General features: G+C 40.5%; 44 protein-coding genes and 4 pseudogenes (2 of these 48 cut by a window edge). 29 read left to right on the top strand and 19 right to left on the bottom strand.

What is annotated here, in order from left to right; translation table 11 throughout:
• Positions 1 to 104 (bottom strand): annotated as a pseudogene (locus tag ACX27_RS12955) (glycosyltransferase family 4 protein) (it extends 1,103 nt beyond the left edge of the window).
• Between the two features lie 63 nt (positions 105 to 167).
• Positions 168 to 470, bottom strand: a complete 303-nt coding sequence (locus ACX27_RS12950; protein WP_335337818.1) for a hypothetical protein — start codon at positions 468 to 470, stop codon at positions 168 to 170.
• A gap of 293 nt (positions 471 to 763) precedes the next feature.
• Here ACX27_RS12950 and gloB point away from each other — a divergent pair, with 293 nt between their 5' ends.
• Both gloB and ACX27_RS12940 read left to right on the top strand, forming a co-directional pair.
• Positions 764 to 1,537 (top strand): hydroxyacylglutathione hydrolase, encoded by a 774-nt coding sequence (gene gloB, locus ACX27_RS12945; protein ID WP_062292956.1) that lies wholly within the window; start codon positions 764 to 766, stop codon positions 1,535 to 1,537.
• 59 nt (positions 1,538 to 1,596) lie between these two features.
• Complete coding sequence (locus ACX27_RS12940; RefSeq protein WP_062292953.1) at positions 1,597 to 2,694, top strand: DUF2817 domain-containing protein; 1,098 nt, start codon at positions 1,597 to 1,599, stop codon at positions 2,692 to 2,694.
• A gap of 83 nt (positions 2,695 to 2,777) precedes the next feature.
• On the opposite strand, the gene ACX27_RS12935 is transcribed toward ACX27_RS12940, so the two are convergent.
• Both ACX27_RS12935 and ACX27_RS33760 read right to left on the bottom strand, forming a co-directional pair.
• Complete coding sequence (locus tag ACX27_RS12935; protein ID WP_235526617.1) at positions 2,778 to 5,204, bottom strand: WD40 repeat domain-containing protein; 2,427 nt, start codon at positions 5,202 to 5,204, stop codon at positions 2,778 to 2,780.
• Positions 5,205 to 5,358: 154 nt separating this feature from the next.
• Positions 5,359 to 6,420 carry an NB-ARC domain-containing protein gene (locus ACX27_RS33760; protein ID WP_235526616.1) on the bottom strand — a complete coding sequence of 354 codons (1,062 nt, stop codon included), beginning with the start codon at positions 6,418 to 6,420 and terminating at the stop codon, positions 5,359 to 5,361.
• 230 nt (positions 6,421 to 6,650) lie between these two features.
• Between ACX27_RS33760 and nuoB the strand changes: the two genes are divergently transcribed.
• The 4 genes from nuoB (at position 6,651) to ACX27_RS12915 (ending at position 10,031) form a co-directional block, all read left to right on the top strand.
• Entirely contained in the window at positions 6,651 to 7,352 is a 702-nt protein-coding gene (gene nuoB / locus ACX27_RS12930) for an NADH-quinone oxidoreductase subunit NuoB (RefSeq protein ID WP_062292951.1), read from the top strand.
• 90 nt (positions 7,353 to 7,442) lie between these two features.
• A complete protein-coding gene (locus ACX27_RS12925; RefSeq protein ID WP_062292948.1) occupies positions 7,443 to 7,874 on the top strand; it encodes a VOC family protein in 432 nt (143 codons plus the stop codon).
• Between the two features lie 63 nt (positions 7,875 to 7,937).
• Positions 7,938 to 8,561: a Coq4 family protein gene (locus tag ACX27_RS12920; protein WP_062292946.1), complete on the top strand. Its 624-nt coding sequence runs from the start codon at positions 7,938 to 7,940 to the stop codon at positions 8,559 to 8,561.
• A gap of 93 nt (positions 8,562 to 8,654) precedes the next feature.
• Positions 8,655 to 10,031 carry a cytochrome P450 gene (locus ACX27_RS12915; protein WP_062292942.1) on the top strand — a complete coding sequence of 459 codons (1,377 nt, stop codon included), beginning with the start codon at positions 8,655 to 8,657 and terminating at the stop codon, positions 10,029 to 10,031.
• 40 nt (positions 10,032 to 10,071) lie between these two features.
• Here ACX27_RS12915 and ACX27_RS12910 read toward each other — a convergent pair whose 3' ends face one another.
• Entirely contained in the window at positions 10,072 to 11,700 is a 1,629-nt protein-coding gene (locus tag ACX27_RS12910) for an ATP-binding protein (protein WP_062292939.1), read from the bottom strand.
• A 1,229-nt stretch (positions 11,701 to 12,929) separates the two neighbouring features.
• Between ACX27_RS12910 and ACX27_RS12905 the strand changes: the two genes are divergently transcribed.
• From ACX27_RS12905 to trpD, 6 genes and pseudogenes are all read left to right on the top strand, one after another.
• Positions 12,930 to 15,485 carry a P-loop NTPase family protein gene (locus tag ACX27_RS12905; RefSeq protein WP_062292936.1) on the top strand — a complete coding sequence of 852 codons (2,556 nt, stop codon included), beginning with the start codon at positions 12,930 to 12,932 and terminating at the stop codon, positions 15,483 to 15,485.
• Positions 15,486 to 15,763: 278 nt separating this feature from the next.
• Positions 15,764 to 19,148, top strand: a pseudogene (locus ACX27_RS12900) (molecular chaperone).
• Between the two features lie 108 nt (positions 19,149 to 19,256).
• Complete coding sequence (locus tag ACX27_RS12895; RefSeq protein ID WP_062292933.1) at positions 19,257 to 20,366, top strand: hypothetical protein; 1,110 nt, start codon at positions 19,257 to 19,259, stop codon at positions 20,364 to 20,366.
• A 352-nt stretch (positions 20,367 to 20,718) separates the two neighbouring features.
• On the top strand, positions 20,719 to 21,438 hold the full coding sequence (locus ACX27_RS12890) for a DUF3239 domain-containing protein (protein WP_062292929.1): 720 nt from the start codon (positions 20,719 to 20,721) through the stop codon (positions 21,436 to 21,438).
• Positions 21,439 to 21,577: 139 nt separating this feature from the next.
• Positions 21,578 to 22,400 (top strand): annotated as a pseudogene (locus ACX27_RS12885) (DNA adenine methylase).
• A gap of 102 nt (positions 22,401 to 22,502) precedes the next feature.
• On the top strand, positions 22,503 to 23,576 hold the full coding sequence (gene trpD, locus ACX27_RS12880; protein ID WP_062292926.1) for an anthranilate phosphoribosyltransferase: 1,074 nt from the start codon (positions 22,503 to 22,505) through the stop codon (positions 23,574 to 23,576).
• Here the strand turns inward: trpD and ACX27_RS12875 are convergent.
• Complete coding sequence (locus tag ACX27_RS12875) at positions 23,506 to 24,546, bottom strand: retropepsin-like aspartic protease family protein (RefSeq protein ID WP_062292923.1); 1,041 nt, start codon at positions 24,544 to 24,546, stop codon at positions 23,506 to 23,508. The two genes, trpD and ACX27_RS12875, sit on opposite strands and share 71 nt — an antisense overlap.
• A gap of 247 nt (positions 24,547 to 24,793) precedes the next feature.
• Here ACX27_RS12875 and carA point away from each other — a divergent pair, with 247 nt between their 5' ends.
• From carA to ACX27_RS12850, 5 genes are all read left to right on the top strand, one after another.
• Entirely contained in the window at positions 24,794 to 25,942 is a 1,149-nt protein-coding gene (gene carA / locus ACX27_RS12870) for a glutamine-hydrolyzing carbamoyl-phosphate synthase small subunit (protein WP_062292919.1), read from the top strand.
• A 168-nt stretch (positions 25,943 to 26,110) separates the two neighbouring features.
• The gene (locus tag ACX27_RS12865; RefSeq protein ID WP_062292916.1) at positions 26,111 to 26,512 is read left to right on the top strand and encodes an STAS domain-containing protein; all 402 of its coding nucleotides are present in this window, start codon (positions 26,111 to 26,113) and stop codon (positions 26,510 to 26,512) included.
• A 401-nt stretch (positions 26,513 to 26,913) separates the two neighbouring features.
• Positions 26,914 to 27,405: a Mini-ribonuclease 3 gene (locus ACX27_RS12860; RefSeq protein ID WP_062292913.1), complete on the top strand. Its 492-nt coding sequence runs from the start codon at positions 26,914 to 26,916 to the stop codon at positions 27,403 to 27,405.
• A gap of 96 nt (positions 27,406 to 27,501) precedes the next feature.
• The gene (gene rlmB / locus ACX27_RS12855) at positions 27,502 to 28,479 is read left to right on the top strand and encodes a 23S rRNA (guanosine(2251)-2'-O)-methyltransferase RlmB (RefSeq protein WP_062292910.1); all 978 of its coding nucleotides are present in this window, start codon (positions 27,502 to 27,504) and stop codon (positions 28,477 to 28,479) included.
• A gap of 97 nt (positions 28,480 to 28,576) precedes the next feature.
• Positions 28,577 to 28,879 carry a DUF1816 domain-containing protein gene (locus ACX27_RS12850; protein ID WP_062292907.1) on the top strand — a complete coding sequence of 101 codons (303 nt, stop codon included), beginning with the start codon at positions 28,577 to 28,579 and terminating at the stop codon, positions 28,877 to 28,879.
• A 120-nt stretch (positions 28,880 to 28,999) separates the two neighbouring features.
• On the opposite strand, the gene ACX27_RS12845 is transcribed toward ACX27_RS12850, so the two are convergent.
• From ACX27_RS12845 to sat, 4 genes are all read right to left on the bottom strand, one after another.
• On the bottom strand, positions 29,000 to 29,842 hold the full coding sequence (locus ACX27_RS12845; RefSeq protein ID WP_062292903.1) for an alpha/beta fold hydrolase: 843 nt from the start codon (positions 29,840 to 29,842) through the stop codon (positions 29,000 to 29,002).
• A gap of 86 nt (positions 29,843 to 29,928) precedes the next feature.
• Positions 29,929 to 30,444, bottom strand: coding sequence for a DUF2059 domain-containing protein (locus tag ACX27_RS12840; RefSeq protein WP_062292900.1), 516 nt, complete (start codon positions 30,442 to 30,444; stop codon positions 29,929 to 29,931).
• A gap of 314 nt (positions 30,445 to 30,758) precedes the next feature.
• Positions 30,759 to 32,822 carry a caspase family protein gene (locus ACX27_RS12835; protein ID WP_235526615.1) on the bottom strand — a complete coding sequence of 688 codons (2,064 nt, stop codon included), beginning with the start codon at positions 32,820 to 32,822 and terminating at the stop codon, positions 30,759 to 30,761.
• A gap of 226 nt (positions 32,823 to 33,048) precedes the next feature.
• On the bottom strand, positions 33,049 to 34,233 hold the full coding sequence (sat, locus tag ACX27_RS12830; protein WP_062292894.1) for a sulfate adenylyltransferase: 1,185 nt from the start codon (positions 34,231 to 34,233) through the stop codon (positions 33,049 to 33,051).
• A gap of 538 nt (positions 34,234 to 34,771) precedes the next feature.
• Here sat and ACX27_RS12820 point away from each other — a divergent pair.
• From ACX27_RS12820 to ACX27_RS12810, 3 genes are all read left to right on the top strand, one after another.
• Positions 34,772 to 35,035, top strand: coding sequence for a type II toxin-antitoxin system ParD family antitoxin (locus ACX27_RS12820; RefSeq protein WP_062292887.1), 264 nt, complete (start codon positions 34,772 to 34,774; stop codon positions 35,033 to 35,035).
• A 5-nt stretch (positions 35,036 to 35,040) separates the two neighbouring features.
• Positions 35,041 to 35,376: a type II toxin-antitoxin system RelE/ParE family toxin gene (locus ACX27_RS12815; protein ID WP_062292884.1), complete on the top strand. Its 336-nt coding sequence runs from the start codon at positions 35,041 to 35,043 to the stop codon at positions 35,374 to 35,376.
• A gap of 82 nt (positions 35,377 to 35,458) precedes the next feature.
• Entirely contained in the window at positions 35,459 to 35,923 is a 465-nt protein-coding gene (locus tag ACX27_RS12810) for a hypothetical protein (RefSeq protein WP_062292882.1), read from the top strand.
• 57 nt (positions 35,924 to 35,980) lie between these two features.
• Here the strand turns inward: ACX27_RS12810 and mnmA are convergent, their stop codons facing one another.
• The 3 genes from mnmA to ACX27_RS12795 form a co-directional block, all read right to left on the bottom strand.
• On the bottom strand, positions 35,981 to 37,036 hold the full coding sequence (gene mnmA / locus ACX27_RS12805) for a tRNA 2-thiouridine(34) synthase MnmA (RefSeq protein WP_062292879.1): 1,056 nt from the start codon (positions 37,034 to 37,036) through the stop codon (positions 35,981 to 35,983).
• A gap of 267 nt (positions 37,037 to 37,303) precedes the next feature.
• Positions 37,304 to 37,774 (bottom strand): pentapeptide repeat-containing protein, encoded by a 471-nt coding sequence (locus ACX27_RS12800; protein ID WP_062292876.1) that lies wholly within the window; start codon positions 37,772 to 37,774, stop codon positions 37,304 to 37,306.
• Positions 37,775 to 37,814: 40 nt separating this feature from the next.
• On the bottom strand, positions 37,815 to 38,222 hold the full coding sequence (locus tag ACX27_RS12795) for a hypothetical protein (RefSeq protein ID WP_062292873.1): 408 nt from the start codon (positions 38,220 to 38,222) through the stop codon (positions 37,815 to 37,817).
• Between the two features lie 412 nt (positions 38,223 to 38,634).
• Here ACX27_RS12795 and ACX27_RS12790 point away from each other — a divergent pair, with 412 nt between their 5' ends.
• From ACX27_RS12790 to ACX27_RS12765, 7 genes and pseudogenes are all read left to right on the top strand, one after another.
• Positions 38,635 to 39,465 (top strand): hypothetical protein, encoded by an 831-nt coding sequence (locus ACX27_RS12790; RefSeq protein WP_083468901.1) that lies wholly within the window; start codon positions 38,635 to 38,637, stop codon positions 39,463 to 39,465.
• A 108-nt stretch (positions 39,466 to 39,573) separates the two neighbouring features.
• Positions 39,574 to 41,166, top strand: coding sequence for a bifunctional ADP-dependent NAD(P)H-hydrate dehydratase/NAD(P)H-hydrate epimerase (locus ACX27_RS12785; RefSeq protein WP_062292866.1), 1,593 nt, complete (start codon positions 39,574 to 39,576; stop codon positions 41,164 to 41,166).
• Positions 41,167 to 41,574: 408 nt separating this feature from the next.
• Positions 41,575 to 44,370, top strand: coding sequence for a preprotein translocase subunit SecA (gene secA, locus ACX27_RS12780; RefSeq protein ID WP_062292863.1), 2,796 nt, complete (start codon positions 41,575 to 41,577; stop codon positions 44,368 to 44,370).
• Between the two features lie 191 nt (positions 44,371 to 44,561).
• Positions 44,562 to 45,654 (top strand): annotated as a pseudogene (locus tag ACX27_RS12775) (nucleotidyltransferase domain-containing protein).
• 663 nt (positions 45,655 to 46,317) lie between these two features.
• Positions 46,318 to 47,103, top strand: coding sequence for a cupin domain-containing protein (locus tag ACX27_RS12770; protein WP_062292860.1), 786 nt, complete (start codon positions 46,318 to 46,320; stop codon positions 47,101 to 47,103).
• A gap of 102 nt (positions 47,104 to 47,205) precedes the next feature.
• Entirely contained in the window at positions 47,206 to 47,406 is a 201-nt protein-coding gene (locus ACX27_RS33755; RefSeq protein WP_235526614.1) for a beta-eliminating lyase-related protein, read from the top strand.
• Positions 47,333 to 48,262: a threonine aldolase family protein gene (locus tag ACX27_RS12765; RefSeq protein ID WP_235526613.1), complete on the top strand. Its 930-nt coding sequence runs from the start codon at positions 47,333 to 47,335 to the stop codon at positions 48,260 to 48,262. The genes ACX27_RS33755 and ACX27_RS12765 overlap by 74 nt, the downstream gene beginning before the upstream one ends.
• A gap of 109 nt (positions 48,263 to 48,371) precedes the next feature.
• On the opposite strand, the gene ACX27_RS12760 is transcribed toward ACX27_RS12765, so the two are convergent.
• The 4 genes from ACX27_RS12760 to ACX27_RS12745 all read right to left on the bottom strand — a co-directional run bounded on the left by ACX27_RS12760 (position 48,372) and on the right by ACX27_RS12745 (position 53,001).
• Positions 48,372 to 49,760, bottom strand: a complete 1,389-nt coding sequence (locus ACX27_RS12760; protein ID WP_062292855.1) for an AtzE family amidohydrolase — start codon at positions 49,758 to 49,760, stop codon at positions 48,372 to 48,374.
• Between the two features lie 3 nt (positions 49,761 to 49,763).
• Positions 49,764 to 50,387 (bottom strand): DUF4328 domain-containing protein, encoded by a 624-nt coding sequence (locus tag ACX27_RS12755; RefSeq protein WP_062292853.1) that lies wholly within the window; start codon positions 50,385 to 50,387, stop codon positions 49,764 to 49,766.
• A gap of 99 nt (positions 50,388 to 50,486) precedes the next feature.
• The gene (locus tag ACX27_RS12750; protein WP_235526612.1) at positions 50,487 to 50,696 is read right to left on the bottom strand and encodes a DUF4089 domain-containing protein; all 210 of its coding nucleotides are present in this window, start codon (positions 50,694 to 50,696) and stop codon (positions 50,487 to 50,489) included.
• Between the two features lie 436 nt (positions 50,697 to 51,132).
• Positions 51,133 to 53,001 (bottom strand): iron uptake porin, encoded by a 1,869-nt coding sequence (locus tag ACX27_RS12745; RefSeq protein ID WP_062292850.1) that lies wholly within the window; start codon positions 52,999 to 53,001, stop codon positions 51,133 to 51,135.
• Positions 53,002 to 53,613: 612 nt separating this feature from the next.
• On the opposite strand from ACX27_RS12745, the gene ACX27_RS12740 reads away from it, so the two are divergent.
• A complete protein-coding gene (locus tag ACX27_RS12740) occupies positions 53,614 to 54,468 on the top strand; it encodes an alpha/beta hydrolase (RefSeq protein WP_062292848.1) in 855 nt (284 codons plus the stop codon).
• A gap of 100 nt (positions 54,469 to 54,568) precedes the next feature.
• On the opposite strand, the gene ACX27_RS12735 is transcribed toward ACX27_RS12740, so the two are convergent.
• A complete protein-coding gene (locus tag ACX27_RS12735; RefSeq protein WP_062292845.1) occupies positions 54,569 to 55,129 on the bottom strand; it encodes a hypothetical protein in 561 nt (186 codons plus the stop codon).
• Positions 55,130 to 55,217: 88 nt separating this feature from the next.
• Positions 55,218 to 56,168: a hypothetical protein gene (locus tag ACX27_RS12730; protein ID WP_144427450.1), complete on the bottom strand. Its 951-nt coding sequence runs from the start codon at positions 56,166 to 56,168 to the stop codon at positions 55,218 to 55,220.
• 210 nt (positions 56,169 to 56,378) lie between these two features.
• Here ACX27_RS12730 and ACX27_RS12725 point away from each other — a divergent pair, with 210 nt between their 5' ends.
• Positions 56,379 to 57,671 carry the 5' portion of an amidase gene (locus tag ACX27_RS12725; RefSeq protein WP_062292839.1) on the top strand. Its footprint extends 99 nt past the window's final position, so only the first 1,293 of its 1,392 coding nucleotides appear in the window; the start codon lies at positions 56,379 to 56,381; its stop codon lies off the right edge, out of view.

Here is a 57,671-nt window from a genome sequence, read left to right as displayed (position 1 = left end):
GAACGAACGCCTCCACCTCCCCATCTTCCTGCTCCAGCACCTGAGAGGTCACTGACAAGAATTGATATTTTTAATTTATTTTTGCTTGGTTGCTTACTCACAATATATTATATTGGTAATCTTTTTCAGCGAAATATGCAATGTTCAATGCTCTGCTAAACCAGAGGCTACCAGTTCATAAATTTTAACTGCCCTGTTTGAATCTCGTCTAGTATACGGTTAATCTGGCGGCGTACTCTATCGCTGAACTGACCATTCGCAAATACATGAGAAAGCAGCAATGTATGGTCTTGACGGCTCATCTTTCCTGACGAAATGATCTTGTCTACTATTTTTTTAATAGCAATTTCTGATTGACTATCAACATTAATGTAGATAGACGGGCGATCGCTCATTATTTCTCCTGAAAAATCCAAAAAATCACGGGTGTATTTGTTCACTGAAGTATAGGTAAATGCACCCCAGCTCAAGATTAATTTCGGTAGTCAATAGCAAATATGTACACCCGTTGATAACGGTCTTTTTAGCGATTTTTAGAACTAAAAAGAATACAATCAATCTAACTTTGGACTTACTGATACTCCCAGAGGATTTTTACTGAGAAAAATCACAGTTTTTTAGGAGTTTTTACGATGTTTTCAGTATAAGCACGGTTGTAGATGAATATAGCTCATGCGATTTACCCGCTAGAATAAATAAAATCAAAAGGTTACAGTATCTCAAAAAGTACCAAGAATTAATTATTTCAGGAAGTTAAGAGGAAATGCGGGTATTCCGTCTTGAGGCACTCTCAGATAACTACATATTCTTACTGCACAATAGTCAAGAAAATATTGCCGCAGTTGTCGATCCAGCCGAGGCCGAACCAGTGCTGCACAAACTTGCAGAACTGAATGCTGAGTTAGTCGCTATTTTTAATACTCACCATCATCATGATCATGTAGGGGGCAATCAACAGTTAATGCAACGCTTCCCGAAACTCACAGTGTATGGCGGGGCTGAGGATAAAGGGAGAATTCCCGGACAGCAGGTATTTCTACAACAAGGCGATCGCGTTTCTTTTGGCGATCGCATTGCGGAAGTCATCTTTGTTCCCGGCCATACTCGCGCCCATATTGCTTATTACTTTCCACCCCAAACAGCAGACGAACCGGGAGATTTATTTTGTGGGGATACTTTATTTGCTGGTGGTTGTGGTCGCTTATTTGAAGGCTCACCTACACAAATGGTCTCATCCTTAGAAAAAATTCGTTCCCTGCCAGATAATACCCGTGTCTGGTGCGCCCACGAATACACCTTAAAAAATTTACAATTTGCCTTGACTGTAGATGGTGAGAATACTGACTTACAACAACGCTACGCAGAAGTCAAAACTTTTCGCGATCAAGGTAAAGCCACCGTCCCCTCTCTGCTGGGAGTAGAAAAGCGCACCAATCCTTTTTTGCGTTGGGAACAACCATCTCTACAAGCAGCTGCCAAAAGTAACGATGCAGTGCAAACATTCGCCCGCATTCGCGGAATGAAAGATAGGTTTTAGCTAGTAGTCATTAACTCTTCTCCCTTGTCTTCCTTATCCTCCTTGTCCCCCCACTTCCCATGTCTTACGCTTCTGCTTTTAGTCCAAACTACGCTGCTGCACGATATCGTTTCTGTGCGGCGGCGCAGGCTTTGGGTTGTCAATTAGAAACATATTCTATTGACCAAACAGGCCCAGATGAGGAAGACTTAACTATTGATGTGGGGATATTAGGAAATTCTCAACCTGAGCAAATTTTGGTTGTTTCTAGTGGCTTGCATGGGGTGGAGGGTTTTTTTGGTTCTGCTGTTCAATGTGCTTTGTTAGAAGAACGTTTAATTGGTTGGTGTCCCAGCCCAGGAACTGCTTTGGTGTTGTTACACGCTTTAAATCCTTATGGTTTTGCTTGGGGACGGCGTTGGAATGAGGATAATATCGACCTCAACCGTAATTTTCTGCTACCAAATGAGGAATATACAGGTAGTCCTGAAAAGTACGAGGAATTGAATAGCTTCTTTAACCCTACTTCACCACCATCGGCTTTTGAACCGTTTTTGATGAAAGCGATCGCGACTATTTTCCGTCACGGCATTACTTCTTTAATAAATACTTTACCTGTAGGTCAATACGACTATCCCCAAGGACTATTTTTTGGTGGACACAGACCATCTAAAACTTATGAAATCTTAGCAGCTAATCTTCCGCGATGGATTGACGATGCTAAAAACGTTTTGCATATTGATTTACACACAGGCTTGGGTAAAAAAGCAACTTATAAACTGTTTATTGATGATCCCCCAGATTCAGAATCAGCCCAGTGGTTAATCGAAAAGTTTGGTGCTGATGTCGTAGAACCCTATCAACCAGATGGAAAAATGTATAAAGTTCGTGGGGGTTTAGGAACTTGGTGTCAAGCGATGTTTCCCCAATGTGATTACAAATTTCTCACCGCTGAATTTGGTACTTACCCAGTTATTCAAGTAGTAGAAGCTTTAAGGGCAGAAAATCGCGCTCATTTTTATTCCTCTCCCGAACACGCCTCAAGAATATGGACGCGCCAACGATTAGAAGAAGTGTTTACACCCACAGATATTACTTGGCGGAATACTGTAGTTTGTAAAGGTCTTGATTTAATAGAAAAAGCGATTGAGGTTTGCTTTCCTACCGAAGTGATTTAAAACTCTGCGTAGCTTTGCGTTTACCTCGGCTATCCTCCAAACCTATAAAGGTTCACGCAGAGTCGCAGAGGCGCAAAGAGAATCTATGAGTTAGCACCCAAAGTTAACAACGCTGATTTCTGCGCTTCCGTCAAACCTGTAACTCCTTGAATATTCATGGCTTCGTAGATTTGTTCAGCCGTTAGGGTTTTAATACACTGTTTTGTGGTCATATCCCAAAGCTTAATGGCTGCATAACCATCTCCCGCCACTAAGATGTTACCGTCTGGACTAAAGGTAGCGCACATCACCCAGGAATGATGTCCTTCTAGAGTGGCGATGCAAGTACCTGCTACAACATCCCAAAGTTTGATTGTACCGTCACTACTGGTACTAGCTAGGGTACTACCATCAGGACTAAATGCGATCGCCCACAACATATCTTGATGTCCTTGGAGAATCTGCCGACATTCACCTGTTTCTATATCCCATAGCCTGATGATGCGTTCTACACTACTACCAGTGGCTAAAGTTTGGCCATCAGGACTAAAAGCTACCCACCACACCCAATTGCGGTGTCCGGTGAAGGTGCGATCGCATTTTCGCGTTTTGATATCCCAAAGTCTGACGGTGTCATCAAAACCACCAAATGCTAACTTTGTGCCATCAGGACTGAAGGCTACAGACATCCCCAAGTGTACAGGGAAACTCTCTATTAATTGTCCGGTGGCGACATCCCATAATTTACTTGTGTTGTCATAGCTGGCGCTGGCTAATAGCTGACCATCAGGACTAAAGGCTATGCCTGTCACCATACCGTTATGCCCTTGAATGATTTTAATACACTGACCAGTGGCGACATCCCATAACCGAATTGTACCGTCGGCGCTGGCACTGGCTACAATCCAACCATTAGGAGAAAAATCAACTTCAAAAATTAAATCTGTATGTCCGTATAATATGCGGCATTCACCATCTGGTGTCCATAACCTAACTGTGCGGTCTTCATTACCAGTGGCGATAATTGCGGAAACTGGATTCCATGCTACTGATTTAACCCAGTTATTCCGGCCTTTGAAGATGCGGAAACACTCTCCCGTGGTGATATCCCACAACCGCAGAGAAAAATCATCAGCACCAGTAGCGAGTAAAGTTCCTTGAGGATTAACAGCGATCGCATCAATCGAGTTAGCATGACCTTGCAAGGTTTTGAGACATTGTTGGGTATTAATGTCCCAAAGGCGAATCGTGCAATCAATACTACAACTAGCTAAGATATCAGTTTCATCGACAAAGGCGATCGCTAGTATCCCATTAATATGTCCTGCTAAAACGCCGATACATTCACCTTGTTCTACATCCCAAAGCCGAATGGTTTTGTCTAAACTCCCACTGGCTAATATTCCCGATGCACTAAAAGCAACCGATTTAATCCAGTCAGTATGTCCTTTTAATGTTTTAATGCAAGAACCTGTAGTTAAATCCCATAACTTGATAGTTTTATCTTCACTTCCACTCGCCAAAATCCTCCCTTGATAAGCTACAGACCAAACTCTGCTAGTGTGTCCTTCTAAGATTTGAATACATTGCCCTTGGTTGATATCCCAAAGTCTGATGGTAAAATCTGTGCTACTGCTAATTAATGTATTTTCGTCACCAAATCTCACACAAACAACACCGCTTGTATGACCTACGAAAGTTTGCAAACATTGTCCGGTTTTAACATTCCATAAATTAATGATTTCGTCTTGTCCGGCAGTGGCTAAAGTATTACCATCAGGGCTAAAAGTAGTAGACCAAACAAAACCTGTATGTCCGTGACATTCGATTAATTGTTGACCACTAGCAACATCCCAAATAATAAAAGCACCATTGAAATGACCAGTTGCTAGAGTTTTACCATCAGGGCTAAATGCTGTAGCAATAATAGTCGTAAAAGTTTTGGCAAAGACAGATTTAGATAAATCAGCATAAGCAAAATTAACTTTCTTCAGAGGAGTATCTTGAAGATATGCTTGCCAAATCGTGAGATAAGAAAAGTTATAGCCAGTTAAATCAGTTTGCAGGTAACACAAAAGATTCAGAATATTTCCGCCTGCATATCCTGGTTCGTGATGACTTAATTGTTGCAAAATCTGCGTCAGGTGAGTTGCAATTGATTGTTTGGTACGTAGCTGATGCAGGAGATGTTCAACTATAGGCTGAAGAATAAGTTTAGTTTGAGTAACTCTGATGTAATCTTTAGCAGTTGCTTTAATTAAAGCGTGACTATTAAATATGATATGTGGCTGTGTATCTGCAATAATTTCTGCACAAACTTGCTGAATTAATTGTTCTGTAACATATTCCATCACCACTGGTTGCAGTGTGAAGTGAACGGGTGCTTCGGAAATTGACTTTTTTTCAATTAAACTGCGCCGACTAAGAGAATCTAACGCTTCTAATAGTTTCATTGCTGAGACTGGTAAGACTAAATCGCTGCGTAATTGGGTTAAAGTTACAGGTTCGCGGTTAATCGCCAGCCAATACATTAAATATTTTTCTAGTGGGGAAAGTCGATGAAATTGTTGGTTTAATAAGTCGTAAATAGTTCCAAAAACAGTAGAGCCTTGGGCGAAAAATTCGATAATATTGCCATCGAATAAATCTTGAATGGTGGTAGCAATAATTTTGAGAGCGAGAGGATTACCTGCATAATGTTGAATCAGGTTTTGCCAGTCTGTATCGGAACCGCAAAAAAAAACTTTTAGTTCTGATTAATTGTAAAGCAGCGATCGCACATAATCCTGTAAGCTGCCAGGAGCGTACAGGCAAAGTTTCCCCTTCTAAGGCGATGACTTCTTGGGGTTTCTCTCGACTCGTCAGCACCACACAACTTTGATGGAATGTCTCACCTATCTGTTTGAGGAGATGTCCGTAATCTTCGTATCCCGGTTGGTAACGGCCAGTGCGATCGCCACTCGCTAAAATAGATTCAAAGTTATCTAAGATAACTAAACAACGGTGCGCTCTTAAATGCACCATAAATTGCGAAATTAAATCACCAACATTTTCCGATAACTTTACTGGTTGTCCACTAGCAAAAAATTGCAGTAAGTTTGCTAAAAATTCCCCTAACGGTGGACTGTTGCGGAGACTGCGCCAAACAACAAACTCAAACTGCTCTTGCATTTGCTGTGCTAATTTCACCGCCAGGGAAGTTTTACCAATTCCTCCCATCCCCAGCAGTGCTATTAGCCGACAATGGTCATGAATAATCCAATACTCTAACTTGCTAACTTCCTCTGTGCGACCAAAGAAAATTGAGACATCAACTGCTTCACCCCAGTCAGTTTTGAGTGCTGAGTGCTGAGTCACCGAAGTTTGCTCAACGGGGGGAACCCTCCGAACTTTGCTCAACGCGGGGAACCCGCGCACGCAAGTTCTCTCCGCACGCAACTTCTCGCTGAGTGCTGAGTTTTGATTAATATGTTCTTCTCCTGCTCTGACATAATCATTAGCAGTCAACTCTAGACCAAAGGCTCGAAAAAAGTATTCTAGAGTTTGCTTGTCAACGCCTTCGGTTCGCGCCAACACTTTAGAAACTGTAAAAGGAGCCAATTGAGTGCGGTAGCTGAGTTCTTCGAGGGTGAACTTAGCTCCATCGTTTTCTAAAATTTCCAGTTGGTGTCTAGCCTCCAGAAGCTTTTGGATTCCTGGGAGACTGAGAATCATACCTCGCTTGCGTCTTTGCTTGTGCAATTCCATCGGATTACAAGACTAACGCTCAATTCAGAATAATTTTACTGGTTTTAAGCTAGTTAGCGATCGCTTATCAATTTTCGCTAACTTAACAAAGCTAAGTTAGTACCTTAACACCTTTATCTTTACTGGTACTGTTTTGTAACTCAAACGACACTTTAGTTATCAAGAAATTAAATTTATTAGCCAGCATTTCTGCGGCATAAATATCTAGTATTGTTCGGGAGTCTCATCCTATGACAAATTCAATCATCAATCCTGTCGAGCGTCCCACAGTTACACAAAATCTATCCGAAAATTTCATCCTCACAACCTTAGATGATTTATATAACTGGGCGAAAATGTCCAGTTTATATCCGATGATGTTTGGTACAGCCTGTTGCTTCATGGAGTTTATGGCAGCTTACGCATCTCGCTTCGATATGGAGCGATTTGGCATGATTCCCCGTGCTACTCCCCGTCAAGCTGATTTGTTGATTACCGCAGGTACAATCACAATGAAGTATGCACCGAATTTGGTGCGACTTTACGAGCAAATGCCAGAGCCAAAATATGTAATTGCTATGGGAGCTTGCACAATTACAGGTGGAATGTTTAGTGTTGACTCTCCCTCAGCAGTTCGCGGTGTGGATAAGTTAATCCCAGTGGATGTTTATATTCCCGGATGTCCTCCCAGACCAGAAGCGGTCATTGATGCCATCATCAAACTGCGGAAGAAAATTGCTAATGAAAGCATCCAAGAACGCCAGCAAACTCAACAAACTCACCGTTTCTACAGCATCCGTCATCAAATGAAGGTAGTTGAGCCTATTCTGGATGGAGAATACCTCAGAAGTGCCACCCGCGAAACTCCACCCCAGGAAATTGTTCAGACGACAGGATTAGAATTACCCTTAACGCTGCCAGAAGTTAATCGGGAGTCTGAAGTTAGGAGTTAGAAAGCGAGATTTTAGTATCAGAAATCGAAACTCAGCACTCGCAATATCATAAAGATAAAAGATATTTTTGATGCGTTCAGGGAAGCATTCATGGCAGATATTGGCTTGACTCATATTGCACTTGGAGTAACCGACATCAATAAAAGCATTACTTTTTATCAGAAGTATGCTGGTATGAAAGTGGTGCATCGCCGCACTGATGAAAGTAATAATTTTGAAGTTGCTTGGATTAGTGATTTAACTCGACCATTTGTGATTGTGCTACTGCAATTAGATAAATCACAATGCCAACCTTCATCGGGATTTCATATTGGTGTAGCTTGTAAAAGCCGTGAAGAAGTAGATTATCTGTGTCAGCAAGCAAAATCAGAAGGTTTATTAAAAGAAGGGCCACATGACTATGGTGCGCCTGTGGGTTACTGGGCTTTTATCCGTGACCCTGATGGTTATCAACTTGAGGTTGCTTATGGTCAAGAAGTTAATTTTACAATCGCCCAAGCACAACAACGAGAATTAGGATGAGCGATCGCTATTATAAATTCTGGCATTTAATAGTGACCAATCACAAAAACTTTAGTTATATATATGCTCAAAAAAAATCAACAATTTCAAGCTATTTTGGATTACAAAAATTCAGGAAATTTAGGCAATTTTGCTATTCTTAAGTCTGATGTTTTTGGTGCAGAAGTTAACCCAGAAATCGCCTCTAAATTACAAACAGTAATTGGCTATTATCCTCCAATTAATCTAGAACAATTAAATCAATATCCTCCATGTTCTTTTGGACGAGAATATGCCGAACACATGCAAACTAATCATCTTCAACCACTCAACATTAGTTCCGGACTAGATGATGTGGCAAAACGTAATGTATTTGCTTTGCGCTATGTTGTCACCCACGATATTTTTCATGTATTACTTGGCTTTGATACTACCTACGCCGGAGAAATTGGTGTGTTAGCCTTCGCTGCCGCACAAAATTATAGTAATTCCCTAAAAATCAGCTTATGGTTAGCAAAGTTTCTCTATCCAATTCTGGCACCCCAACAAGTCAGAGAAATTTTCGCTAACTTAAAAAAAGGAAAAGAATTAGGAAAAACCGCAGATTTTCTGCTAGCCTATCGCTTTGAAGAACATTGGTTAGAACCCATTGATGAATTACGGAAAAATCTAGGAATACCAGTAGCATTGACCAAACAACAAACCTGATTATTAGCACTACATCAGCATCAAAATCTGCATCAGTTTGCGCTTACCTCATACTCATTTGCGTTACCAACTTCCTAACAAGGAGCATAACAAATGATTACTCTCCAAGAAAATTCCCAAACCAGTTATCAACTACCACCACAAGTAATTGAGCCTGCATGGTATCAGACAGCAAGGGCGATTCTCCAACCACTTGAAAATCTAGACTGGCATCAGAAAAAATATGGAGATATTTTTATTTCTAGATTTTTAGGATTGCCTTCACAAGTTATTATTAGTCATCCGCAAGCAATTCAAGAATTGTTTACGGCTGATGCTAAGTTATTTGAAACTGGCTCAGGAGGTAGAATTGTTCAACCTTTATTGGGCAGCAATTCATTAGTTTTACTAGATGGCGATCGCCACTTACAACAGCGTAAACTTTTAATGCCACCTTTTCATGGAGAAAGGATGAAAGCCTATGGTAATTCGATTTGTGAAATTGCAACTCAAGTCACAAGTCAATGGCAAATTGGACAAGCATTTCTCGCTCGTCCGAGTATGCAAGAAATTTCTTTGAAGGTGATTTTACGTACTGTTTTTGGACTAACAGAAGGCGAACGTTACCAACAAATTCAACGCATTTTAATTGAGATGTTGGATACTTTCAATCAACCTTTAAGTGCTGTTTTCTTATTTTTCTCATCATTACAAAAAGATTTAGGCACTTGGAGTCCTTGGGGTAAATTTATTCGCCGCAGAAAGCAGCTTGATGAGCTAATTTATCAAGAAATTCGAGAACGTCGCCAGCAACCAGAATCTCAAGGTGAAGATATCTTGAGTTTGCTTTTGTCGGCACGCGATGATAATAATCAACCCATGAGTGATGTAGAATTACGTGATGAGTTGATGACAATGTTGTTTGCTGGTCATGAAACTACTGCGATCGCATTAGCTTGGGCTTTATATTGGATTCATTATCAACCAGAAGTCCGCGAAAAACTGCTGCAAGAACTCAACTCTATTGATATTGCAAATGCAGACCCCACAACTATCGCGCAACTGCCATATCTCAATGCGGTCTGTTCCGAGACACTGCGAATTTATCCAATTGTTTTCTTTTGTTTGCCGCGGATTTTACAAGCTCCGATGCAATTGATGGGTTACGATTTACCCAAAGGCATGACAATCTCTGCTTGTATTTATTCAACTCACCATCGTCCAGATATTTACCCAGAACCTGAGCGTTTTCGACCAGAACGTTTTCTCGAACGCCAATTTTCTCCTTATGAATTTTTGCCTTTTGGTGGCGGAAATCGTCGCTGTTTAGGTATGGCGTTTGCTTTATTTGAAATGAAATTAGTGCTGACGACTATCCTCTCTCACTACTCATTAGAACTGTTAGAAAAAGCTCCCCTCAAACCTGTACGTCGTGGCATAGTATTCACACCTGCTGGTGGCGTGCGTTTGATGGTGAAGCATAAGTTTTAAATTGCCAGAATTCGGGAGTCAGAATGTTAAAAATGTTAATTTAAGCTTCTTCTAGTACTTTTGTGGGTATGCTAATGACAAACTCAGTTCCTCCTCCTGGTGTGGAAACGCAATATAATTCCCCACGGTGTTTTTTGACAATAATTTGATAGCTAATAGATAAGCCCATACCTGTACCTTTGCCTACAGGTTTGGTGGTAAAGAAGGGGTCAAAGATGCGATCGCGGATTTTTGAGTTGATTCCGGGGCCATTGTCTGTAATACTAATTTTGATGCGATCGTCTGCTTGCAATTGAGTACGAACCTGAATGTGTGGGTGAGTTATAGCAACTTCTTCTAAAGCATCAATGGCATTTGTTAACAGGCTCATAAATACCTGATTCATCTGTCCAGGATGACACATGACTTGTGGCAAATCACCATACTCTTTAATCACCTCAATTCCAATAGATTCTGGTTGAGATTTCAGGCGATTTTGCAAAAGTAACAAGGCATTATCAATACCTTCGTGAATATTCACCAATTTCATGCCTTCTTCGTCAACTCGTGAGAAGTTGCGTAAAGATAAAACAATTTGGCGAATACGCTCGGCTCCAGTATTCATCGAGTCCAGAACTTTAGGCAAATCATGACGAATAAAATCTAAATCAATGGTATAGATTTCTTGGTGAGCTTCTGGTGTTCGGGGGGAAAAGTGCTGTTGATAAATTTCAATTAAATGTAATAAATCCTGTACATAATCATTGGCATATTTAACATTGCCATAAATGAAATTCACCGGGTTATTGATTTCGTGGGCAATACCCGCTACCAATTGTCCCAAACTCGACATTTTTTCTGATTGAATGAGTTGAGACTGGGTTTGTTGCAGTCGTCGCAGTGTCTCTTCTAACTGCTGAGTTTTGGTGCGAAACTTGGCTTCTGATTTTCTTAGAGCTTTTTCTATCCGCTGTCTGCGGATTTCTTCGCGTTTGCGGATTGTGATATCGTGACAAATACCAACAAAGTAAATAATACTGCCACTGGCATCTTTGATGGCTGATAAGTAGCAACTGTGCCACCGCCATGTGCCATTTTTATGTTTAACACGATATTCAATCGCGTCTTGCTGTTCACCTGTTATTAAAGCTTTGGTGAAATAATCTGTACAAGCTGACAAATCTTCGGAGTGTAAAAAAGAAGCGAAAGGCTGACCTTCAACTTCTGACACCTCATGCCCTAAAATTTCACTCCAGTTAGGAGACACATAAGAAAATAAACCTTCAGGAGTAAGTGCAGAAATAATGTTGTTGGCATTTTCTACAATAGTCCTAAAATGATCACCACACTCGATAAATGCTTCTTGGACTATATGAGTAATATCACGCAGCAACACAATAATTTCGGTTGATTCTACGGGCAGTAATTGAGCCTCACAATGAGCTTTATTGTTGCCTATATGCAAACTATATGCAAAACTAACTACAGATTGAGTTTGCCGAACTTGATTGATGGCTTGATGAAAGCGAACAGCCACAGATGTTGGGAAGCACTCTAATAATTGCTTACCTGGAGCGATATTTGCTTGGTTAATAAAATTATGGGTTTTCTCTGATTGATATTCTAATATAATTCCTTGGGGATCAATGCGAAAGTAGATATCTGCAAGCTTTTGTAAAATTGCCTGCATCTGAGAATTTGACTGATTGGCAATTTTACCTTCTAGCTCATAATTAGCAGCGGCTCGTGCTATGTTAATTAACTTGCGATCGCTCGTATTTTTTTTTACTGCGCTTCGGTACTACTTTCGCGCTTTCATCATTATTTAACTTCTGCACCCTTTCAGAGAACACTTTTACCTGCCTACTTATGCGGAGACTTATATTATAAAAAACTCGTCAAAAACTATATTTAGTTGTTGAGAAAACAATGATATTAGAATTTTATAGACTGCACTGAAACCATCAACCCTAGCCGATATTAATGTTATTGAATATCACCCCAGAAAAACATCTATCTTGAGAATGGTCATCAAGTTGATTAAATAAAATTTTGAGTAAATAAAATCTATCATGATTTTTGGGCAGTAAAATCAATTATGCTTAAACTTTTAAGTATTAAAATTGAAATTTGTATGAAAATAAGCCAAGACTCAGAATAGCTGATACTTGATGCTAGAGATTTACAGAAATTAAAGTTTTTTGATATTAATAATTACAATGAGTGACTTTTAACTACCTCAATATACAAGTTTCCTAGAATACATAGCTTGTTCTCAGCAGCCAAATCAAAATCACTGCTATGAAACTGCTGTTAATCTAGTCTATATCTTAACCTCACTCAATAGATTTAATTTTTAGAAATAATATTTTTCGCTATTTACTTAATATATTTTATACGATTGAAACCTAAATTTATCCGTATGTGTTAATCCCACCTTTATTTTTGCCATAATTATATGAACCATTTTTATAATACAAAAATTATCAAAAAGTGATTTTGCTAAAGTGCAAAGTTGTGCATCCCGACTTATACATCTGAGAATCTATAGGAATCTGTTTTGATTTCCGAATGTACTTGTGTAGGACGGGATTAGGGAGTAAGGAATAGGAGTAGAAAAGAAGCCTTGATTTTTTTCAAACATCAAAATATTAGTCCAATAGGTAAAAAAGTTAAATTTTGGTTAAAAATTACTGGAATTGAGTTTTTACATAGAATAAATATCTATTTGCTTGAGAAATGTTATACCTAAATGCTACCCAATTCCCAATCAATATAGGCATCCGGTTTGATTTCCAAATTTACTTGTGTTGACCTCAATCAGATATAACTCACTAAAATCCCAGGCAACATAACATCTGCTAGCAACTTTTATGTTATAAAACTCACATAAATTTTATTTTTAAAGGTAACTATTCTATGGAACTAGAAAAACTCGCATATTTTAAAGAATACGGTGAATTTATACTGCAAAAAATTAACTCTGTCCCGCAGTATCCTTCTCAACAAGAAGACTGGGTTCCCGCAAGTTTGGATGAATGTCTGGCGCGTTTGCGAGAAACTGCGGAAAAAACCATAGAACTCGCCACTTCACCAGTCAAAATTGGCGTAATGGGAGAATTTAGCAGTGGTAAAACTTTACTTTTGGGTAGTTTAATTGGCTATGCCGATGCTTTACCAGTCAACGAAAACCCAACTACGGGCAATGTTACAGCCATTCACCTCGTCGCACAAGATGAATTTGCCACAACCCAAGTCGGGAATTTTACGGTGGAGTATCTGTCTCACGAAGGGGTGAAAGAGTGTTTGCGGTTTATGTTAGCAGAAGCGAGTCGCCGTTGTGCCGCCGCCGGACTTGTACCTGTACAACTAGCGCAGTTGAATTCTGGTAAAGATATTCTGGCTTGGTGCGAGCAAGCATGGAACCAAAGTAATAATTTAGAGTTGCGCTATTTGCTGCGGGAGTTGGTGCTATTTGTGCGTGCTTATGCTTCTTATGGTGAGGCGATGTGTGGTGGACGCTATCAAATTGATCATGCCACAGCACGGGAAGGTTTACAGCTGCCAGAACAGCCAATGGCTATCCAAACTTTCCGGTTTACAGACTTACCGCCAGCACATATCCGTTTACCCAGTCCACCGCAGAAATTAGCATCAAAGTTATTACAAAATAGCTTTCCCTTAATTCGTCGGGTTGATATTGAAGTGAAAATTTCGCGGGAAATTTGGGATGTCACCGATGCTTCTGAATTTATTTTGTTAGATTTTCCAGGTTTGGGTGCGGCGAACTCCGGCGCGAGGGATACGTTTTTATCGCTGCGAGAGTTGGCGGAAGTCCAGACAATTTTAATCTTGCTCAATGGTAAATCGCCGGGGAGCGATCGCGCTCACAAAATTTTCACCATGATGCAGCAACAGCGTCCGGGACAAGACCTGAAAGATTTGATTTTGGTCGGTGTCGGTCGTTTTGACCAGCTACCCCTAGAAAGTGAAGGCGGCGAGAGAGAACTCGACCAATTTATCGCTGAGAACACCGCCAACACACCTTTATATGAGGATGCTGTTCTCAAAAAACTCAGAGTTCTGCAAACAACTATCGATGGCGCGAGTGCATTCACCACTCAAAAAGACCGCATTGTGTTGTTATCACCCTTGTTGGGACTAGCGGAATTAGCCAAACGTTCCAGTAGTGTCAAAGCTGGTTCGCCAGAATTTTTATCCAACTTAGATTATCCTAATTACCTGGAACCTTCAAAACGGTTACAGCAAAAATGGACTCGTCTTAGCGAAAGACTATTAGATTCAGATGCACGTAGTCAACTGGGGAGACAATTAGGTTACTTTGCTCAAGATGGCGGTATTGCCAAACTGCGAGAGTTAATTCAAAATCATGTTGCTATGCACGGACTCAAGCAACTGTATGAAGATACCCGTCGTGCGGCTGAAAGTCTCCGTCAACAACAAGAAAACCTAAAAAATCTCATCGCCGAAATTCACGAACAAGGTATACCAACTCTCGATAGTCCCACCTTAATTGATTTGCGGAATGCCATTGATAGTTTAGATAAAACCTACCGCAACTTCCAAAAAGAATTAGGCAAAGAACCACTCAAAGACCGTCGCGGAACTGTTGTGAGTGAAGTAGTTAAAGATGAACTCACCTTTAAAATTGTCAACTGGAACCAGTGGACTTTATTGTTTAACAAAGCCAACAATGGCGCTATTACTATCGCAGAAACTAAAGGTGCAGCTGGCAAGTTATTTGAAAGAGGAAATAGAACTAATAATACTTTGCCAACTAAGAGTGATGACTTCTATCCCACCTTTGAAAAAACTGTGCAAGAAGTCGAGATATTTGCCCGCGATCGCATTCGTCAAGCAGTGGTAGATTTATTAAATAAACTCTCCAATCAAGTAGCCGAAGCACGGGACTATCTTAAATCTCTTCTTTCCCCAGAAATGGAACAAGAAATCGAAATTGGTTTTGGTGGAGAAGAAGCCGACTTATTTTATAAATTACTGTTAGGATGCGACCCTAATCAATGGAAAGAAGCTATCCTCGCAGAACTGAATAGTAAAGACAAAGAAATTGCCCCCGAAGTAATATTTCCTCTTGCACGCCAAGACGAAAAACACAACATTGGTCAAATATTTGATTGGTCGCCAGAAAGAAATCAAAATTCACCTAGAGCCAGCCATCATCAAATGTTGGTATTACGTTTGCGTGATGAAATTACCGCCAGCGCCAGCTTACATTTAGTGCAGTATGTGAGTGAAGTTAATCAACAAGTCAACTCAGAAATAGAAGGCATTTTAGATCAAATTATTCCCACACTGCAAAATATTTCTAAAAAAGAAGCATTGCTGAGATATCTTGCGGCTGGCGACTCACCACCAAAACTTGCTATTCCCACTTGGCTAAATATTCTCGCAGAAATCGCTACCACTTCTGATTTAGATATTCCTGGTTACTAATACCAATTTAATGTAAAGCTGCACAAAATAAAACTCTAGATTCTTGGCGTTCTTGGCGCTCTTGGCGGTTCGTTTCTTAAGATTCTGTGCATCTTCGTCCAGATTGGTATAAGTAATTGATTACCTAGCTCATATCTTCTTTTCCTTTGTGTCCTTTGCGTTCTTTGCGGTTCGTTTAAAAAATATAGGTAGTTTGAAGTAGTTACAACATCTTAATTAATTTACCAAACACTAATACCTTTGCGCCTTTGCGCGAAATAAAAGAAAGGAACTAAAAAATGCCAGTAGAAATTCGCCTCCCTCCACGCTTTCAAGTCCAAGTTAACGACAACGAATATTTAGAACTTCCCACCATTCAACTAGTTGCTATTGGTAATAATGTACCCCACATTGCCCGGATAAACTTTTCCGTTAAAGGTACACCCAGGGAATTAACTACTCAAATTCAAAAAGCATATAAACCCTTTGATGCTGTCACTCCAAAAATTTCCCAAATCGGACAATTAGAACAATATCCTTGTAAATTAGAGAAACCTTTAACAGAACCAATCAACTGTACTTTACAAGTCATTGTTGAGTATTTTGATTCCGACTTTTCAGGGGAACCAGTATTATCTGAACCGCAACAAGTTCAGGCTGTTTGTTATTTATGGACACCATCTACTGCTGAAGCGCAAATTATGAATTCTGAGTCACTATCAAATTCACCGGAAGAACCTGTTAGCTATCAACCAGTCAAAAGATTTCCGGGATGGTTTGCTCTAGACTTTGGTACGTCGAATTCTACCGTGACTTTGTTCGATCCGATAGAAATTCCCATTGCCGAAATTTTACCACGAGAACAGGAATTAAGATTGCGCGATCGCCTCTGGCAATGGCTCAATTCTCCCGCTTCCGAAGCACTACCAGATATCAGCGAAGTTGAATGGCAAAAATTTATTATTGATATTAGTAAAAACTTAGAAATTGAACCCAACCGTTTAGGCGAAATATTTGAAAGTGATAACAGAGAAAGATTTTTAGAAGCAATTCGCCAAATCGAGTTATCTTTAGGCAATAGCGAAAAATTTCAACGCGCCGCTAGTAAAAAACTATATCAAATCTATCACGAAGTTTTTCGCGTCCCCACCTTAGAATCGCAAAATTTAATCCCCGTAGTTTTGGATATTGACCGCCGCGATAGCGAGATTCCCAGCGAGTTAGAAATTTCCAACTTAGAAGTATTAAAACTGAAAATGGGGCGAGAAGCAAGAGATAATCGAAAAAAAAGCGATCGCCCAAGGCACTAGCAGTTCTTTAAAAGAAATTATTAGCCGTTTTCATCATTCACCCAAGCGGTATTTTGGTCAAAATAAAACATTCCCCGTAATGTTAAATGATACCGAAATTAATATTAATGTGAACCAATTAATTCAAGCAGCTTGGGCGCATTTAATTGATTTAACTGAAGATTATCGCCAACGCGCTAGACGTAGATTTTCCGAAGGTGAACTGTTAACCGCCGTTGTTACCTATCCCACTGTTGCACCGCCAGTAGTTCGCAAAGAAGTTAAGCAATTAGTAGAACAATTAGGTATTGATGATGTGCAAACAGCTTATGATGAAGCTGTTTCCGTAGCGATATTTTTCTTATGGCGAGAATTTGGTGGTAATTTAAATATTGGCATTGAATCTTTTAAAACCCGTTGTCGCCGCGATGGGAATAAATGGTCACAAAATGTATTAGTTTTAGATATCGGTGGCGGCACAACAGACTTAGCATTAATTGAATTAACCTTAGAAGATAAAACCCCCTTCTTTGCCAATAATGAAGACCGAGGCTTAGGCGGCAGATATTATAAATTAACGCCAAAACTATTAGGTTCATCAGGACATTTACAACTCGGTGGCGAATTAATTACCTTGCGAGTATTTAGGTTATTAAAAGTTGCGATCGCAGATTTTCTCTTAACAGCAGTTACCCGTGGTGATATCGACAGTGAAAAACTCGAAGACTTAATTAGTTCCGAATTAAACGAGCGTTTTATCGACCAAGGTAAATTCAAAACAGGCAGCTTATTAAAATGCCTAGATAGAGAAAATCCCGAAGGTGATACAGCTTATAAAGATGCCTTAGATACAGCCGAAAAAGTCTTACCAACCCGTTGGCAACAAGCACCCCAACGCCTACAAACCTTCTACACACTTTGGGATCATGCAGAAGCAGCCAAACTCAAACTCGGACAAAAATTGCCAACCGATAATTCACTTTTAACTTTTACAATCTCTGAACAACAAATTGCCGAACTTCTCACCCAAAGCGCAATTAAATATCAAATTCATAACCTAGATAATATTTCCGTTACCCTAGATAATCAACAATTTGAACGTGTCGCCACCTCTGCAATAAAAGAAGCCATTGGTATTGCTAAAGGCTTAATGGAAAGCCGTCTACGTTCAGAAGATAACACCATCGATGCTTGGAACACCCACAAAGTTGACTGGTTAATTCTCTCAGGAAAAACTTGCAACCTCGACTTAGTACAACGCCATATTTACCAAGAATTTAGCAAATCACCCTACTTCGTTTGGAACCCAGAACGCATCACCTTTGTTTTAGAATTTACTAAACTCGCCACCTCAGCAGGTGCGTGTTACGCCGAAAAATTACGCCGACTCAGATTTGACCCCGAAGAATCGAAAGCACTCCTACAAAAAGGCGCGAATCAATTAGAAATAGACGTTAAAAATCTATTTTATTACCTACCTTGCAACTTCAAACGCAAAACCCAAAGTAACGAACTACTACCAATTTTCAAAGCAGGACAAGAACTTCATCAAATTGCACCTTGGGAAACAGTCGCCAAAGTGCGTACAGCTTGGCAAGGTATACAGTTAACTAATATTATTTATCGCCAAGATTACGAAGACGGGGACTTAAGACTATGGGGAAGCTTTGACGGTAAACATCTTATGGAAAAATTAGGGATGGAAGAAGCAGAGTTTCTCAAAAAAATTAAAGTGCAATTTGAAATTGACCAAACTCTACAATTTAGTGTTTTATTATGTCAAGGAAATCCTCATTATTTAATCGATGTTCCTGGTATTGATGTCGGTTCCGCAATATTAGCAGCTTCCGAAAACTCATTATTTGCCGACGGTAAACTTAAATGGAACATCGCCGTAGAACGACCAAATAAAGACTTAAATGATGGTGATATTGCAGTTAATGTCATCGAATCAGCAACAGTAGATCAACCCAATGCCTATCATTTAGTCTTTGAAATTGATTCAAATGATAACCAATCTCTGCACGAATTTCATTACCTCCGTGATGGTTTACCCCAACCAGGAAACGGATTAATTAGTAATGCCTTGCCACCCTTTCCTTACACTGGACAACACACATTTTACGTTTATCAGACCGACACTGAAACTAACAGAAAAAAATGGATACGTATCGGTTCACTCAGTAAACCATCCGTCACTACAGACTACCCTTGCCAATATCGCGTCACTCTCGACAACAAAGGCATCTTGCGGATGCACCCCGGCGAAGTTCCCTACTGGACATCCACAAGTCAAGAATGTTTAAAACAAGAAGGTTGTGTTTATCGCGCGGAATTAGAATTACAACCTAACGAAGTCGATAAAGAACGCGATCCCTTCTGTGGGATACATTAATAATTATTTGTTTCGCGCAAAGGCACAAAGTAAATAATTTTCTTCGCGTAACTCTGCGCTTAACTTTGCGTCCCTCTGCTTTTAAAATAGTGCCAACCCATACTCACCATGCAGCATCTACGTCAACTATTAGAAACAGAAAACTCCGAATTAGCCAGGTTATTGCGGTGTAGCCTGTATGGACTAGAAGCTGCATTAAACCGAGCCTATACAGAATTACCCGATGATCCTGGTGCTGAAATTTGTGCAGAATTGCTGCAAGAAATCCAAGATTTATTGCAACCTCCACCTCCAGAAATTGTAGTAAAACAAACCTTAATTATCGAAACTTCAAATGAGTTCAAACTAAACCATCTACGCGATACTTGGAATGCTGACGCAGAACTAAGTTTATATTTAGGTGATGCAACCTTACAAAGCCAAAGCGACGCTGATTTATGGCATGAAATTCACCGTAAACTGCTACGAATACCTGATGATTTAGCTGCGTTTTGGCAACAACGCACCTTAGATTTAGCTCAAGAAATCGGTTCAGTAGAAAATGATTCTAACTTCTACCAACTTCCCTTTATTAGAGATGAAATTATTTACCCTGGACTTAAAGGTAGTGTGAATGTTCAGGGGTTATGTTTATCTCAAACAGCACTTTTAAAATCAAAAATTTTCCCCATCAATGAATCAGAAGATTTACAATTACTCGCTGGCTTCTTAAATTTATATCTCAAATTTATAGAAATAGAACCAGATTTACATCATGCTTTAAAAAGTATTTTTAGCTTTGATATTATTTCTTTAAACTCTAAACCAGAACAGCAACAACAATATATAGAAGCTTTAACAGACCGCTTTCACCGCACCCAAAAAGCCGAAGAAAATAATGATATCTTAGCCATTGTACGTGCATGGATTGATATAGATGAAGCTATACATTCATTAGTATTTATTCCACCAGTTGAACGTTATTCATGGTGGGGAAAATTACAACAAGAATCACGGCGAAATTTAAAAAAGATTGCAGACAAAGCCAATAAATCAGGACACAATGTCAGAATTCGCCAACTCTCAGGACTCTATGCTGATATATGTGCTTTTTCTAAAGATGATTTACAGCTAAATTGTGGCGGTATTCCTGGAGAAGTTTTAACTTGTTTGCGAGTTTATGCACGCATTAATCAAGAAGAGTTTCCCGGACGGGTAATATTTCGTTCATTACGCTAGTGGTTATTAATTTATTGGGTGCATAAATCAAATATTAAGATTGTTAATCAAAATTACAGCGATTTTCACTTGGTTAGAAGACAAATTGATCCGCGTTTATCTGTGTTGCTAATTAGTGAAATGATTTTACCTCACGCAGAGACGCAGAGGCGCGGAGAATATGAGTTTGAGAGATTGTATTTTTTAGTTTTATTCTCCTATTCAGCAAGGCTATTTTTTCCTATACTTCACTGAATCGAGAACCGCTATATATAGTTGTATCGTTAATCATCGATGTTGTTAAACTCTATCTCATTTTAGGGAAACCTAACTTAGGTATAGATGGAACTTTATTCTTTCAACGAGTAGAAAAATGGTGAATCAACCACAACGCCCTTTAATATTAGATGGTAGTACTTACGCTTCAAATCCTGGAAATCTTAACGTTGATTATCTCTATTGGTTTCGTTCATTTCCTGGCAAACCAATTAAATTGATTCTACCCATAATTGGTCTGCTTGCTTTAGCTATTTTTATTGATTGGATTTTTGGTGCTGCGATTTTGGATGTCATACGTAAAGGTAAAAGTTTGGAACATTTACCATTCGCATTATTGGGAGTTGCTATATTCAATATTTTCTTTGGTGTTGGAATATGGTGGTTTCTAAAACCGTTGTCATTTCTTGTAGCCTACATCCGTGAATATTTCATTTATGGTTGTGTTAACCCAGGTATTGTAGTTTCATCAAAACCGTCTTTAGTTGCCGTATTCACTGATCTCAGAACAAATATAATGCCATATTATGCTATTAAAATTTTGCCTCAACCGCTTCGATGGATGAAGAATGGAGTTCCACCCGTGGGTACAAGATTGGCTACAGTGGCTCTATATGAAGGTAATATTAACAAAAGTCATTGGGATACTTTTCACCCAATAGTCATTGATTGCGTAACTGGCAATCAAGCTGATATACAAAGAGTTTTAGAAAGTATACCCGATTGGGAATGGGAACAGCTTGCGCTCGGTCTTGAATATATTAAAACCACTAAGCCAGGATTATATTTTCTACCTTCTCCAAATCCATTTGAATAGTTTAAGGATGACTTATTATTTAAATTTAAAGCAGTAGTCGCAACCACAACGGTTGATAGGGAACAGAACGAGACATAAAAACATTTATTCTGTACAACAAATATAAAGATATTTTAAGTCAAAGCACGATTTTTTACTTATGCTCAAAAGTCCCCTCCGCTATCCTGGAGGTAAATCCAAAGCGATAAAACAGATTATTGAATACTTACCCAATAATTTTTCCGAATTTCGAGAACCTTTTGTTGGCGGTGGTTCTGTATTCATTTATTTAAAGCAAAAACATCCTAAATTAAAAATTTGGATTAATGATTTAAACCCAGAACTATTCTTATTTTGGAAACTCGCTCAATCTGATATATCTGTGTTGGTTGAAGAAATACGCCAAATAAAAAATCAATATACGGATGGTAAGTTATTATTCACAGAATTAACTACAATTGACGTAAAAGAATTATCTCATTTAGAAAGAGCAATCCGGTTCTTTATTCTTAATAGAATTACTTTTTCTGGTACTATAGAATCAGGTGGTTTTTCTCAAGAAGCTTTTGAAAAAAGATTTACACATTCCTCAATAGAACGTTTAGAAAAACTAGAGTCTATTTTAACAGCAGATATCAAAATAACTAACTTGGATTATAGTTACCTTTTAAATGAAAAAGGTGAAAATGTATTTTTTATTTTTAGATCCGCCATATTTTAGTGCCACTAAATCTAGATTATACGGAAAATATGGAGACTTACATACATCTTTTGAACATCAAAGATTTGCTGAAGATTTAAAACAATACCATCATCGTTGGCTGATTACTTACGATAATTCTCTGCAAATTCGGGAAAATTTTCAATGGGCGAATATTTATGAATGGGAATTGCAATATGGGATGAATAATTACAAACAAAATAGTGCTGCGAAAGGGAAAGAATTATTCATTACTAACTATCAAATAGAGAAATTTCTATGAATAACTAACTTTGATAGCTGCTCATTTTCCGGTACGATATCTGCCATGTCCGCTTTTTAGCAAGCCTTGGCGATCGCATTTTCATCACTTACAACCCTAGCTATGACAAATTCCTCAGAAATTTCTACAAGCTGGTATATTCTGCTACAGCAATTAATAGACGGTCAATCTTTGACACGCCCCCAAGCTGCGGAATTGATGCAAGGGTGGCTGAGTGAAGCAGTTCCCCCAGAGTTATCAGGAGCAATTTTAACCGCCCTCAATTTTAAAGGTGTTTCCGCCGAAGAATTAACCGGTATGGCTGAAGTTCTACAATCTCAAAGCGTAGGAAGTACTAAACATCCTGCCCCACTCCCCACTCCCCATTCCCCACTCCCCATCATAGACACTTGCGGAACGGGCGGTGATGGTTCATCGACTTTCAACATTTCCACGGCGGTGGCTTTTGTGGTGGCGGCTTATGGTGTGCCTGTAGCCAAACATGGTAATCGTTCCGCATCTAGTTTGACTGGTAGCGCGGATGTTTTAGAAGCATTGGGTGTCAACTTAAGCGCCCCTAGTGAAAAAGTCCAAGCTGCATTACAAGAAGTCGGGATCACCTTTTTGTTTGCCCCTGGTTGGCATCCAGCTTTGAAATCAGTGGCTCAATTACGCCGCAATCTGAGGATTCGCACTGTTTTCAACTTACTGGGGCCGTTAGTTAATCCCTTGCGTCCGACTGGGCAAGTGGTAGGATTATTTACACCCAAACTTTTAGAAACTGTTGCTCAAGCATTACATAATCTGGGCAAACAAAAAGCGATCGTTTTACACGGGCGCGAAAGAATTGATGAAGCCAGCCTCGGAGATTTAACTGACATAGCGGTGTTATCTGAAGGCAAAGTGCAGTTAACCACTCTCAATCCTCAAGAAGTGGGTGTAACACCTGTGTCTATCAATGCACTCAAGGGTGGCGATGTCCAAGAAAATGCTGAAATTCTCAAGGCTGTGCTGCAAGGCAAAGGAACCACAGCTCAACAAGATGCTGTAGCGTTAAATGCTTCGTTAGCCCTACAAGTTGCAGGTGCGATCCCGTTGTTAGATCATGCTCAAGGCGTGAGTGTGGCTAAGGAAATTCTACAGAGCGGGAGTCCGTGGCAGAAGTTGGAGGATCTAGTTCAATTTCTATCGAATTAGCTTCGGAATGCGATTGGGGACGGAATTCTACAACATTGCGTTTGATGGTGACATCGTAGTTACCAAAAAAGTCATGTCCCAATAAGCCAGTTTCTAAATCTGTCCCAGCGATCGCCACTGGCACGCGATTCACCCTCACCCCGCTAATTGCCATCGAATCAACATAACCCACCGGAAATTCTACGGCTCTAGAACTAGCAGTATTCGCCTTAGCTTTGCCTACAGGTATAATACCTAACGCATTCGCCATTTCCTGAGTAATCACAGTGCCACTGGCTCCTGTATCTACAATCATGTCGAATTTCTGCTGACCATTAAAAGTGACTTCCACAATCGGCGTACCACCCACGCGGCGTTTAATCGGCGCAACAAACACATTTTTTTCCCGTGGCAAAATTTCTGTTGAGGAAAAAACACGTTGTTCTGGCTGTTGTCTGGTTGGGACAGTCGGTTGTGGCATAAATTTAGCCACAGTTTTTGGCTGAGGAACTGCCACTACTATGTTTTGATTTTCACCTGATGGCGGCGGCAAATTTGGATTTGCCTTTTGTCGCGCATACGTTATCTTACGCTGATATTCGACAATTTTGCCTTGAGCCGATACATAATCGGGACTTTGACGGCTAACTTTTTCCATAAGGGCGATCGCCTCTTGAAACTGATGTGCCACCAAATTCCAATCTTGAATCGATTGAGCCGATTGGCTGATAGCTACGGCTCCTGCGGCTTTGTCTAGTCCCAACTGAAAAGCATCGGGTTCAAGCGCCGACGGTGACAGTGCTTCGGATGGGCTGGTGACTGGGGCTGCTGATTCGACAGGGGGCTTTACTGATAAATTGTCAGTTACCACAGATTGTTGATTACTAACAGTCTCAGTAGTCTGTTGGTCTTCACTACAGGCAACGCCCAACACAGCTAAAGCACTTGCGAGAAAAATCGGGGCTGTACGAGATAAAAAAGACTGAAGCATAATTGATATCTATTTTACCTAGCCAAACAACTGCAAAACTACTCCTGCCACCGAATCACCCTGGGAAAATAATTCAGAATTATGAAGTATGAATTATGAAGTATGAAGTGTCAGACTTTGCATTTGATGATTTACACTTTTTTAGGATGAAGACGCAGCGTCGAAGTAAAAATCTCAGATTTCAGACTTAATACTTCAGACTTCTTACTTCAAACTTCATACTTACCCCATCCCTAATCTATCGCTTATGTCCCTGTCTGACGCAATACCCGCTTTACTTGTCTTGGCAGATGGCACTGCTTACCGTGGTTGGTCTTTCGGTGCGACGGGAACCACAATCGGGGAAGTGGTGTTTAACACTGGCATGACTGGCTATCAAGAAGTTTTGACTGACCCTAGTTACTGCGGTCAAATAGTAATTTTTACCTATCCTGAATTGGGGAACACAGGCGTTAATCCTGAAGATGAAGAATCATTGCGGCCGCAAGTGCAAGGTGCGATCGCTCGCAATATTTGTCATAAACCGAGTAACTGGCGATCGACCCAATCCTTACCCGACTACCTCAAACAAAACCAAATTCCCGGTATCTACGGCATTGATACCCGCGCCCTCACCCGCAAAATTCGGATGTTCGGCGCAATGAATGGTGGAATTTCTACAGAAATTTTGGATGAAGCCGAACTGCTAGAACAAGTCCAAGCATTTCCCAATATGGCTGGCTTGAATCTCGTCAAGGAAGTCACCACCTCCGAAGTTTATGAATGGTCAGAACCAACTATTCCCGAATGGGAATTCAATCCCGAAAGTACGGCAAATAGTCAAGAAACATTTACAGTTGTCGCCCTTGATTTTGGGGTAAAGCGCAATATCTTGCGGCGTTTGGCTAGTTATGGTTGTCGCGTGATTGTTGTCCCAGTCAATACACCCGCCGCAGAAATTCTCAGCTACAACCCAGATGGCATCTTTCTTTCCAATGGCCCTGGCGATCCCTCTGCGGTTACAGAAGGTATTGAAACTGTCAAAGCCCTCTTAGAAAGCCAAAAACCCATGTTTGGTATTTGTATGGGACACCAAATTTTAGGTCATGCCTTGGGTGCAGAAACATTTAAACTTAAATTTGGCCATAGGGGTCTAAATCAGCCTGCGGGTTTACAACGAAGGATCGAAATTACCAGCCAAAACCATAGTTTTGCCATTAACCCAGATAGTTTACCTCAAACATTGGTTGAGATCAGCCACCTGAACTTAAACGATCGCACTGTTGCTGGTGTCCGCCATAAATCTTTGCCCATCTTCTCGGTACAGTATCACCCCGAAGCCAGCCCCGGCCCCCATGATGCTGATTATCTATTTGAGCAATTTGTCCAAGCAATGCGATCATTACGCACAGTTTAATGGTGAGGTTAAGTAAAAATATAAAAAGTGCTAGATGGGATCTGTAAAAATTAAAAGTTAAAAGGCAAAAGTCAAAAAAATTTTTACTTTTTACTTTTTACTTTTTACTTTGCCTAAACTCTGCTATCTCAGCAGGTTGTAGACAACGTGCATAAAAACCATCTATACTTGAGCGTTCACTTTAATTATGAGGAGGGAATTATTGCTGAGCCACTTAATCTAACCGTAAGCCTGAGAGGCACTCGTGAAATCCGGGATAACTGTCAGCTATTCCGCCTCACAGGTTTGTTAGATGCCTTTTCTGAACCGACATTTCGCAAGGTACTAGGCGGCAAAATTGACGAGGGGCCAAAGCACATTATTCTGGATCTCTCTCAAATTGACTTTGTTGATAGCTCTGGCTTGGGAGCCTTGGTACAGCTAGCCAAGCAGGCTCAAAATGCTGAAGGCACCTTGCAAATTGTTACAAACGCCCGTGTCACCCAAACAGTCAAACTTGTTCGCCTAGAGAAGTTTCTCTCTCTGCAAACTACAGTGGACGCGGCTCTTGAAAATATCAAAGGGTCTTGATAGTTTGACTGGAGGTGAAATTCAGCTATCCGATAGTTTATCTGGATAGCTTAATTTTTATCAAAACTGGACGCTAACCTCTCTCCTTGTGAGAGAGGTATCAAAGCCAGCTATTTTGATTGAAATCTACAAAACTGACATATTTCACAAATCCTTTTATCGAAAACAGGGTGTAGGTTGTATTTGTTCAAAACCCTTACACCCTTACACCCCCACACCCCTAAACACAGCCTCAACCATTCCTCTTCTGAAGAAATTCCGATTCAAGTACAAAATCTCCCCTAAAAAGATAGAATTAATTGGGTAATCCTGATAGTATAGATTGTGCTACGTAAGATATTTAAAATATATTCAAGAAAAATTAATCGTATAAAAGTATTCTGTTAAGGAATGATAAATTTGTGGACTCCCAGGAGGAAGAACCAATAGATAGAATAGATAGACAAGATGAACCTCCTACATCTGATTTATCTTGGGTGCAAGCCTGTTTAGCCAGCACTGTACAACTACACCAAAAAATTTCCCCAAGCCAAGTGCAGCAAATTTCTCCGGCTGCTCTTGCTTATGTAGGAGATGCAATCTATGAGCTTTATGCTAGAATGTTCTATCTATTGCCATTACAACGGCTAGAAACTTATCACCGTTTGGTAGTGGCCCAGGTGAGAGCAGAAACACAAGCCCTACATTTGCGATCGCTGATTCCTCATCTGAGGGAAGCCGAACTAGAAATTGTCCGCAGAGGACGTAACGCCTCTACAGGACGGCCTAAACGCCTCGATCCCGAAATTTATCAACAAGCAACTAGCCTAGAAACTTTGATTGGCTACTTGTATCTTACCGATATCCCACGCTTAACCGAATTGTTGCAGAAACTTCATCTCGAACAAGAGTGAGACATTTCACCTGATCAGTGAAAAATTGGTGTGTTCGGTTCAGCACCTTTAAGCATTCAGGATGCCTACTTATAAGCTCATACATTGAAACTCATTATGACTAGCAAACCCAAAAAGATCCAGACATCTGGCGAACCCAATCGTGGGCGGACTGTGAAAATTAAAGGTAAGCGTTTTAGTGGTAATCCTATTCGGAAAGCCAAACCAGAAGAGCGTGACAATCACGCCACACCAAGCAATTCCTCTGCCAATCGTCAGTTTTCTTATCAGTCTCCTATTCTTAAAAAAACAGAAGATAACGAAAGTGATTTAATCTACGGTCGTCATCCAGTTTTGAGTGCGTTGGAAAGTCAACGGGAACTCAATCGTGTGTGGGTAACAGCGCGTTTACGCTACGATCCCCGATTTCATAATTTGCTACTACAAGCGAAAGACAATGGCACAGTTATCGATGAAGTAGAACCCAAGCGTCTTGACCAAATTACCGAAGGCGCTAATCACCAAGGAATAGCAGCCCAAATCGCCCCTTATTCCTACCTGGAATTACCAGATTTAGTGGCTCAAGCTAAATCTGCTGTCAATGATCCCGTGATTGTGGTCGCTGAAGGGATCACTGATCCACATAACTTGGGAGCAATTATCCGGACTGCGGAAGCAATTGGCGCTCAAGGCTTAGTCATTCCCCAAAGACGAGCCGTGGGGATCACCTCGACAGTCGTCAAAGTTGCAGCAGGCGCTTTAGAAAACTTTGCAGTATCAAGAGTAATTAACCTCAGCCGCGCTTTAGAAGAACTCAAAGAAGCGGGTTTTTGGATTTATGGTACCGCCGCTACAGGAAGCGAACCCATACACACAGTACGCTTTAGCGGGCCTATAGTTTTAGTCATCGGCTCTGAAGGCGAAGGCTTAAGCATGTTAACTCAACGTGCATGTGATGTTTTGGTGTCAATTCCCTTACAAGGAAAAACCCCCAGTCTAAATGCCTCTGTGGCTGCTGGGATGGCACTTTATGAGGTTTATCGCCAACGTTCTTTAAACACTTTGTATCTAAATAAGTTACCAAAACCTCTTTGAAAAAAAAAGAGCAAAAGAGTATAAAGAAATGTAAAGCAACCACAATCGCAACGTAGTATCTAACAACTACTACCAGATTGATCAATCAGCAACTACCATGAAAACCATCGGGTACGACATGAAAGAAGCTTTAATCAACACATTTAATAGCCTCGGATTAGCGTGGTGGGTGGAAATAGTAACACAAAACCCCCGTTGCACTTACTACTTTGGGCCATTTCTTACTTCTGCTGATGCAAAATTAGCCTTAAAAGGCTATGTGGAAGATTTAGAACTGGAAGGGGCGCAAGGAATACAAGTGAATGTCAAACGCTGTAAACCAGATAATTTGACAATTGCCGATGACCTGGGGGAACGGATTGACCGCAAAGTAAAGCCTGCCTTTAGCGGTCAGATGTAATTTAGGCAATCATTAAAGGTCTGAAGTATGAAGTATGAAGTATGAAATTACCTTACCTATGAAGTGATGGGGTTGGTAACAAAACAGTCTTCGCTTCATCCTTCATTCATTAACTAGAAATTATTGGCTAGGTATGACTTGGGGATGCGCTTCTAACCAGTGGTCAATATCGCTCAGTACTTGATGGGGAATTTCCCACGGGAAAAGATGTGCCGTATTGGGGTAACATTGCCACCGACTATTTTTGAGGTGTCTGGCAGTTTCTAAACTAGAGTCGGCTGTGATATGGCGGTCTTGAGCGCCTGCTAGTACTAGGCTAGGACAATGAATCTGCTCTAGTTCTGCTAGACGATTGTATCGAGAGTGCAAGGCATTGGATAAAGCACGAGTCGCAGCTGCGGAGGTTTGTAAATAAGCTGGTACTGCTGCTTGGGCAATGTATTTATAGGCAGTGGCGTTATGTTGTTGAATCAGGTAACGAAACAGCGATCGCTTACCAAATGTATCAATATTCCATTGCCAACTAGGTTTAATTAAATTTAATAAACCAGCAATGCCTGTGTATAAGTTATCCTGCCAAGTAATCGGGGGATGACTACCATAAGGTCTAGCGGCTGTGGCTACCAAAATTAGCCCCGTGACACGCTGTGGCATTCTGAAAGCTAATTCCATTGCCAAAATCCCACCTAGTGACCAACCCAATATCAGGCATTTTTCAATGGCAAAGCGGTCTAAAAGAGCTTCTAAGTCTGTTAAATGGTCTGTCATAGCAAAATTACCTTGATAGCGGCTTTTGCCATAACCACGCAAATCTGGAGCGAAAGTTTGAAAGCGTTGAGATAAGTGATTAGTAAATACAGAAAGACTACGACCAGAACCAGGATGACCATGTATCGCTAAAATTGGAAATCCTTGACCTTGAACGTAGGTGTTAAGGCTAACAGTACCCACAGTTGGAACCATGTAATTTGAGATTGATTATAAGAATTCAGAAGTCAGAATCCAGAATGATTAATATATGTTGAAGGAATCTGAATGCGGCTAAAAGTCTATTCTGGGGGTAAACTGATTTTGCCGTTATTATAGTTCTCCCACAATTCAAATCCCATTTTGAACCTTTGTTTAGACGTATCCATATATGCTTTAACTTCAGACTGCAACAACTTTTTCATCACAGGTTGCTTTGATAAATTTAACAATTTCTTTAATTCATCTTCTGAAAAATCAGCTTCCAATCTTGCTGCATAGGCATCTTTGAAGTGTCTCCAACCAATTTCTCGTGCAAACATCTTCCTAAACCTTGCATAGAGCTTAAAATCGTCGCCCTTACCTATTAACGTGCCAATCAAGTGGTCGAAATACATATCGTATCTTTGTGCAATTCCGATCTCTAGTAGTACCTCAGTTGCTAATTTATACTTGGAGGTTGCTTTGGGAGGTGTTTTTGATTGGTATTCAACTAAAGGGAGTTGTTGAGAATTCGCTACATATACCGTGAAGAAGGTAAAGCAGACGATAAGCAACAATCCGAGAAACTTGGAAAATTGTAACTTTACTTTGAACATGGGAATTGAAGTACCTGAAATTCGATACAAAATTACGCCAAAAGTCTAATCCAGACTGCGGCTCAATTATCCTGTTATCTTATGTTTTCTGTAAATGAACTTGACCACTTGTGCTTGCCTAATTTTGACTAAAAACTGACAATTTTAATGGATGTAAGCTAATCGTCATTGAAATTGCATTATGTTTAATGGTAAATAAAGCTCCAAACCCTCTTCCTTGCACCCTGCCCGCTTGCGGCCTCAATGTGCAGAATAAATGTTTAACAGCTTATCGGTTTGGCATAACTATTTATTGTACTGTCGGACTTCAGACTTCAATTGACGTGAAAACTAAAGTTAAAACTAGCCCAATGATTGACATTTAATTGATATAAATCGTTAGCTGCAACATTCATTTCGGCTGTTGTAATGCTGGCGTTATGTAAATCTTGTAAGACAGCTTGGGCGATTTCCCAAGGATTGACTAATGCACCGATTGGTTGTTGGTCGCCTGTGGGATATTTAGCAGTTTCTAAAGCTTTGAGGGTGGTAGTGAAGGGCGCGAGACTCAAAATTAATTGGTGTTCGCATTCATAAGCAGGCCCCGAAATCGCCCATCCAGATGTTGCTGTATTGTTTGGTAGAGTTATGGTTTCGCCAGCCGGGATGATTACTTGTTGGAGTACAGGTTTTGTTTCGGAAGTGTTTGGTTCTTCAGCAGTTTGCCAAGGGTAAAAAGCGATCGCAGTTCTATGGTTTTTCAAACCTAACAGCATTAAATATACCGTGCGATCGCCTTTATTTTGGATGCGGTATTGAATGCGACTACCAATCGGCACAATGGGAGTGCTGAGTACTTTTTTGGGTAATGTTTTTGTGTCAAGAGTGCGTAAGGTTTCTCTTTGTAGAATGACCTTTGGCGATATACCATTCACTATCTCTAAACTACCTTTGATTGGTAGGCGAGAAGAACCTTCATTTTCGGTGAGTCGCCATAACTTTGCTGCTAGTAAATGTGGCAATTTTGTAGCTAACCTTGTGACTGCTACCTTCACAGCTTCCCCAACTTCCCCTGCGCCATTGGCAATTAATTGTCCAGTCGGAGCGAACAAACCATAACGGCTAGGAGTTTGCGAAAGTTTACCAAAGATATAATCGGCTGGTTGTTCTCCAGTGACCACACTAACCATAGATGCCATTGCGGCAAAGGCGCTAGTAGCATCAACTCTTTCAATTCTTTCCAATCCAGAATCTAAAGCGATATTTAAACTAATATTTTGTGGTAAAACCCTAACTGCTTCTTGAATCAGTTGCCCGACTTGCAGAGGCGTTGCTAATTCTAAACCAGAAATTTGAGCTTTGGCCGTTAACCCTGTACGTGATCGCAATATTAGCTGTTCTCCATTTGCAGCAGTCAAGCGAGAATAGACACCATAGTTTTCTAATACTTGTGGTGGGAGTCCTCCTAGCCAAATATGGGCGGTTTTTCCATTTTCTTCTATAGCCAGAATTGCTCCCTCAGCACCAAGATTTTGATCTAACAGCAAACTTTCGCTAGTTAAGGCTTTTTTGCCATTGATTAAACTCGGATGCTGTTTACTACCCCATTTAGACATTGCACAATCTGCATGAGCAAGGCTAAATTGCAGTGTAGTAGCGGGAGTGGTTTCCCAGAGGTACTGAGTTAAAGCATAAGTAAATAAGCCAGCACTAAACCCCGAAAATAGTCCTTCCTGGGCGACTTGTTTGGGATCAGCCGTGGCAGATAAAATCACCGCATTAGTCAGTGAAGCTTTAGTTTTGAGTTGTTCAAGAAATTCAATTTCTGCGGTGGCTAACTTGGTGGCTAACTCTTGACGGGCGCGAATTCGCCAACTGGTGGGTTGAATTGTACTAGGCAGCTCATAACTAGTATCTAAGACTGCTGTGACCTTTTCTGTAGGGAGCGATCGCAGCAATAATAAAAGAGTCTCTTCTAAAAGATAAGTGGCTATTTTTTCATCTTGAATTTCTAAATTCTCGTTTGTTGGCACCAAAGCATTTTGTAGCGTGTCCTCAGACTCATTTAATTTGATGCGAGTGCCATAGCCGCTAAAGTGAAAAACAACTACATCATCAGATTTGACTTGTTTACCAAGATGATCTAAACAAGCCGCTTCAATAAATTCTCGACTAGCTTGTTCATCAGTTAACGTCAAAATATTGGCAGGTAAAAAACCAAACCGATGAATCAACAGTTCCTTTTGCAATTCCACATCGGTGAGACAGCCACTCAGCGAAGGACTTTTGCGGTATTGATTAATGCCGACTAATAAAGCTAGTTTTCGGGGTGTGGGTTGTGCCAAAGCTTGGTAGTGCTGACTCCAAGTAAACAATTCCGCTTCCGTGACACCCAACACCGCCAGTATTGAGCCAATCCGTTTTAAAAAAAGTCCGACGCTGCATAAAGTTAGCTATCAGTCCTCAGCCTGTCAGCTAACAGCTTATAAGGCTGAAGTCGTGACTGTAAAGTTTTTACTATTTATATGTTGAGAATTTTAGGACTTATAGCAATTCGATGAGCAGCTATCCCTAATAAATCTTGTAGAGACGTTGTATGCAACGTCTCTACTCCTCATCTGTTGATTAAGTCAAAGCCGGAACAGGAACTCGCATCGCCCGCGCCAACTCGGCTGCAACTTCTGGACGGGAGAATTCTGGAGGGGGTAATTCACCACGACGCAGCATTTCTCTGACTTTTGTACCTGAGAGGTGAATACGTTCTTCTGGTTTGCTGGGACTAGTTTTAGTCGTCGCCATTTGCTTGGTACGTGTGCAGTAGAAGGCGTGTTCAAACTTCATCGGTACAATTCCGATTTCACTTGGCTCAAATTCATCAAAGATGTATTGAGCGTCATAAGTGCCGTAGTAATTGCCAACGCCAGCATGATCCCGCCCGACAATAAAGTGAGTACAGCCGTAGTTTTTGCGAACTAAAGCATGGAAGATAGCCTCACGGGGGCCAGCGTAACGCATTGCGGCTGGGTTAATTGCTAAAACTACGCGATCGTGGGGATAATAATGCTCCAGCAAAATTTCATAGCAGCGCATCCGCACATCAGCAGCAATATCATCATCTTTAGTTGCGCCTACCAATGGGTGCAAAAATAGAGCGTCTACAGTTTCCAAGGCGCACTTTTGGATATATTCATGAGCGCGGTGGATGGGGTTGCGAGTTTGGAAACCTACAACAGTTTTCCAACCATTTTCCCGAAACATTTGTCGTGAAGCAGAGGGGTCAATTTGATAAGTGGGAAACTGAGGATGGGGATCTCGTTGCAACAGCCAGATATCACCAGCAAGATGTACAGCACCTTGGTTATAAACTACCTGCACACCAGGATGATTTGCGTCATCTGTGCGGTAGACATTGACAGCTTCGCGGATTTTGTCGTAAGTATATTTTTGTGTGAGTTGTAAAACCCCAATAAACCGACCTGCGGGGTTATCTAAGCGAATTAAATCACCTTCTTTTAGGGGAGAAGCAACTTCTTCTGCTACCGAAAGTGTAATTGGAATTGACCATACCAGACCGTTAGCCAGACGCATTTCAGTGACAACGCGATCATAGTCTGACTGATTCATAAAACCAGTGAGTGGACTAAAAGCACCGATCGCAATCATTTCTAAATCAGAAACCGCACGTTCGTCTAGTTGCACACGAGGTAAAAAGTCTGCCTTAGACAGAAATTCCTCTCTTTGTTCTGGTGTGGCGATGCGATTAACTAACTCTCCACCATGTGGCGCAATAGCATCTTGATGGTAACTCAACTTAATCCCCTCTTAGCGATAACTGTAATTGTTGCAAACTATGTACTAACTAACTTATCAAATGCTGGTGCAGAGAGTAAAAATACTTCTGTAAAATTGGTCAGCAGAACTGAAAATTAAATAGATAAGTTAAAGCTAGTACGCCACCCGATTAATTTTGATAGGTTGCGGTTGTTAAAATCCCTGAGTTTTTGAAAAATTTGGGGATCTATGACCTCGATAAGTTATACCATTTTGGATTTTAGATTTTGCGAAAAGTTGCGTGGGCGGGTTTCCCACGCCAGTCGCTACAACGGAGGGAACCTCCGCAACGCGCTGGCTCGACTTAAGCAAACTTTTCAAGACAGATTTTGGATTGGTAAGCTTTTGAGCCATCCATCTGTCGCAATCATTTTTCAATTTGGTATTAGAGCTAGATTGAATCGAATCAGAATCCTAGCTGCTTCTTGTCAACACACTTTTACATTGTGAATGGCAAAAAATGACATTTTTTTGCCATAAAATTAGAAATATCCAAAAAAATAGGAAAGCTATATCCATGAAAAGCATTAATATATCTCTTCCTGATGCGATGCGAACTTACATAGAGGAACAGGTAGCTGCTGGGAGTTACAGTAGCGTTAGTGAGTATTTTCGTGAGTTAGTACGCCAAGACCAAAAGCGTCAAGCTGCTGAACGGTTGGAAAAGATGCTTTTAGAAGGTTTAAACTCTGGCAATGCAACTGAGATGACTGCTGAAGATTGGGAAGACATTCGCCAAGCCGTGCGGGAAAGAATCGCCAAGCATAAACGGTCAAACTAAAGTTGATGAACAAAGTCCGTAAAAGACCGCAAGTCATTCACGATTTGCTAGAAATAGCAACTTATATTGCAGAAGATAACTTAGAAGCTTCAGATCGATTTCTCGCAGCGGCGGAAAAAACCTTTCAACAACTGGGAAAAATGCCAGAAATGGGAAAATCTTGCCACTTCTCTCATCCCAAGTTAGCTGGGATTCGACAGCAAGCAATCAAAGGATTTCAAAAATATTTTATTTTTTATCTTTCTACTGACTCTGGTGTAGAGATTATTCGAGTCATTTACGGTGGGCGAGATATTGAAGCTATCTTGTATGAAGATTTAGAAGAGAATAACGCAGAATAGCCCCTCTCATGACAGATTGGGAAAAATAAATTTATGTTGGGAACGCACGGAAACCCAAAATTAGGGCGTGTTTTAATCAAGTATGTTTGACCCTCTCAAGTACGCTGATGAACTTATTGACTCAAAACAAGAAAATGAGTTATTGAAGTGGCTGCGTCAACTTAATGATGAGGAAAAATTTACCTTTGTTTGGCGCGTATTAAACGTCAATCCTTGGCAGGGATGTAAGTTAGTCAAGCGATCGCAACTTAAACCTATTTTTTTAGAAGTGATTCTTGCAAATGGTTTAGTTTACGGTGACGCAAGTACAGTGTCATGGTACATGAAAGCTGTTCTGCCCGGTTTAGGCTACAAGCGAGTACTTGAGATGATCAAAGCTCATATAGATATTGCGCCATTGTGTGTGTATAAAACTCTATACTGGCTGCCTTGGTTATACCGTAACCAATCAAAAAAACTCAAAAATGAGATACGGATACTTATTGAAGAGTTCAATCAAAAGTATCCTAATTATCAACCACGTAGAAGCACAGGCACTCATGCTTAACAGCTAAATACTGCCGATGAGTAGAGACGTTGAATTTTAATGTCTCTACCCAAGTATTTAACTAAACTGCTCAATAATTCCGCCGCCTAACACCTTCTCACCGTCATACCAGACTGCTGCTTGTCCTGGGGTAATGCTGAACTGGGGTTCATCAAATACCAAGCGGACGCGGGAATTTTCCAGAGGAATTACCGTCACTGGTACAGGCTGAGAACGATAGCGGACTTGGACTTCAGCTTGAATTGGTGTGGAGGGTTCAACGATGGAAACCCAGTTTACTCGCCCGACTGTACATTCTGGCTGAGTGACCTTGGTGCGATCGCCTACCACAACCCGATTATTCACAGCATCCAATTCCACCACATATAATGGTTCAGCCGCCGCAATGCCTAAACCTTTGCGCTGACCAATGGTGTAATGATGGACACCATCATGTTGTCCCAAAACTTTACCTGTGGTATCCACAATATCGCCTGTTTTGGGTGCAAGATATTTATCTAGAAATGCCCGCATCGAACCATTGCTTTCGACTAAGCACAAATCTTGGCTTTCAGGTTTGTCGGCAGTTTTCAAATTATATTCAGCTGCAATCCGGCGCGTATCTGTTTTTTCTAATTCACCCAGAGGAAATACGGAAGCCGCGAGTAAATCTTGAGACAAATCATACAAAAAGTAAGACTGGTCTTTGTTGCGGTCAACTGCTCTTAATAATTGATAACGCCCAGTTGCATCGTCATAATTAATACGGGCATAATGACCAGTAGCAATGCGATCGCATCCCAATTGTTCACGGGCATATTCCACCATCGGGCCAAACTTCACCGTTTTATTGCACTGCGAACAAGGTAACGGCGTAATTCCCGCACTATAACCAGACACTAAATAATCAACAATATTGCTCTGAAAGACATCCCGAATATCAACAACTTGATGGGGAATACCAAGTTGTTCGCAAATATCAGCCGCATCGATCATTCCTTCAGAGCAACATTGCCCTTTGCCTTTCATTAGCCAAAGGGTCAAACCAATCACTTCATAGCCCTGATTATGTAAGATAGCAGCAGCGACAGAACTGTCAACGCCACCGGAAAGACCAACGACAACTTTTTTCATATCTTTAATGTTTTTAGACTAGCAGCTGCTAACGACAGAGATTAAAACTGTCTCCATTAAATTCTGATGGGCTGTAATATCCCAGACTAGCGGATCTAAATACCCTGACTGAGCGATCGGCTTTTTTAAAGACAGCTGCGCGACTGCTCAATTGTAGCATATATATCTCAAACCCTTACTAATCAAGCACTTGGGTGACTAAGTAAATAATTTGTCCCCGAAATTGCTAGTCATAAATTGTGGCTATACATTACCGTGGATTACTAATTAAAATTGTATCCACCAATTTTTAGTTCGAGGAGCCACAAGACAGCCTTCACTTACATTATCAGCCACATTCTTAACAGGTAAGCCAAGTTGTAGACTCACTTGTTTATCATAGATGGCATTTTGATAATTTTTCGCCTTTTTGATAGCATCTAAATTCAAACCTGTAGCACCACGGAAGTCTACTTTATCAAGATTAGTCTTGGCGTTAAATATTGCATTATCAAGTTTTGCTTCACGAAGACAAGCCTTTTGTAAATCAGCATTATTCAAGTTGGCAAATTGCAGGTTTGCTCCTTTAAAATTAACAGTATCTAAATTAGCAGTTTCAAAAACTGTACTCCAAAGATTCGCTCCTGATAAATAAGCTCTAAAAAGCATAGCTCCCTGAAAATCAGATTGTTGTAATCTGGCTCTGCCAGGTAAGTTAAGCCCATTTAAAACCGCTCCTTGAGCCTGGACTCTAGACAAATCTTCGTCATGATCATGTAAATATTCAAGAGCTTCTTTTCTACCACGATTTACCGTAATTATTTTTTTTGTCTGAGTTATTATTTAACGCAATAACATCCCAATTTTCAAAGAGATGCTTTCTCTGTCTATCTGCTGCACTCCAGTAAAAATTTATGGCTGCAAATATGATGGCGATGAAACCACAAGCTTGAATTATTTGAATAAGATATTTCAAGTAATAAATCAAGTGGGATTGACTTTTTACTTCGCAGTAAAGGTCAAACATACGCCGATAATCTTCTAATGACCAATTAGAATTCTTGGCCTTATTAATTAATAAATACTCCTTTTCTAATAAATTTTTGGTTTTGTAAATTTCCGAAAAATCAGACAATAAATTAGGTAATTCTTTTGCTGTGCTTACTTCTTGTTTTGGGTGATTTTCTAAGTTACTTATGTGTGTCATATTGGTTTTATAATTAATTGTTGTTTATGAATAGACAAAAACCTTTAGATAACTGTGAAAAACGGAGTTTTATCCTATCTAAATTGATTTTGTTGTTAATGTAGCAATAACTTGTGAGGAAGTTGTGAACAAATGAGGGTATATATCTTGTCTGTCTCTCACGGGAGACAAACAAGAATGATTAACCGCAGATGTGGACGCATAAGTGTCTCACCGCAGGCTAAGTGGGTCAATTTGTACATCAACAGGCTAGTAAACCAGATGTAAAAGTTCATCTGGCTATTTATATGAAAAAATCAACGTAACTGCGTGCAAAGGCAGTGGACGCAAAATATACTTAATGTATCCATTGCCACCTGTGCCTGCGGATTTTATGCTTAGACTATATGGTTTGAAAAATTTTGTTACTACTATGTCCATAAAGTTATCAGGTCAGTTTAGTGCATTGCCAATAATGCCCTTATTTTTGGGAAGTTCCTTGGCGATAATTTCCCAGATTTATCCAGCCCAAGCACAAATCAACAATCATCATCTGTTGCTGTCACAACAAACAGTCATTGAAACCCTACCGCCACCGCCAGATACTTCAGTTAACCCAGATAATCAACAAACTTTGCCCGAATTACAACCAGGGCAAATTGAGCAATATGATCCTACTCCTTTTCCTTACCCATCTACAGATAATCAGTCTCAACCAAATCCTGTATTGATTCAACCGAGTCAGCCAAATCAATATAGCCAAAACTTTGAACGCTACTTTGTCTATGTTGACAGTGATAATTATCAAACTCTACAACGAGTCCGACAAATTGAACCAGGGGCTTACATTCGCCAATATCAAGGACGTTCTATTATCCAGTCAGGAGTGTTTAGCAGGCAATCTAATGCTGAGGATCGGGTGAGACAACTAGAATATGCTGGCATTCGTAGTGCAAGAGTTGTCAGCTTTTCTAACGGGCAGGAAATACAAACTTTTAGCAGTAGTAGTAATAGTAGTAGCAATTCTCAAAATAGAAGTAATAGGTATTATGTTGTGATTCCTGGGAGAACCCAAGACTTGCCTGTAATTGCTAATACAATCATCCGTAAAAGTGGCTATTCTAGCTTAGTGCAAGAAAGACAAAAACCCTTTGGCCCCCATGTAGCTGTAGGGCCATTTGTGGAACGGGGTGATGCAGACAGATGGAATAAATATGTCCGGGATTTAGGGTTTGGTGATGCCAGGGTTTATTACGCTAGGTAAGTGCTGAGTGTCGAGTTCTGAGTTAAAAGTAAAGAGTGAAAAGTTGATGCAAATTTTCTAACTTTTAACTCAACTCCTATCAGCAACTAAATTTAGAAATTTATAATAATGCAAAACCCGTCTCCCATTCAAATCAAACACTCGCCAAACAGACAAGAATATATTGCAAAAGTTGTAGTCACGGCCGTGCAGATGCGTGATATTGAAGAACGAATTTTTGCCACAGGGATGCCTGTAGCCGCTTTGATGGAAAAGGTTGCAGGACTGATTGCCCTTCGCGTTCAACAGTTATTTCCCTTGTCTAGCAACTCATACCGTGTAGGTATTTTAGTTGGCCCTGGTCATAATGGTGGAGATGCTTTGGTTGTAGCCCGTGAGTTACACTTTCGTGGGTATGAGGTTTGGATATATTCGCCTTTTTCTCAGTTAAAAGAATTAACCGCACAGCATTTAGAATATGCCCAAAGTTTGGGTATTTCTTGTGATGGAAACATTGAGCAATTACGGAATTGTGATTTTTTAATTGATGGTTTGTTTGGATTTGGGTTAGAAAGACAGCTTACTGATGCGATCGCGTCTACAATTAATCAATTCAATGAATGGCAACAACCGATTATTAGTATTGATATCCCTTCTGGCTTGCATACCGATACCGGGGAAGTTTTAGGGACGGCAATTCGCGCTACTTACACATTATGCTTAGGCTTGTGGAAGTTGGGCTTATTGCAGGATCATGCTTTAGAGTATGTCGGCAAAGCAGAGTTAATTGATTTTGATATTACGTTGGCAGATATAGAATCGGTATTGGGAAATACACCCAGAATTAGACGGATTACTAGAAAAACAGCACTTTCTACTTTACCTCTGCCGCGTCCAGCAGTAACTCACAAGTATAAAGAAGGACATCTACTATTAATTTGCGGTTCGCGGCGTTATGCTGGCGGGGCAATTTTAACAGCCTTGGGGGCGCGGGCTAGTGGTGTGGGAATGCTTTCTGTGGCGGTTCCTGAATCATTAAAATATCTTTTGGTGTCACATTTACCCGAAGCATTGATTATTGGTTGCCCAGAAACTGAGACCGGGGCAATTTTAGAATTAACGTTACCAGAGAATACTGATTTAAGTGCTTTTAGTGCGATCGCCTGTGGCCCTGGTTTAACCCGCGAAGCTACTCCCATTGTGCAGCAAGTTATCGAAAGCGATCGCACCTTGGTTCTGGATGCCGATGGTTTAAATATTTTGGCACAGCTAGAAACCATTCCCACTTTACAAAAACGGCAAGCTACAACCGTACTCACTCCCCACACAGGTGAATTTCACAGGTTATTTCCCACAGTATCAGATGCCAAACACGACAGAATCACAGCAGTCAGAGAAGCCGCAGCCGAAAGTGGCGCAGTGGTATTGTTAAAAGGTGCTAGGACTGCCATTGCCAATTCTCAAGGTATTGTCTGGATTAATCCCGAAAGTACCCCAGCCTTAGCCCGTGGTGGTAGCGGTGACGTGTTAACTGGCTTACTGGGTGGTTTATTAGCACAAGCAACTAAAAAACAAATTCCTGTAGAAGATATTGTCGCTACTGCTGCTTGGTGGCATTCCCAAGCCGGAATTTTAGCAGCCCAAGAACGCACAGAACTAGGTGTAGATGCCTCTACATTGACGCAATATTTAATGCCAGTACTCAGCACCCATGAGACCTAAAAAGTGTGGAAGTATAAAATATCATCCATATAACTCCTGGCTTGAAAGTGCTAAGTGCTGAGTAAAAATACTAGTAACACTTTCATACTTGGTTATGAAATAAGTTTCATTGAGACTGCCTCCTGCCATCTGCCCCCTGCCTCCTACTAATCGGGCATTGCTACTTTCGTATGGTCGGGGTTCACTGCTTCAGTTTCGGGCGAAATGATAGTATTAATAGAGTTTCGATATCAAACGTAAAATAAAAGCAAATCTTTTAGTAGATTTATTTCATCTACGTTTTTGTGTTTTTGAGTGAATTTTCATTTCCTACCCATCTCCTACTAAAAAAGCTGGGTTAGGTTAAATTCTTATAATCAATACCAAAGCTATATTTCCCATCCCCCTTGATTTAGTTCCATAACCGCCATGCTAAAACTCCTGTTGGGCGATCCCAACGCTCGTAAGCTGAAAAAATACCAACCTTACATCACGGAAATTAATCTCTTAGAGGAAGAAATTAAAGCTCTCTCTGATGAGGAATTAAAAGGTAAAACCGGAGAATTCAAACAGCGTCTTGCTAAGGGTGAAACTCTGGATGATATTTTGCCAGAAGCATTTGCCGTGGTTAGAGAAGCAGGACGGCGAGTCTTAGGGTTGCGACACTTTGATGTCCAGATGTTAGGTGGTATCATCCTGCACACTGGACAAATTGCGGAAATGAAAACCGGGGAAGGCAAAACCCTGGTAGCAACCTTGCCTAGTTATTTAAATGCTCTCACTGGTAAGGGTGTCCATGTCGTTACTGTCAACGATTACCTCGCTCGCCGGGACGCGGAGTGGATGGGACAGGTGCATCGCTTCCTCGGCTTGAGTGTGGGACTAATTCAAGCGACCATGAACCCCAGCGAGCGCCAGAAAAACTACGAATGTGATATTACTTACGTTACCAATAGTGAAGTCGGCTTTGACTACCTGCGCGATAACATGGCCACTTCAATGGCTGATGTGGTGCAACGTCCGTTTAACTATTGTGTTATCGACGAAGTAGACTCAATTTTAATTGATGAAGCCCGGACACCACTGATTATTTCTGGTCAGGTAGAAAGACCAACAGAAAAATATTTACAAGCGGCGGAAATCGCCCTGACGCTGAGAAAAGATGACCATTACGAGGTAGATGAAAAAGCTCGTAACGTGTTGTTGACTGATGAAGGCTTTGCGGAAGCAGAAGAGCTTTTAGGTGTCACAGATTTATTTGACCCGGAAGATCCTTGGGCGCACTTTGTATTTAATGCAATTAAAGCCAAAGAATTATTCTTAAAGGATGTCAATTACATCGTTCGGAATGGTGAGGTCGTCATTGTAGACGAATTTACCGGACGGGTATTACCGGGACGGCGTTGGAGTGATGGTCTACACCAAGCCATTGAAGCCAAAGAACACGTAGAAATTCAGCCGGAAACTCAAACTCTAGCCACAATTACTTATCAAAACTTGTTCTTGCTGTATCCCAAATTAGGCGGGATGACCGGAACGGCTAAGACTGAAGAAGCTGAGTTTGAAAAAATTTACAAACTAGAAGTCAGTATCATTCCGACTAACCGCATCAGAAAACGGCAAGATTTGTCAGATTTGGTGTTTAAGACAGAGGCGGGTAAATGGACAGCGATCGCTAGAGAATGTGCCGAAATGCACGAACTTGGTCGCCCTGTACTCGTAGGAACCACTAGTGTAGAAAAATCAGAATATCTCAGCCAATTGTTGAAACAAGCTGGTATTCCCCACGAATTGCTCAATGCCCGCCCCGAAAACGTGGAACGGGAAGCGGAAATTGTCGCTCAGGCAGGACGTAGAGGCGCTCTTACCATTGCGACCAACATGGCGGGTCGAGGTACAGACATCATCCTCGGCGGTAACTCCGAATACATGGCGCGGTTGAAATTGCGGGAATATTTTATGCCACGCATCGTCCAACCAGAAGACGAAGATGTGTTTGGTGTACAAAGGGCAAGCGGTAGTATGCCTACAGGACACGGTGGTGGCCAAGGTTTTACACCTGGGAAAAAAGTCAAAACTTGGAAAGCTTCACCAGAAATTTTCCCCACCCAACTTTCTAAAGAAACCGAAAAATTGCTGAAAGAAGCAGTTGATTTTGCAGTGCGGGAATATGGCGATCGCAGTTTACCAGAACTCGAAGCCGAAGATAAGGTGGCAGTGGCAGCAGAAAAAGCACCCACATCAGACCCAGTAATTCAGAAATTGCGGGAAGCTTACAACCGCATCAAACATGAGTATGAACAGTTCACCGACAGCGAACACAAAAACGTTGTCGAAATTGGTGGTCTGCACGTAATTGGTACAGAACGTCACGAGTCACGCCGCATTGACAACCAGTTGCGGGGACGCGCTGGTAGACAAGGCGACCCTGGTTCCACAAGATTCTTCCTCAGTTTAGAGGATAACTTGTTGCGGATCTTTGGTGGCGATCGCGTTGCTGGCTTAATGAACGCCTTCCAAGTCGAAGAAGATATGCCCATCGAGTCGGGAATGCTGACTCGCAGCTTAGAAGGCGCACAGAAAAAAGTCGAAACCTACTACTACGATATCCGTAAACAAGTATTTGAGTACGACGAGGTAATGAACAACCAACGTCGCGCCATCTATGCTGAACGTCGTCGGGTTTTAGAAGGGCAAGACTTAAAAGAACAAGTCATTAAATACGCTGAAAAAACGATGGACGACATCGTTGACTATTACATCAACCCAGATTTACCCTCAGAAGAATGGGAATTAGAAAAACTGGTTGATAAAGTCAAAGAATTCGTCTACTTGCTATCAGATATGCAGGCAAGTCAACTAGAGGATATGTCTGTCAGTGAGATTAAAGCATTTCTCCACGAACAAGTGCGAATTGCCTACGACATGAAAGAAGCGCAAATTGACCAAGTTCAACCAGGACTGATGCGCCAAGCCGAACGCTTCTTTATCTTGCAGCGTATTGATACCTTGTGGCGCGAACACCTGCAACAAATGGATGCTTTACGCGAGTCTGTAGGTTTGCGTGGTTATGGTCAAAAAGACCCGCTAATTGAATACAAGAGCGAAGGTTATGAACTATTCCTTGATATGATGGTCAACATCCGCCGAGATGTAGTTTACTCCTTGTTCATGTTCCAACCGCAACCGCAACCAATGGTGCAAACATCATCTGAAATGGTGTGATAGAGAAATAAAGATTAATATCGCGCAACGGCGCAAAGACGCTCAAAGAGTTTTTGAGCGTCTTTGCGTTTCAATTTTAGTAGGGTATGTTGTTGCGTAGCGCAACACCACCCCACCATCTTAAATTTTTTTAAAATAGTTAATTCTGTAACCTGCAATATGAGTTACGATTGCTATTTTAATCATTTGATATGAAAAGAATAGAAGTCGAACAAAGAAGCATTTTGATTGGTTTAGCAGGTAGTCACGGTTATGGGTTAAATCGCCCTGACTCCGATTTTGATTTCCGGGGTGTGTTTATTGCGCCTAAAAGATATTATTTGGGATTTGATAATATCGAACAAAAAGATGCTGGTTGGGATGAACCGGGGATATTTCCATTTATTGATGGAAATAAAGATACAGTTATTTATGAATTAAGAAAAATCCTGCAATTATTAGCAGGGGCAAATCCTAATGTTTTGGAATTGCTGTGGTTACATAAATATCCGGTGTTAACAGAAGTTGGTCAATATTTAATCAAACACAGAAATTTATTTTTAACGAAGAAAGTTAGGCATACTTATACAGGTTATGCTTTTGCTCAAATAAAAAAAATGGAAACCCATCGCAAATGGTTATTAAATCCACCACAAAAAAAGCCACTACCTGCTGATTATGGGATAGAAAATGAAGAACCCCTCACTAAAGATGAGTTAAATGCTTTTTTGGAGTATCTTTACTTATTAATTAGAGGGCGAATTGAGTTTTTAGAAGAAGCCGAGCAATTATATCAATTATTAACAGCCGATATTGATTTTAAAGGCGTACTCAAACAATATGCTTTACCCAATGAAGCTTTAGAATATACCGAAAATTTAACTTATGGTCGGAAAGATTTTATTAGACTGCTGCAAAAAAGTCAAAGTTATCAAATTGCTGTGCGAGAATGGAAAGCATATTTATCTTGGCAAGAAAATCGCAATCCAGCGAGAGCCGAAATGGAAAAAAAAGTCTGGATTTGATCTGAAACATGGAATGCACTGCATTAGATTACTTCGCAGTGGCTTAGAAATATTGCAGCGAGGAGAATTAATTGTTGATAGAAGAATGGCTGGAGATGTTGATGATTTAAAAGCTATTCTCAAAGGCGAATACAGTTATGAACAGGTGATGCAAATGGCAGAAAATTTAGTAGCGCAAATGGATGCTGTGTATGATAAATCAACTCTACCTGCTAAACCTGATTTGGAAACAATTAATCAACTATGTATAGACTTAGTGGAAATGCAAGGATGGAGTTAGTTATACCAATAGCTAATTCTAAATTACGCAAGTCTGACAATATCTAGTTTTGTGAATTTGAGTATGATACTGACATAAATGCAATAAAAATAATAGCCTGTATTGCATGATCCAAATTGGTTTGAAGATTTTTAAAACTTTATATAAAAGGGCAATTTAAACACAATAACATAAAATCAACACAATAATTAAAAATATTTATACTGATTCTTTATGTAATCTTTAGAGAAGGGCTTAAGTAAATGTACTATGATGATTTTGTGTACATCAGTAGTGTTACTACAGTCTTCTGGTCAATATAAAATCATCGAAAATATTTATTCCTCTGTCATTTTCAGAATAAATAATTCCAAGCCAAATACTAGATTTTGCATTATTAATCGAAAGTTTGATGCTTGATTTTTTGATATTGATTAGCGTTTGTCAGTAATATTTGGAAATTCAAGCTTTATAAACTTTTGATATATTGCCTTTTCTAGCAGTAGCTAAAGAGGAATATGTCGATTTTTCATGCTTTTAATTAGCAAATAAACAAATTTTCCCAGCTAGAACATCATATTTCACGTAAGTCTCAATTTAATTTTCAACCCCAGGTAAAGAATAGATTCCAATATTGCATTCGGAAATTTTGGTCTAATTAAGGCAAAAATACATCAATAAATTATGCAACAAGTAACCACAACAACATTACAAGAACAAGTTGCAAATATTGCTCTTGAGTCGGAACTATTCAGCATTTCTATACAGTCAGAGCAAAAGTTTTACTGTCAGCAATTCCTAGAAGCAAGAAAACTTGACTACACAATGGCAAATCATCCATCGCGTGCTTATTGGGTGATTGATTCTATTGAAGTTAATGAAAGTGAACAGGACACACACTACTTATTTGTTTCTGAAGGCGAAGTTACTCTCAAAAGCTGTAATGGAGAGTTTTTTTTGCAGAAAAATACCTTTGCCGCAGTTCCAGGAAACTTTTCTTTAAATGGTTCAGGAAAAGTATTAGTTGCAACAAGACTGAATTACACTGGACTTTTCACCATTGGCGGGCCAATTGAACCATTAGGAAGATTAAATTATATTGATGGTTGCTCTTCAACAGTACTGATTAATCCTTTAAGACGTGGTGAACCTTGTTTGAATTTCCTCTATGTTCCTCCTGGTGTGTCGCAAACTCCCCATACTCATCCTTCATTACGAATTGGACTTGTAGCTGAGGGTAATGGCACTTGTCAGGTAGATGAAGGAACTTTCAAAATGGAGCCAGGAACAGTATTCTGTTTGCCCGAAAACAAGTTACATAGCTTCTCGGCAATTGATGATTCCTTAAGAATTATTATTTATCATCCAGATTCTGATGTTGGCCCGACAGATGATTCTCATACAATGTTAAATAACACTTTTGTGGGAAAAACTTCCGCGAAAGTTATAGATGCAATTAGAACGAAATAACAACTGAATCAGGACTGCCTTTTGATTGGATTAATGTCAAGGCAGTCTTATTTTCCAATTTATGCACAGTCAAACTAATATATTTCTGCTCTAGGAGTGCTGATGATTTTATTAACAAGCGATACTGAAACAAAGCCGACACAGGCGATGCGACAGGCGATCGCTAATGCAGAGGTCGGAGACGAGCAGAAAGGGGAAGATCCGACTGTTAATTTATTACTAGAACGAGTTGCAGATTTACTCGGCAAAGAAGCGGCTCTTTTTTTTCGCCTGTGGAACCATTTGCAACTTTGTCGCCATTAAAACTCACACTCGCCCTGCGGATTTGGTGCTAGTAGAACAAATGACACACATTATTCGCGCCGAATCGGGGGGGGCAGCCATGACTTCTGGTGTATTGATGGAAGCAATTGCCAGCGAGAAGGGAATTTTTACAGTCGATGCTGTGGCGCAAGCATTGGCAAGAGTAGCAACTGCACCTTACCTTTACTCAGCAAATCCCCGCTTATTGTGTGTTGAGCAAACCCACAATTTTGGCGGTGGTTCAGTTTGGCAATTAGATGAACTACGTGCAGTGTGCGATTTTTCCAGGCAAAAAGGTTTAGCGACTCACATGGATGGAGCAAGATTATTAAATGCTGTGATTGCATCGCAAACTCCAGCCAAAGATTTTGCCGCCTGTGTTGATTCTGTGTGGATTGATTTTACTAAAGGACTGGGCGCACCCATCGGTGCAGTTTTGGCAGGTACCAAAGAATTTATCGCCCAAGCACGCCGATATAAACATATTTTTGGTGGCGCAATGCGTCAAGCTGGGATTGTGGCCGCAGGTTGTCTGTATGCACTAGACCATCATATTGAACGTTTACAAGAAGACCACGATAATGCAACTCACTTGGCTAAAAAACTGAGTGAAATTAATGGAATTACAGTCCAAAATTCCCAACCAGAGACAAATATTGTTTTCTTTGATGTATCTGGACTTGGAATTGACAAAGCTCAATTTTTGGCTTTATTACAAGAGCATGGTGTCAAAATGGGAGCTGTTGGTAATTCGATTCGAGCCGTCACACATTTAGATGTTTCGCGGGCTGATATTGATGTTGCGATTAATGCTATTTACGAGATTGCAAAATCTTCTGAAAAAGTCAAAAACTAGAGAAATTCTTGCTTTCTGTCCTCTGCTGACTTGAAAGTGCTGAGTAAAAATGCTAGTCCCACTTTCATGCTTGGCTATGAAACTTGTTTCATCGGGACTATCTTGATGATCAGTCTTTTACCGGACACGATATTACCCCTTGGGACTCTAAAAATGCTGCTACTTGCAAGATTAACGCTTCATGATAAGGTGCGGCGATAATCTGCACACCTAAAGGTAAAGCATCTGGATGGTGAATTGGCACTGATAAAACAGGTAAGCCAATAAAAGATAAGGGTTGGGTAAATAATCCTAAATGTGGACGCACTAAGATTTCCTCACCATTTAAATTCATTGTCTGCTGACCGATGAATGGTGCAGAAATGGGTGTGGTGGGAGCAAGAATGATATCGACATTTTGAAAAACTGTGCGGACTTGATCGCGGTACCAACGGCGAAATCGTTGGGCTTGTATGTACCAACTACTGGGAATTAACGCCCCAGCCAAAAAGCGATCGCGAGTTGCGGGATCAAAATCTTGGGGGCGCGATCGCAATTTATCTAAATGCAGATTTGCACCTTCGCTGGCGGAAATTACAAAAGCTGCTGCACGCGCACGTTTAGCTTCGGGGATAGTGACAGATTTAGTTACTCCCAAAGCCTCTGCAACTTTGTGAACTGCGGCTAAAGCTTCTGGGGTTGCACCTTGAATAAAATAATCATCGGCTATGGCAATTCCCAGATGAGAAATATCTTGATGGAGTTGGGGTAAACACAACTCTGGCGGACGTTGGCTACAAATCGGATCACGTTCATCTTCTCCTTGCAGCACATCAAAAATCGCCGCCGTATCCCTTACAGAACGGGCAAAACTGCCAATATGGTCAAAACTACTCGAAAATAAAGCAACACCTGCACGGGATAACCTGCCATAAGTTGGTTTAAAACCAAACACACCACATAATGCTGCTGGTACACGAATGGAACCGTTGGTATCAGAACCGAGGCTAAAGGGAACTAAGCCAGCCGCCACCGCCGCCGCCGAACCACCAGAGGAACCACCTGCGATGCGTTGTAAATCATGAGGGTTATGAGTAGCACCATAATGAAAGTTTTCTGTGACAAATCCATAGGCGTACTCATCCATATTTAAAGCGCCAACCAGCACAGCACCAGCTTGTTTCAACTTGGCGACTGCGGTTGCATCTTGGGTAGCTGGGAGATTTTTGGCATTAATTTTTGCACCAGCTAAGGTAGTCACACCAGCAATATCAAACAGATTTTTCACAGCAAAAGGTACACCAGCCAGTAACCCTGGATGATTACCTTGGGCGATTTCTTGATCAATTTTGGCTGCATCTGCTAAAGCTGTTTCTGTAGTGACAGTGGTAAAACTGTTAATTTTGTGGTCTATGGTGGCAATTTTTGTGAGTGCAGCTTGAGTAACTGCGATCGCACTCACTTGACCACTGCATACAGCAGCCGCTATTGATAAGGCATCAGCTAAATCTAAATTCATCACTTAGGCAACGGTGCGTTTAGCTTTTTGAGTCACAGCAGTTCGCATAGTTTTGATGAGTTGCAATAAGACAATGGTAAAACCTAAATCTAAAAAGCAAGATAATAACAGCCACACAGGCAGAAATTTATCTTCAGGATGTTTATAAGCTTCAAAAACAACGCGATTGACTGCCCTTGAGCCTATCATAAAACTATAAAGGGGAGCTATTAACGATCGCACTTGTTCACCTGCACTAGTTAAATCGCCACCTTCTGGTTTAAATTTGTCCGCAAAGGTGGATAAAGTATTCGCTATACCCCAAAGGCTGTATATAGGAATCAAAAATCTAGCGATCGCACCCCCTGGGGTAATCGGATATTCTTGAAAGAGATTTTTTAAATCTGTATGGATACGATGTAGCCAAATCAAAAAAATAATAATTGAAGCGACGCTCGTCAGCAACGCAACTATTGATACTACTCCATCTAAACTCGCCAATATTTGATAAACTGGCTGCGCGATGACAGCTAACAACGAGAACAACGTCGAAACAATCCCAACTCCCACCACTACCCACAGCACCCGCACCAAAAATTTGCCGATAGCCGCAGACTTCAAAGAACCAGCAGCATTGAAATTCGTCATGGCATTTTTCCAATGGCATTATCGGCTAATATCTTAATCTTGATAGTTATCATCAAAACTCAGTGCATTTACGTGAGGCATCAAGAAGAGGATGATTAACTATGGTTCAAATACTGGCGCGGCTTCAACTTCTGCGGGTAGAGAAAAAGAATTGACTAGTTGAGCGATCGCTTGAATCCTGGCAAAATTTGCTACCACTCCCTCATAATATTCATCATTGATTGGCAAATCTAATAGTAAAGCAGCTTGCTCAACATATTTATTGAAATCTAATTCTTGATTTTGCATATTTTTGAGCAACTTTCCCATTCTAAAATCTTCAAAAGGCAAGTATACAGAATACAGAAGTCAGAGGTTATTTATCAAAGTAAAAGTTCTTGTAGGGTATGTTAGGCGGAGATTGTGAGCTAATTAATCACAACAAATATTATACGAGCGCCTAATATACCCTACCTTAGATTTACTTTATCAATCGTCTCTCAGCAGCGATCGCAATTTAATGGCTCATAGTTCTAGACTATGAGCATCTCTGTTTAGCAAAAGCTTGATTTACTAATCATTCTGTCTTCTGACTTCTGATACCCATTTAATGTGAAGTTGCACATATTTCGATCCCCCTAAATCCCCCTTTTTAAGGGGGACTTTGATATATGTTTTTCCGGTTCCCCCCTTTTGAAGGGGGGCTAGGGGGGATCTGATTCTATGCAGCTTCATAAAAAAATTAGTATGACTCCTGAATTCTTCCCTAAAAAGTAAACGTACTCCGCAGAACACCTACCGTTGTAGTTTCATTTCTGCTATCACCTTCAGGGTTAAACAATACAAAAGCACCGGGAGTAATGCTGATATTATCTGTAAGCTTAAAGCGATAATACGCCTCTAAATGGTAAGGAGTAGCACGGTTTACCCCATCTGGAGCTAGTTGTGCCTCACCATTAGCATCCGAGCGAAACAACGGTTGTCCAAAAATAATCCCTGCATTATTCCCTGATTTAAACAAATCATTAAAGTGCAGCCCTACCATCCAGCTAGTAAAGGTAGTGGAAGCATTAACATCACCACCAGAAGAAGCATCCACAAACATTGCAGCACCGTAACCAGACAAAGCAACCTTGGGAGAAAAGCGCCAAGTTACCGTACCACCAACAGAATTAAGTGTGACAGGTGTTCCTAAATCAACGCCAGCTAATGCGCCAATATCATCACGAACTAATCCCGTACCTAAGATATTAATTTCGTGATAACTGTGGGCATAGTTTAAACCCACATCTATGGAACTAGTAGGTTTGAAGGTTAATTGAGTGCTAATCACATTACTACCACCAAATACACCCGCACCCAAAGGCGTATTAGAAACTCCAGGAACAATATCACCTGCTTCTTGTGGTATGTTGGCGTTGACGCTGCCGTATAAAGCTCTGAAATCTAATTGGGGAGAAATACTAAAAATAAATCCCGCCGCCGATGCTAAACCAGTTCCCGAAGTCCCTCCAGAGACTCGCGCCACAGGATTTAAACCTGCAAACCGCGAAATCGACTCATTTCCTTCACCATAAAAAGGTGTGATAGCAGGAAAAGCATCTGTTGCTTCCGCCGCAGTTCCCGCAAACAAAGTTAATTTATCCGCGACTGGAAAAACATACAGTAACTTATATAGTTGTATACTGTTAGCTGACAGATCTGATAACGTTTTTACGTCCAAACCAGGAAACAGCGGTTCAAAACTTGTTCTCGCACTACTAGCAGTCAGTAAATCCGAAGCTAATCCTAAACCTTGTTGCAAGCTACCACTTCCATCTATACCACCCAAAAAGTTATAAGCTTGTAAACCCGTGATTAGTAAATCTTTCCCGGTAAAGCTAGTGTTGAGATTTAATCGGACTCTGTTCACCAAGATAATATTAGGATCACCCTGATTAGGTGCGCCACCTGTCGCACCAATACCTGCAACAATTACCTCGCCATTGAGTTTAGTAGTAGTAGAAAATTGATTGGCTTCTAGTTCGGCGGTGCGTGCTTCTAGTGCATCCACTCGTCCCCGGAGAGTTGCGAGTTCTGCTGAAAAATCTTCTTGTAATTTTTGTAAGGTTGCTAAATCTTCTTTTTTAACTAAATCAGAAGTGGCTGTAGCGATGAGTTCGTTAACTCTTTCTAAACAAGCATTTAAGCCTGCTGCAAACTCATAACGAGTCATAGCACGATTGCCACGATAAGTACCATTGGGATAACCAGCAATACAACCATAGCGTTCAACCAAAGATTGTAAGGCTTGAAAAGCCCAATCAGTTGGTTGCACATCAGATAATTGTGATACAGATGTTACTTGGGCGCTTTCGTTATTGTCTGATGTCTGTGACTCATAAGACTGCGAGGAATCTTGTACCTCTGGCTCACCTTTGATAGCTGGTGATTCTGGTTGGCTACCATCGGCTAGAATCAACTTAGTTTCATGAGCAGCAACTTGGCTGTTGATAATTGCTGATTTTTGAGGAACATTTACCAAGGAATTATTATCTATTTGTACGGAGGTTGCTAGTGCTTGTATGGGTAACAATCCGTTAATTAAACATAAAAAACTAGCTCCACTAGCAGAAGCTAGGAGATACTTAGCCATGACAACTCCTCACAGATATAGAATATTAAAAAAAATTTATCTACGATATTTGACAGTTATGAACCATCGCCAAGTGGATTGCGCTAAACCATCTTGCTTCTCATAGGTAATTACCGCAGATCATAAAATCTAGTAAATACTATTTGGATAAAAAAAATATCATTAGCAATGATTGATAGTTCTAATTGTTTTGATAAACTTATTTTAATCATTTAAAAAAATCTATAGTAATCATAGATAATCCCTGGAAATTAAGATTCCCGACTTCTTAAAGAAGTCGGAGATCGGAACCTAGCAATTTTGATAAATCCAAAATATTCAACAATGTAATTTTAGAAATCCTTATACTAGTGAGGTATGAGCAAGAGTCATTAACCGCAGATAAACGCACCGAAAAGTTGTGTGGGCGGCTCTGCCGACTTGAGCAAACTTTTCAAGACAGACGAACGCAGATGTAGAGTCTTTAGCGGCTTGTCAGAGGCTACGCAGATGTAAACAGACAGATAAACTTATACCTCTGTAGACTAGAGAAGGATATACAAATTTTAATTATTGGTAAAAAATGAAAAATTGCTCTTATAAATTGTAGAGAGAAATTGCAAAATTCATTTTATGATTGACCACAGCGAAAGTATATTTCGGAGTATTGGTGAAGTTGACCTATATTACCAAAGCTGGCAACCAACAAGTAATATCAAAGCTGTATTAGTGATTGTGCATGGTTTGGGAGGTCATAGTAGCAAATACAATAACATAGTTCAGCATTTTATCCCTAAACAATATGCTGTTTATAGCTTTGACTTGCGTGGTCACGGACGTTCTCCAGGTCAAAGAGGATATATTAATTCTTGGGCAGAATTCCGCGAAGATTTGCGAACTTTTTTAGAATTAATTCAATCTCAACACCCAAAATTACCAATTTTTCTATTAGGACATAGTTTGGGTTCAATTATTGTTTTAGATTATGTTTTGCGTTATCCCCAAGCTGCGGCTGTTCTGCAAGGTGTAATTCTTCTTGCGCCAAGCTTAGGAAAAGTTGGTGTATCACAGATTAAGCTATTACTGGGACAATTGCTATCACGGGTATGGCCAAGGTTTACTTTAAATACTGGCCTTGATTTATCTGCTGGTGCAAGAGATGAAAAAGTTTTAGCTATCTATGCTCAAGATACTTTACGACATACTTTAGGAACGGCTCGTTTAGCAACAGAGTTTTTGAACACTGTTAATTGGATTAATCATCATACTAACGAATGGAAATTACCATTATTAATTCTTCACGGTGGCGCGGACAGAATTACATTACCAGAAGGAAGTCAGATTTTTTATGAGCAACTAACTACTTGTCAAGATAAGACTATAATTGTCTATCCAGACGCATATCATGAACTACAAGATGACCTCAATTATCAAGAAGTTTTAGCTGATTTAGAAAGTTGGTTGGAAGGCCATTTGCTATCTAATTAAGAATATAGCAATCTTAAATGATTGATAAACATCTTTTCCCTTGTCTACCCTGTTATCCTTGTCTCTGTTGTTCACATATCAAATATGAGTCCTAGATTATTTAGATATTTTTACTAATTTCTCGATAATTTGCTTGATAATTCACCAGTGTTTCTTTAGCTTGTTGCGACACAAATGTATTAGCAGGAATTACCTTTAAAATATTAATTGCCTGTTGCCATTTAGATTTTGCTTGTCGGCGGACTGAACGAGAATGAGGTGAACTTTGAATCAAAAAGTTGGCTTCGATGGCTAATTTATGGGCTGTTGCTAAATTATCTAGGGCTTGTTTTTCAGTAGTTACTTTTTGACTGATTGCTTGATGATTTAAGCGATAACGCACTAATTTATCTTTCACTTTAATAAAAACTGATGTCTTTTGAGGGATATTTTCTAGTAATCTGATTGCTTCTAGCCATTTAGATTCGGCTTGTTGCCAAACAACTAAAGGGTGGGGAGGTGATTGTACTAATCCAGAGGCTTCTAAACCTAGATTTTGCGCGGCTTTTAAATTAGCGATCGCAGTTTCTTCTTGATTAAATTTAGTGCGAACTTGTTCTAGTTTGGGAAGTTCTATTTTAATTATCCAACTTCCAAAACCCAAAGCTAATAAGCTCACCACAACTATTCCACCATAATGAGTTAAGTGTTGTTGTTTAAACTTTTTTAGCGGTTTGAACTCAAATAATTTCCATTGTTCAGCTTTGGGTTTAGGTAATTTTTTTTTCTGATTTAATTCTCAAAGTACTAATCTGCAAAATTAAAGCATCGATTTTACTTTGATAAAATTCACAATCATTAATAATGTCAGTTAATTCTTGTAATCTGCCATCACCAGATATAATTAACTCTTGATCATCGTCTAACCACTCTAGAGCAAAGCCGGATTTCCCACAAAAAGCTGAAACTCCCAGTAAAATACTCAATAAGTTATGGCTTTGCTTAATATTGTCAAAAATAAATTCTAATCTTTCCTTAATTTTTAAAGAGTCTTCTTGAGCTTGAATAATCTGCTGAATTTGCTGTTGTAAGATTTTTGGTTTATCTAAAACTAGTTGGATTTTTAAAACTTCTTCTACAGATTGAAATGTGGCAGGAATACTATCGTGACTAGCATCAATATTAAGTTGCTGGACTAATTGGATATCACTTAAAATATCTGCCGCGATCGCTTGGATTAAATCACCCCAATCAATCCATACTTCGATTTTGGACTGAATTTGCTTGAGGGAAATATCTACTGGTAATTGCCCAAATTTAGCTGTCAGCAAACCAGGATAATCATATTTATAAATGTAGACTGTGTAATCTTCATCTATAACTGGCTTTGGGACTAAATCTAAACTAGCAACTGTCGTTATCGGTGTTTTCTCTAACTGGCTAGACTTGATTTTTTCTTGAATATTGCGGAGTTGTTCTTGAGCATGATTAATCATGACAATTTGTTGCATGATGTCATGAGCATGTCCAATATTTAGCCTCAGACTATGAACAATTTTTGGTAGTTCATTTACCAGAGTTTCTAAATCAGCCATAAATATCCCTTGGGGATTTGCCGAAAGTTGATGTGAAACAATTAAAATGACTATGCAGCAAGGTGGTAGCTTGAAAACAAGCTTCGTCTTAGTTGGTGGTAGATTCAGCGTCCTGATAGATAGCAAATCTGAGGCGCTATTGATTCATACTTCCCGAAACTACTGCGAAAGTAACAAACTCAATTGAAAAATTTTCGATAGACGCACAATTTCTAAATAAAGTCAAGTAATCTTAGATTTGAGATTGACTGCGCCACACCTCTCAAGTCGCCCACACAGCTTTTCCGCAAGGGGATTGAACCAAAAATTTAAAATTTCAAATTCGGAGGGTCAAAAATGAATGAAACTGATTTAGCGTTTACTCCGGCGGTGGAGTTGGCGCGATTAATCCGCCATCGGGAGGTGTCGCCACTGGAGTTGGTGGAAATATATTTACAAAGAATTGAGCGGTTGAACCCCCAATTGGGAAGTTATTTTACGGTGACGGCAGAACTCGCGATCGCTGATGCCCAAGCAAAAACTGAAATGCTGGCAACAGCCGCTGAACTGCCGCCTTTTTTTGGTGTACCAATTTCGATTAAAGACCTCAACACGGTGGCTGGTGTGCCTTGTACCTACGGCAATCCGGCGTTATTAAACAACATTCCTAATTATGATGATGGAGTGGTAACGCGGATTAAACAGGCAGGGTTCATTATTCTGGGTAAAACTGCCACCTCGGAAATCGGTTCCTTTCCTTACACCGAACCCACAGGTTTTCCCCCGTCCAGAAATCCTTGGAATTTAGAATATACTTCCGGCGGTTCTAGTGGTGGTGCAGCCGCCGCCGTCGCCGCCGGATTATGTGCGATCGCTCAAGGTTCTGATGGTGGTGGTTCGATTCGTGGCCCGGCGGCTTGTTGTGGTTTGGTGGGGATTAAACCATCACGCGGCAGAGTCACCAAAGCCCCGGTAGGCGATCGCTTGGGGGGAATTGCTGTTAATGGCCCCATTGCCCGGACTGTGGCAGATGCCGCCGCAATGTTAGATGCTATTTCTGGTTACTTCACGGGTGATCCTTACTGGCTACCTGATCCTGAACCTTCTTTTCTCGCCTCTACCCAAGCCAAAGTTTCGGGCTTACGCATTGCCTTCTCGACGCAAATCCTACCTTTGGGAACGGCTGACGCGAACTGCCAGCAAGGTGTGTGGCAAACAGTCCAGTTATTAGAACAATTGGGTAACACTGTTACAGAAGCCTGCCCAGATTTTAGTGGCTTAGTCGAACCATTCCAAATGGTTTGGCAAGCGGGAGTCGCCGCTTCTGGATTGCCCGTGGAAGCTTTACAGCCTGTGAACCGTTGGCTATTGGCGCGTACTGGTTCTGTGGCTGAATATCTCCGGGCTTTATCCCAATTACAAATCGTCTCCCGGCAAATTGTGGCATTTTTCGAGAATTTTGATGTGTTGGTATTGCCTGTGTATTTACATTCACCCATTCGTGTCGGGGAATGGGCGGCGTTGAGTCCTGAAGAGACATTTCAGAATATTATGCGTTGGGTTGCCCCTTGTCCCCCTGCTAACGCCACCGGACAACCAGCGATCGCATTACCTGTGGGTTTTGATAGTCATGGTCTACCTATGAGTGTG

The organism is Nostoc piscinale CENA21 (assembly GCF_001298445.1).
GTDB classification, from domain to species: domain Bacteria; phylum Cyanobacteriota; class Cyanobacteriia; order Cyanobacteriales; family Nostocaceae; genus Nostoc_B; species Nostoc_B piscinale_A.
Note: the sequence above shows the minus strand (reverse complement) of the source record. Positions and strands in the feature narration are given on the sequence as shown.

Excerpts from the sequence above, each read along its gene's own strand:
- gloB (WP_062292956.1), top strand. The coding sequence starts at position 764 with ATGCGGGTATTCCGTCTTGAGGCACTCTCAGATAACTACATATTCTTA.
- ACX27_RS12940 (WP_062292953.1), top strand. The coding sequence starts at position 1,597 with ATGTCTTACGCTTCTGCTTTTAGTCCAAACTACGCTGCTGCACGATAT.
- ACX27_RS12935 (WP_235526617.1), bottom strand. The coding sequence starts at position 5,204 with ATGTATTGGCTGGCGATTAACCGCGAACCTGTAACTTTAACCCAATTA.
- ACX27_RS33760 (WP_235526616.1), bottom strand. The coding sequence starts at position 6,420 with ATGGAATTGCACAAGCAAAGACGCAAGCGAGGTATGATTCTCAGTCTC.
- nuoB (WP_062292951.1), top strand. The coding sequence starts at position 6,651 with ATGACAAATTCAATCATCAATCCTGTCGAGCGTCCCACAGTTACACAA.
- ACX27_RS12925 (WP_062292948.1), top strand. The coding sequence starts at position 7,443 with ATGGCAGATATTGGCTTGACTCATATTGCACTTGGAGTAACCGACATC.
- ACX27_RS12920 (WP_062292946.1), top strand. The coding sequence starts at position 7,938 with ATGCTCAAAAAAAATCAACAATTTCAAGCTATTTTGGATTACAAAAAT.
- ACX27_RS12915 (WP_062292942.1), top strand. The coding sequence starts at position 8,655 with ATGATTACTCTCCAAGAAAATTCCCAAACCAGTTATCAACTACCACCA.
- ACX27_RS12910 (WP_062292939.1), bottom strand. The coding sequence starts at position 11,700 with ATGCAGGCAATTTTACAAAAGCTTGCAGATATCTACTTTCGCATTGAT.
- ACX27_RS12905 (WP_062292936.1), top strand. The coding sequence starts at position 12,930 with ATGGAACTAGAAAAACTCGCATATTTTAAAGAATACGGTGAATTTATA.
- ACX27_RS12895 (WP_062292933.1), top strand. The coding sequence starts at position 19,257 with ATGCAGCATCTACGTCAACTATTAGAAACAGAAAACTCCGAATTAGCC.
- ACX27_RS12890 (WP_062292929.1), top strand. The coding sequence starts at position 20,719 with ATGGTGAATCAACCACAACGCCCTTTAATATTAGATGGTAGTACTTAC.
- trpD (WP_062292926.1), top strand. The coding sequence starts at position 22,503 with ATGACAAATTCCTCAGAAATTTCTACAAGCTGGTATATTCTGCTACAG.
- ACX27_RS12875 (WP_062292923.1), bottom strand. The coding sequence starts at position 24,546 with ATGCTTCAGTCTTTTTTATCTCGTACAGCCCCGATTTTTCTCGCAAGT.
- carA (WP_062292919.1), top strand. The coding sequence starts at position 24,794 with ATGTCCCTGTCTGACGCAATACCCGCTTTACTTGTCTTGGCAGATGGC.
- rlmB (WP_062292910.1), top strand. The coding sequence starts at position 27,502 with ATGACTAGCAAACCCAAAAAGATCCAGACATCTGGCGAACCCAATCGT.
- ACX27_RS12850 (WP_062292907.1), top strand. The coding sequence starts at position 28,577 with ATGAAAACCATCGGGTACGACATGAAAGAAGCTTTAATCAACACATTT.
- ACX27_RS12845 (WP_062292903.1), bottom strand. The coding sequence starts at position 29,842 with ATGGTTCCAACTGTGGGTACTGTTAGCCTTAACACCTACGTTCAAGGT.
- ACX27_RS12840 (WP_062292900.1), bottom strand. The coding sequence starts at position 30,444 with ATGTTCAAAGTAAAGTTACAATTTTCCAAGTTTCTCGGATTGTTGCTT.
- ACX27_RS12820 (WP_062292887.1), top strand. The coding sequence starts at position 34,772 with ATGAAAAGCATTAATATATCTCTTCCTGATGCGATGCGAACTTACATA.
- ACX27_RS12815 (WP_062292884.1), top strand. The coding sequence starts at position 35,041 with ATGAACAAAGTCCGTAAAAGACCGCAAGTCATTCACGATTTGCTAGAA.
- ACX27_RS12810 (WP_062292882.1), top strand. The coding sequence starts at position 35,459 with ATGTTTGACCCTCTCAAGTACGCTGATGAACTTATTGACTCAAAACAA.
- mnmA (WP_062292879.1), bottom strand. The coding sequence starts at position 37,036 with ATGAAAAAAGTTGTCGTTGGTCTTTCCGGTGGCGTTGACAGTTCTGTC.
- ACX27_RS12795 (WP_062292873.1), bottom strand. The coding sequence starts at position 38,222 with ATGACACACATAAGTAACTTAGAAAATCACCCAAAACAAGAAGTAAGC.
- ACX27_RS12790 (WP_083468901.1), top strand. The coding sequence starts at position 38,635 with ATGTCCATAAAGTTATCAGGTCAGTTTAGTGCATTGCCAATAATGCCC.
- ACX27_RS12785 (WP_062292866.1), top strand. The coding sequence starts at position 39,574 with ATGCAAAACCCGTCTCCCATTCAAATCAAACACTCGCCAAACAGACAA.
- secA (WP_062292863.1), top strand. The coding sequence starts at position 41,575 with ATGCTAAAACTCCTGTTGGGCGATCCCAACGCTCGTAAGCTGAAAAAA.
- ACX27_RS12770 (WP_062292860.1), top strand. The coding sequence starts at position 46,318 with ATGCAACAAGTAACCACAACAACATTACAAGAACAAGTTGCAAATATT.
- ACX27_RS33755 (WP_235526614.1), top strand. The coding sequence starts at position 47,206 with ATGATTTTATTAACAAGCGATACTGAAACAAAGCCGACACAGGCGATG.
- ACX27_RS12760 (WP_062292855.1), bottom strand. The coding sequence starts at position 49,760 with ATGAATTTAGATTTAGCTGATGCCTTATCAATAGCGGCTGCTGTATGC.
- ACX27_RS12755 (WP_062292853.1), bottom strand. The coding sequence starts at position 50,387 with ATGACGAATTTCAATGCTGCTGGTTCTTTGAAGTCTGCGGCTATCGGC.
- ACX27_RS12750 (WP_235526612.1), bottom strand. The coding sequence starts at position 50,696 with ATGGGAAAGTTGCTCAAAAATATGCAAAATCAAGAATTAGATTTCAAT.
- ACX27_RS12745 (WP_062292850.1), bottom strand. The coding sequence starts at position 53,001 with ATGGCTAAGTATCTCCTAGCTTCTGCTAGTGGAGCTAGTTTTTTATGT.
- ACX27_RS12740 (WP_062292848.1), top strand. The coding sequence starts at position 53,614 with ATGATTGACCACAGCGAAAGTATATTTCGGAGTATTGGTGAAGTTGAC.